Source organism: Bacteroides sp. AF39-16AC, assembly GCF_003602735.1.
Classification (GTDB): Bacteria; Bacteroidota; Bacteroidia; order Bacteroidales; family Bacteroidaceae; genus Bacteroides; species Bacteroides uniformis.
The window spans coordinates 230,686-288,356 of the sequence record NZ_QTLN01000002.1 but is presented as its reverse complement, the minus strand read 5'-3'; the positions used below and the strand labels follow the sequence as shown (position 1 = coordinate 288,356).

Annotated in this window: 45 protein-coding genes (2 of these 45 only partly in view); 6 read left to right on the top strand and 39 right to left on the bottom strand. The window is 46.1% G+C overall.

What is annotated here, in order from left to right; genetic code table 11:
* The 4 genes in view from DW039_RS03355 to DW039_RS03340 are tightly spaced (at most 43 nt apart) and all read right to left on the bottom strand, a layout consistent with a single transcriptional unit that may run on beyond the window.
* A protein-coding gene (locus DW039_RS03355) for a TlpA disulfide reductase family protein (protein ID WP_022401726.1) crosses the window boundary here: on the bottom strand, positions 1-248 show its beginning. It extends 523 nt beyond the left edge of the window; the window shows 248 of its 771 coding nt (coding positions 1-248); it begins with the start codon at positions 246-248; its stop codon lies off the left edge, out of view.
* Positions 249-260: 12 nt separating this feature from the next.
* On the bottom strand, positions 261-2,342 hold the full coding sequence (locus DW039_RS03350; protein ID WP_057088472.1) for a M56 family metallopeptidase: 2,082 nt from the start codon (positions 2,340-2,342) through the stop codon (positions 261-263).
* Positions 2,343-2,385: 43 nt separating this feature from the next.
* The gene (locus tag DW039_RS03345; RefSeq protein ID WP_005823784.1) at positions 2,386-4,251 is read right to left on the bottom strand and encodes a TlpA disulfide reductase family protein; all 1,866 of its coding nucleotides are present in this window, start codon (positions 4,249-4,251) and stop codon (positions 2,386-2,388) included.
* A 29-nt stretch (positions 4,252-4,280) separates the two neighbouring features.
* Positions 4,281-4,643: a BlaI/MecI/CopY family transcriptional regulator gene (locus DW039_RS03340; protein ID WP_005823785.1), complete on the bottom strand. Its 363-nt coding sequence runs from the start codon at positions 4,641-4,643 to the stop codon at positions 4,281-4,283.
* A 210-nt stretch (positions 4,644-4,853) separates the two neighbouring features.
* On the opposite strand from DW039_RS03340, the gene DW039_RS03335 reads away from it, so the two are divergent.
* Both DW039_RS03335 and DW039_RS03330 read left to right on the top strand, forming a co-directional pair.
* Positions 4,854-5,558 (top strand): hemerythrin domain-containing protein, encoded by a 705-nt coding sequence (locus DW039_RS03335; protein ID WP_008665531.1) that lies wholly within the window; start codon positions 4,854-4,856, stop codon positions 5,556-5,558.
* Positions 5,548-6,162, top strand: coding sequence for a response regulator transcription factor (locus DW039_RS03330; RefSeq protein ID WP_005823789.1), 615 nt, complete (start codon positions 5,548-5,550; stop codon positions 6,160-6,162). Before DW039_RS03335 ends, DW039_RS03330 begins: the two co-directional genes overlap by 11 nt.
* Positions 6,163-6,593: 431 nt before the next feature.
* On the opposite strand, the gene ccsA is transcribed toward DW039_RS03330, so the two are convergent.
* The 17 genes from ccsA to DW039_RS03245 form a co-directional block, all read right to left on the bottom strand.
* Positions 6,594-8,645 carry a cytochrome c biogenesis protein CcsA gene (gene ccsA, locus DW039_RS03325; RefSeq protein WP_057088476.1) on the bottom strand — a complete coding sequence of 684 codons (2,052 nt, stop codon included), beginning with the start codon at positions 8,643-8,645 and terminating at the stop codon, positions 6,594-6,596.
* A gap of 28 nt (positions 8,646-8,673) precedes the next feature.
* Positions 8,674-9,828 (bottom strand): Rid family hydrolase, encoded by a 1,155-nt coding sequence (locus tag DW039_RS03320; protein WP_009037107.1) that lies wholly within the window; start codon positions 9,826-9,828, stop codon positions 8,674-8,676.
* Between the two features lie 65 nt (positions 9,829-9,893).
* Positions 9,894-10,610, bottom strand: coding sequence for a hypothetical protein (locus DW039_RS03315; RefSeq protein ID WP_009037108.1), 717 nt, complete (start codon positions 10,608-10,610; stop codon positions 9,894-9,896).
* 24 nt (positions 10,611-10,634) lie between these two features.
* Positions 10,635-11,846 (bottom strand): porin, encoded by a 1,212-nt coding sequence (locus DW039_RS03310; RefSeq protein WP_005823796.1) that lies wholly within the window; start codon positions 11,844-11,846, stop codon positions 10,635-10,637.
* Between the two features lie 29 nt (positions 11,847-11,875).
* Positions 11,876-13,309, bottom strand: coding sequence for a di-heme oxidoredictase family protein (locus DW039_RS03305; RefSeq protein WP_120381726.1), 1,434 nt, complete (start codon positions 13,307-13,309; stop codon positions 11,876-11,878).
* 109 nt (positions 13,310-13,418) lie between these two features.
* The gene (locus DW039_RS03300; protein WP_005835328.1) at positions 13,419-14,570 is read right to left on the bottom strand and encodes an imelysin family protein; all 1,152 of its coding nucleotides are present in this window, start codon (positions 14,568-14,570) and stop codon (positions 13,419-13,421) included.
* Between the two features lie 29 nt (positions 14,571-14,599).
* Positions 14,600-15,982, bottom strand: coding sequence for a hypothetical protein (locus tag DW039_RS03295; RefSeq protein ID WP_120381694.1), 1,383 nt, complete (start codon positions 15,980-15,982; stop codon positions 14,600-14,602).
* Between the two features lie 179 nt (positions 15,983-16,161).
* Positions 16,162-16,620 (bottom strand): hypothetical protein, encoded by a 459-nt coding sequence (locus tag DW039_RS03290; RefSeq protein WP_009037112.1) that lies wholly within the window; start codon positions 16,618-16,620, stop codon positions 16,162-16,164.
* Between the two features lie 25 nt (positions 16,621-16,645).
* Complete coding sequence (locus tag DW039_RS03285) at positions 16,646-16,855, bottom strand: hypothetical protein (protein WP_005835322.1); 210 nt, start codon at positions 16,853-16,855, stop codon at positions 16,646-16,648.
* 66 nt (positions 16,856-16,921) lie between these two features.
* Positions 16,922-18,280 (bottom strand): alpha/beta fold hydrolase, encoded by a 1,359-nt coding sequence (locus tag DW039_RS03280; RefSeq protein ID WP_120381693.1) that lies wholly within the window; start codon positions 18,278-18,280, stop codon positions 16,922-16,924.
* A gap of 12 nt (positions 18,281-18,292) precedes the next feature.
* The gene (locus DW039_RS03275; RefSeq protein WP_016272575.1) at positions 18,293-19,249 is read right to left on the bottom strand and encodes an SPFH domain-containing protein; all 957 of its coding nucleotides are present in this window, start codon (positions 19,247-19,249) and stop codon (positions 18,293-18,295) included.
* 197 nt (positions 19,250-19,446) lie between these two features.
* Complete coding sequence (gene xyl3A / locus DW039_RS03270) at positions 19,447-22,041, bottom strand: xylan 1,4-beta-xylosidase (RefSeq protein WP_120381725.1); 2,595 nt, start codon at positions 22,039-22,041, stop codon at positions 19,447-19,449.
* An 88-nt stretch (positions 22,042-22,129) separates the two neighbouring features.
* Entirely contained in the window at positions 22,130-24,535 is a 2,406-nt protein-coding gene (locus tag DW039_RS03265) for a TonB-dependent receptor domain-containing protein (RefSeq protein WP_119958247.1), read from the bottom strand.
* Positions 24,536-24,707: 172 nt separating this feature from the next.
* Positions 24,708-26,342, bottom strand: a complete 1,635-nt coding sequence (locus DW039_RS03260) for a hypothetical protein (protein WP_057282004.1) — start codon at positions 26,340-26,342, stop codon at positions 24,708-24,710.
* A 25-nt stretch (positions 26,343-26,367) separates the two neighbouring features.
* Positions 26,368-27,537 carry a MalY/PatB family protein gene (locus DW039_RS03255; RefSeq protein WP_005835307.1) on the bottom strand — a complete coding sequence of 390 codons (1,170 nt, stop codon included), beginning with the start codon at positions 27,535-27,537 and terminating at the stop codon, positions 26,368-26,370.
* Positions 27,538-27,622: 85 nt separating this feature from the next.
* Positions 27,623-28,237, bottom strand: coding sequence for a CPBP family intramembrane glutamic endopeptidase (locus DW039_RS03250; RefSeq protein WP_005823820.1), 615 nt, complete (start codon positions 28,235-28,237; stop codon positions 27,623-27,625).
* Entirely contained in the window at positions 28,234-29,127 is an 894-nt protein-coding gene (locus DW039_RS03245; RefSeq protein WP_008665553.1) for a prenyltransferase, read from the bottom strand. Before DW039_RS03245 ends, DW039_RS03250 begins: the two co-directional genes overlap by 4 nt.
* 87 nt (positions 29,128-29,214) lie before the next feature.
* On the opposite strand from DW039_RS03245, the gene DW039_RS03240 reads away from it, so the two are divergent.
* The 4 genes from DW039_RS03240 (at position 29,215) to DW039_RS03225 (ending at position 33,552) form a co-directional block, all read left to right on the top strand.
* Positions 29,215-30,015 carry a Cof-type HAD-IIB family hydrolase gene (locus DW039_RS03240; RefSeq protein WP_005835301.1) on the top strand — a complete coding sequence of 267 codons (801 nt, stop codon included), beginning with the start codon at positions 29,215-29,217 and terminating at the stop codon, positions 30,013-30,015.
* A 12-nt stretch (positions 30,016-30,027) separates the two neighbouring features.
* The gene (locus DW039_RS03235) at positions 30,028-31,770 is read left to right on the top strand and encodes an ATP-dependent RecD-like DNA helicase (RefSeq protein ID WP_005835299.1); all 1,743 of its coding nucleotides are present in this window, start codon (positions 30,028-30,030) and stop codon (positions 31,768-31,770) included.
* Between the two features lie 68 nt (positions 31,771-31,838).
* Positions 31,839-32,453: an L-threonylcarbamoyladenylate synthase gene (locus tag DW039_RS03230; RefSeq protein WP_005823828.1), complete on the top strand. Its 615-nt coding sequence runs from the start codon at positions 31,839-31,841 to the stop codon at positions 32,451-32,453.
* A gap of 76 nt (positions 32,454-32,529) precedes the next feature.
* Positions 32,530-33,552 (top strand): AI-2E family transporter, encoded by a 1,023-nt coding sequence (locus tag DW039_RS03225; protein ID WP_005823830.1) that lies wholly within the window; start codon positions 32,530-32,532, stop codon positions 33,550-33,552.
* 4 nt (positions 33,553-33,556) lie between these two features.
* Here the strand turns inward: DW039_RS03225 and DW039_RS03220 are convergent, their stop codons facing one another.
* The 18 genes from DW039_RS03220 to DW039_RS03115 all read right to left on the bottom strand — a co-directional run.
* Positions 33,557-34,753, bottom strand: a complete 1,197-nt coding sequence (locus DW039_RS03220; protein ID WP_230589359.1) for a 6-bladed beta-propeller — start codon at positions 34,751-34,753, stop codon at positions 33,557-33,559.
* Positions 34,754-34,820: 67 nt separating this feature from the next.
* The gene (locus DW039_RS03215) at positions 34,821-35,669 is read right to left on the bottom strand and encodes a formylglycine-generating enzyme family protein (RefSeq protein ID WP_035450030.1); all 849 of its coding nucleotides are present in this window, start codon (positions 35,667-35,669) and stop codon (positions 34,821-34,823) included.
* A 1,130-nt stretch (positions 35,670-36,799) separates the two neighbouring features.
* Positions 36,800-37,201: a DUF3244 domain-containing protein gene (locus DW039_RS03195; protein WP_227232470.1), complete on the bottom strand. Its 402-nt coding sequence runs from the start codon at positions 37,199-37,201 to the stop codon at positions 36,800-36,802.
* 154 nt (positions 37,202-37,355) lie between these two features.
* Positions 37,356-38,795, bottom strand: coding sequence for a hypothetical protein (locus DW039_RS03190; protein WP_229076145.1), 1,440 nt, complete (start codon positions 38,793-38,795; stop codon positions 37,356-37,358).
* 72 nt (positions 38,796-38,867) lie between these two features.
* The gene (locus DW039_RS21185) at positions 38,868-39,044 is read right to left on the bottom strand and encodes a hypothetical protein (protein WP_016272559.1); all 177 of its coding nucleotides are present in this window, start codon (positions 39,042-39,044) and stop codon (positions 38,868-38,870) included.
* An 801-nt stretch (positions 39,045-39,845) separates the two neighbouring features.
* Positions 39,846-40,496 (bottom strand): hypothetical protein, encoded by a 651-nt coding sequence (locus tag DW039_RS03180; RefSeq protein ID WP_008665573.1) that lies wholly within the window; start codon positions 40,494-40,496, stop codon positions 39,846-39,848.
* A 48-nt stretch (positions 40,497-40,544) separates the two neighbouring features.
* The gene (locus DW039_RS03175; RefSeq protein ID WP_120381692.1) at positions 40,545-43,751 is read right to left on the bottom strand and encodes an efflux RND transporter permease subunit; all 3,207 of its coding nucleotides are present in this window, start codon (positions 43,749-43,751) and stop codon (positions 40,545-40,547) included.
* Positions 43,751-45,223: a TolC family protein gene (locus DW039_RS03170; protein WP_005823863.1), complete on the bottom strand. Its 1,473-nt coding sequence runs from the start codon at positions 45,221-45,223 to the stop codon at positions 43,751-43,753. The genes DW039_RS03175 and DW039_RS03170 overlap by 1 nt, the downstream gene beginning before the upstream one ends.
* A complete protein-coding gene (locus DW039_RS03165; protein WP_120381691.1) occupies positions 45,220-48,291 on the bottom strand; it encodes an efflux RND transporter permease subunit in 3,072 nt (1,023 codons plus the stop codon). Before DW039_RS03165 ends, DW039_RS03170 begins: the two co-directional genes overlap by 4 nt.
* A gap of 58 nt (positions 48,292-48,349) precedes the next feature.
* On the bottom strand, positions 48,350-49,423 hold the full coding sequence (locus tag DW039_RS03160) for an efflux RND transporter periplasmic adaptor subunit (RefSeq protein ID WP_165853096.1): 1,074 nt from the start codon (positions 49,421-49,423) through the stop codon (positions 48,350-48,352).
* Between the two features lie 124 nt (positions 49,424-49,547).
* Positions 49,548-51,197 carry an O-antigen ligase family protein gene (locus DW039_RS03155; RefSeq protein ID WP_371682733.1) on the bottom strand — a complete coding sequence of 550 codons (1,650 nt, stop codon included), beginning with the start codon at positions 51,195-51,197 and terminating at the stop codon, positions 49,548-49,550.
* Positions 51,179-52,075: a signal peptidase I gene (gene lepB, locus DW039_RS03150; RefSeq protein ID WP_035450049.1), complete on the bottom strand. Its 897-nt coding sequence runs from the start codon at positions 52,073-52,075 to the stop codon at positions 51,179-51,181. Before lepB ends, DW039_RS03155 begins: the two co-directional genes overlap by 19 nt.
* Complete coding sequence (locus DW039_RS03145) at positions 52,072-53,910, bottom strand: hypothetical protein (RefSeq protein ID WP_057256522.1); 1,839 nt, start codon at positions 53,908-53,910, stop codon at positions 52,072-52,074. Before DW039_RS03145 ends, lepB begins: the two co-directional genes overlap by 4 nt.
* Before the next feature lie 98 nt (positions 53,911-54,008).
* Entirely contained in the window at positions 54,009-54,881 is an 873-nt protein-coding gene (locus DW039_RS03140; protein WP_057256523.1) for a DUF1573 domain-containing protein, read from the bottom strand.
* Positions 54,882-54,908: 27 nt separating this feature from the next.
* Entirely contained in the window at positions 54,909-55,910 is a 1,002-nt protein-coding gene (locus tag DW039_RS03135; protein WP_133302532.1) for a hypothetical protein, read from the bottom strand.
* A complete protein-coding gene (locus DW039_RS03130) occupies positions 55,900-56,898 on the bottom strand; it encodes a hypothetical protein (protein WP_057256525.1) in 999 nt (332 codons plus the stop codon). The genes DW039_RS03135 and DW039_RS03130 overlap by 11 nt, the downstream gene beginning before the upstream one ends.
* 122 nt (positions 56,899-57,020) lie before the next feature.
* Positions 57,021-57,281, bottom strand: coding sequence for an NVEALA domain-containing protein (locus DW039_RS03125; RefSeq protein ID WP_081028992.1), 261 nt, complete (start codon positions 57,279-57,281; stop codon positions 57,021-57,023).
* A gap of 209 nt (positions 57,282-57,490) precedes the next feature.
* A protein-coding gene (locus DW039_RS03115) for a BF3164 family lipoprotein (protein WP_057256538.1) crosses the window boundary here: on the bottom strand, positions 57,491-57,671 show its final stretch. Its footprint extends 848 nt past the window's final position; only the last 181 of its 1,029 coding nucleotides appear in the window; the start codon falls outside the window, past its right edge; the stop codon is at positions 57,491-57,493.

Sequence of the window (57,671 nt, the reverse complement as noted above, 5' to 3'; positions counted from 1 at the left end):
GTAGCATATTCTCTCACCTCCTCAGACAGCACAATGCCCTTGCGCAAGCGGAGTTCCGTAACCTCGTGTCTCGCGCCGTCCTCATGTATTATGAAAGCCGCCACGTTGTCCGAACCCACACCAGGCGGCATGCCTTCGAAGAAAAGCCCGCCCACCAAATAATATTTCTTACCGGCTGTCTGGGCAGAGCAAAGCCCTGCCCCCACAGCTACCAGAATCAGAAACAAAGAGAGAATTTTCCTTATCATAGTTGTTAGAGACTATTCACTTTTCAGCGTAATCGTAAGCTTGGGCTGCACCTTCACTTTGCCGGTAGCCATGCCTATATACGAAACAACCAATACAGCATCCTTAGAAGGTACAGAAAGGACAAAATTGCCATTGACATCGGTAACGCTTCCCGTAGTGGTACCTTCTATCAGAACAGCCGCACCGATAACAGGCTCACCCTGCTCATCCACCACTTTGCCTTCCACTTTCATATTGCCTTTGGCAATGGTCTTTTCTACAGCTTTAGTTTTTTTAGTAGTGATGTAAATCTCACCTTTTCCACCTGCCTCTTTCTTCACCTCAATACCCTCAATATTCTCGGCAGGTATTAAATCATCGATAGTTTTAGTACCCAAGTCAACCTTTTCTCCATCAATATAGACAGTCTTTATTAAATCAAGACTACTCTTATGCTGTACTTTAGCATTCTCTGCCACCTCATTACCCCGGCGGATAACCATACCCGGAGTTCCTTGTTTCAGGGTTATCAGAACAACGCCATTCTGTCCCTCTTCTCCATATAAATCCGTGGCAGATTTATCTTTCAAAACCGTTACACGTTCTATCTTATCAGGATTCAATGCACTCATGACAGATGGCGTCACCTCTTTTCCATCCACAATATACAATGGCTCTTTCCCATTACCTGCATATCCTTCAACTGTAATACCATTGGCAGAAGAAGTTTTTTCAAGTTTGTCGTCGTCCAGCCTGAACATCACCGGCACCGTAAATTTCACAGCCACCGGCTGCCCCTTCTGTCTCCCCGGCTTCCACTTCGGCATAGTGTTTATCAATCGCAGCGCCTCGGCATCCATATCCTTATCCACAGAACGGAGCACCTTGGAGTCCTTGATGCTTCCATCTTCATCCACCACAAACTGGACAGTGACCCGTCCCTGCGTACCGTTCTCTTTGGCAGATGCCGGATAACGCATATTCGTCTTGATATAATCCATGAAAGCACTCATTCCGCCGCCGGGAAATTCCGGCATCTCCTCTGCCACCTCGAAGACCGAAGTTCCCTTCAACTGCTTGCGGACTTCCGCCGGTACATACTTCACATCGGCAGGCTTCGTAGTGTCACCTGCACTTTCCGCCACTTTTGTTTCTACAATTGCAGCCAAATCGTTAACTTTGACGCTTGAAATCTTCTCCACTTTATCGGAGACTTCGGGACGGGCAAAAGCTGTCACTGCAATGGCAGCTACCGGAAGTACATAAAGATACTTCAAACGTGCCCACGGGCTTGATTTTTCTTTTAACATCATAGTGATACGTTTTTTAAGTTTACTGTGATTAAAGCTGTTGGCCATAGAGTAGAGCCTTGTGCCGACAGCTTTTTTTATTAATAATAGTTGATACTGTTTTGCATCCACACCCTCCTTTATCACCGTTTCATCCGCTTCAAACTCATGGATATTCTGCAATTCCTGCTTCAGGAGCCATGATGCCGGATTGAACCACTGAAAGAAAATGCAGACATCAGCCACCAGCAAGTCCCAGGAATGGCGGTTATGGATATGGGCAAGCTCGTGGATAAGGATTTCCCGTCCGTTCTCCTCCAAGTCTTTCCGTGAAATGACAATATATCCCATCCAACTGAACGGAGCGATGTCACAGTTGTGTACAATCAAAGTAACGCGCTCTTTCCTGCCCGGTAAGTAGCTGCCGATATCCTCTTTTTTACCCGATTTCAGCAACATCAGTAACCGTACCAACGAATATACGTTGCGGAAGGCAAAGAAAACGATTCCTGCCAGATAGACAAGCAGCGCCACTTGTATCCAGGTGACTGTTGCCGTTTCAGCCCTTGCTCCGGCCTCAGTGGCATTCACTGCATCTGCCATCATCAGCAACTGCTCCAATGTCAGCATCGTCTGGTGCACTTCCGTCTCCTGCTTCACACTTACCTCTACCAAAGGCAATAGGCAGGACAACAGCAAAATGCCCAACAATGAAAAACGGTTGAAACGATGAAACGTCTCGCGTGCCAGCAACAAGCGATAAAACAAATAGAATATCGCCAGGCAAACAGAAGATTTGAGTATATAAACAAAAAACAGACCCATGGAATTATTTACTATTTAGGGATTTACGATTTACTATTTACAGTTACTTGGTCAGTTCATTCCGTAGCATCTCCACTCCGGGAAATCCGGTTGCTTTGTAGGAAATATCTCCTTCACGGTTCACGACGAAATAGGTCGGGATACCCGGATATTCGTACAGCTTTGCCAATGCCGTACTTTGCTCATTGCTAATGCGACAGTGAATACCGGGTATATCCGGTATCATTACTTTCCATTTTCCTTCAGGAGATGTTTCGTCGACAATATATAGATAAACCACCTCTTTCAGCTCCTCTTTCAACGGTTTCAGGCTTTTCATGGCCCGCATACAAGGACCACACCAGGTGTTCCACATATCCACCAGTACCATCTTGCCACGATAAGGACGAGTAATGACCTGCAACAAACTGTCTGCCGCTACCTCCTTTTCCACCTCAACAATCTTATATCCGGTCTTTCCCTTAGTAGCTTCCAACTCTGATTTCAGTTCGGCTTCAATCCTCCCGTTTCTCATCAGGAACAATTGCCTGAGGTCGGGAGAAGCGATGCTGTCCACCGTCCGACGCTCTTCCTCAGTCAAAGGCATGTACTTGCTCAGATTACGGGAAGCACGCCCGGCAAGAAGCATGTCCGGCCAAAGAGGGTCTTGCACAAACTTATCCCGGAAATTTCCGGTAGCGGTCTTCACAAAGTCCGTATAATAATTGTAATATTTCTGTTCGGGGGTATGCAGAATATCCAGTTGCAGTATTTCCTTGAAGTATGAGGTACTGTCCACCGTCATGTCCGCCCTTTTCACCCCCTTCCTGCCCGAAAGCATCGGGGCATAACTAAGGTTACTCTTGTAATTATAGATAAGGCTGAACAGATTCATATCCAGATTTGCCCGAATATAAGTACGGCAAGCCTGGCTCATATCCTTGTTTTTTACAAGTTTCTTTTGCATATCTTCATAATGCCTGAACAGATACTTTTTATATGCCTGCGGAGTCATCCCACAAATATCTGCATAAAAATCATCAGCTCCCGATAAGCTTTTCATTTCACCGAACCGCAGCAACTCGGTATTCAGACCGGCATAGTCTCCTTCAAACCAAACACAGTTGTCCGTTACACCATCCCTTTTCCGGCTTAAAAGACGGCTTTGCGAATAGAATATTTCAGGCAGATTGATTGTGACATCCAGTTCTCCACCCGGAACGAGAAACAATTCTATTTTCGAACGGGATATCCACAGCGTAGCACCGCTCGGCAACAGCACCTCTGTCTCATAACGGAACGTGCCATCCTCCGCTATCTTCAAGTCCTTACCGGTGAAATACATGAAGAACCAAGGCGAGTCATAGTAGCGTAACGTCACTCCATACTCCGGTTTATACCCCAATATCTGCCCCTTTATGACAGTCTTTCCCATATTCAATTCCGGTCCGGGCAATGGCAAAACCTCATCCGGTTTCTTATTCCGCAAACGTTCGGGAATATCCACCCGAGGTTTCTCTCCGTTGAGCTGTATACCATAAATTACCCATCCTTCATCACTGTCCGGTGTCTCTACAAAATCAAAGCTCTCAGTATCCATCGGAAGCGGACTAAACTTCAAAACAGCAGTCATTTCACCGGAAGCGGGAATATGCGTCCATTCATCCCTGGCAAAACCGGTATTTCCCAAATATCCGTAATCCTTTCCGGATGCCCGCAACACAGCTGTCGAATCAATCCTGACCCTATCGCCCTGCATGCCATAAAGCCTCACCGCCAGCCAGGTCGTATCTTTTCCAAGCGTCACTTGCTCCACTTCAATGCTACGCGTATTGCATGCCATGAAATAGGGTACCTTTACGATTTTCTTTGCCTGCAATCCGCAGCAAATACTTACCAGCAGCAAACAAACCAATCCGATGTTTTTCATAAGCCAGAGTTATTAGAGTCTCAACAATCTCAGTCCCTTCCCTTTTCCACGTCTTGTATCAACTGCTTCAGTTCTTCCAGGGATATATCCTCTTCCTTCACCAGAGACGACACTGCGCTGAGATAGGAATTATTGAAATATTTGCTGATAACGTTCTTCAGTGTCCGCTTGCGAAAATCCTCCTCGCTGACCACCGCATAATACTGATACGTGTTGCCGTACGTATGATGGCTCAGGAATCCCTTATCCTCCAATCCTCTCACAATGGTGGACAAAGTATTGAAATGTGGTTTCGGCTCTTCATAGAATGCCAGCATTTCCTTCACAAACAAGGGTCCCTTTTCCCAGAAAAAGCCCATGATTTCTTCTTCTTTTGCAGTCAATCCTTTCATAACATTCTTTGTTTTCTGCAAATAACTAAATTATTTAGTTCAAAAACTAATTTCTCTCGTTAAATAAAACTAAAGCTTTTAGTTTATTCGGCAAACACCAGTCTCCAACCGTCTCCCGACAAGCAAAATACCTACTAATAGTGATTGCAGTTCTCGGATAAAAGCCGTTACTTTGCGCACGAATCAGAGAATTAAAAACAATAACATACAATGAATGAGCAACATAAGTACCGCTCCACGGACAAGATGAGCGACCTCATCTGTGACAATTACTCCTTATTAATGGTGATGAGCCGCTTCGGACTGTCATTAGGATTCGGAGACAAGAGCGTGAAGGACGTCTGCGAAGCACAAGGCGTCGATTGCCCTACATTCCTCGCCGTAGCCAACTTTATCAGCGAAGAACAATACTCTTACAGCGGCAATGAAAGTGATTTTTCCATTCCCGCCCTTATGGATTATCTGAAGCGTGCCCACACATATTTCCTCGACTTCAACCTGCCGGCCATCCGCCGCAAACTCATCGAAGCCATCGATTGTTCCAGTACAAACGATGTAGCCTACCTCATCCTGAAGTTCTTCGATGAATATGCCAAGGAAGTACGCCGCCACATGGAATATGAAAACCAGGCCGTATTCACCTATGTAGAGCAATTACTCCAAGGCAACCTATCGGACGAATACAACATCGCCACTTTTGCCAGCAAACATAATCAGATAGATACCAAACTGAAAGAGCTGAAGAACATCATCATCAAATACTACCCGGAAAAGGAGAACAACAATCTCCTGAATGCGGTCTTGTTCGATATATTCAACTGCGAACAAGACCTTGCCACCCACTGCCAGGTAGAAGATTATATGTTTGTTCCCGCCGTAGCGCAAATAGAAAGGAAACTGAAAAATGAACAATAATACTTCTTTGAAGATTGTCATTGCAGAAACTTCGGTCATCATCCGGAGTGGTCTGACGGCTGTTTTGAAGCGTATTCCCAACTTGAATGCACACCCTATTGAAGTTTCTTCTCCGGAATCGCTGCAAAACTACATTCACATGCATCCGGCAGACATTATCATCATCAACCCCACTTTCGGTGGCTGGTTCGACCTGCCCGCCTTCAAGGCAGAACACGGAAAATCCGGTATCAAGTACATTGCTATGGTATGCTCCGTCATCGACAACAACATATTGAAGGAATATGACGAGAACTTCGCCATGTGCGATGACGTAGATGTCATCGCCTCCAAAATCAACCACTTGCTACACACCGAGGAGGAAGAAGAAAAAGACAGCGAACAAGAAACCCTGAGCCAGCGCGAAAAGGAAATCATCACCTGCGTTGTGAAGGGCATGACCAACAAAGCCATCGCCGACAAACTCTACCTCTCCATCCATACTGTCATTACCCATCGCCGTAACATTGCACGCAAACTGCAGATACATTCTCCGGCAGGGCTCACCATCTACGCTATTGTCAACAAGCTGGTAGAATTGAGCGACATCAAGGACTCTCTATAAGATTCTTCCGGCAACCGTTTCCCTACCCGCTGCGGCCTATAGGGAAAAACCGGATGAATCCCTTGCAAAAGTATGCTCCTCCATACGGGAAAAGCCCTCTGCCTATTGATTAAGGTTTATCTTGTGCCTGAAGACAAAGCTCATCCCCTATGTCATCCCTCCCCATCCTATGACTCTTTATGCCCCACAAGTATCCTTATCCAACCTTACCCACAGTATCCGTCACGCCATACACAAATCCCCGCTTCACGATATCACATCGGGAAGCGGGGATCCTTTTATCTTCATAAAAGTGGTTACGTAATTATGACTAACTAATTCATTCAAATCTGATGTTGCAAAGATAAGGCATCGGCAGACAGTACGCAATCACTTAAATTAGGTATAATAAAACAAGTCAGTCATCATAAATAGGTAGAACCACCCACAAATCAGGCATTGGCATAGCTGTGCATTCCTCCAAGGATGTAGTTCACCCCGAAATAGGTCATCAGGACTGTCAGAAAGGCGGCAACCATATAGATATGGAAGAATAACGGACTGCGGAAAATGCGCAGGCTGCGCGCATGGAACGCCGCTCCATAAACCATAAAGGTAATCAGCGCCCATACTTCCTTCGGGTCCCAAGCCCAATAACGCCCCCAAGAAGCATTGGCCCAAACCGCACCCAGAAAAATGCCGGCTCCCAAAAAGAAAACGGCGGGATAAAGCAGCAATCGGCTGAGCAGCATCAACATCCGGGCTGAACGGCGAAGACACAATGCCAGTATGCCGTTCAGCATCATAAAGGCAAACAAAGCATAAGACATCATTATCAACGACACATGCGTACTGAGCCACGGAGAAACGAGCACGGGTATCAAGGGAGTGATTTGGGGATTCATCTGTCCCAAATAGGACACCAGTAAGGCAAAACCGGACAGCAAAAAACCGAAAGGCACCATAAACGGGAAGCGCCGCCGAAACAGACAAGCCAGGAACAGCGCACACAATGCCATGAACTGCATCGTTTCGTATCCATTACCCAACGGGATACGCCCGCCGATGTACCACCTCAGACCATACCCGAAGAGCTGAAAGAGAAACGCCGCATAAAGAGAAAACGGGAAAAAAGTATCTGCCAAACGCGAAGAGAAAGAGAGCGCTACAATCCTACCGGAAGAGTCTGACAATGCCGACGAACGGCGCAGGCCGCGATACAGCAGACGGAAGAAAGCCAGCATCCCCACCGTAAGGTTGAACATGAACAGCAATTTGCTGAAAGGAATACGGTTATACAGCAATTCGGCTTGTATTTTAGTATCGGAAACAGGCTCCACACTCCCGTCTTCCGGCAAAGGACGAATCAATGTACCATTTTGGAGCATCAAAATCAGTCCCACCTTTTCATCCGCCTCTACAATGGCCTTTTCCAGAGAAGTCATTTTCTGATGATGGTCTTGCTTCCCCTTCCAGAACTTCTGCAAGCGATACTTCTCACCGTCGAACAAATCAGCCAGACATGCATAAGGTGTCTCCAAATGAAGCAGGCGACGGAGTGCCTCGTTTTTGATATAAATCATCGGCTCATTCTGCCAAACCTCCGGACGCAGAAGCCATCCGCCAATCACCTGCTCCGGCGTCATGCCTCCATAAGACAATTTTCCCGTCAGTTTCAGTACAAAATCGCGCGCAAGGGTATTGAAAGGAACCACACGGTCATTATAAATCACCTGCTTACGGGCAAGACTATCCGCCTGCTTGCGTGCCAGTGCCGGAAGGCTTCTCTTCTGCGCATGTACCCCACTTCCCAGACACAGCAACAATAGGACAAACATTCCTCCCTTCTTCAACAACGGATGCCTCAGCAGCCTGCGGAACTCTCCACCCCGGCTGACCAGCATCCAGAGCATGGAGACACCTAACAAGAGGTATCCACTATAGGTAATCCCTATCCCCCACGGGTCATAATTCACTGTCAGCCAGCTCCCCTGCATATCCTCATCAAAGGAAGACTGATAAAAGCGGAGCCCCTGCCGTGAAAGAATACGGTTCATGGAGACGGGCGTCTCACCGTGAATATAGCTGATATAATCTGCAGGAGCATCCGTACCCGGATAGTACTCAATCCGGAAACTGTCCAGACGTAAGGTGAACGGTAACTCTACAACCTGCCTGCCGTCTTGTTCCAAAAAGCAGTTCACCTCACTGCCGACAGTAAGATGCACATATCCTTTCCGGCCACAAAGAAACGTAGTCATGGCTCCCGCCAAAATCACGAGGAAGGAGCCATGCAACAACAACGTCGGGAGACACCGCCACAACCGCTGTCTTACAAGCACAACAACAGTCATCGCAGCAAGGGCTCCCCACAAACAACAGAACCAAATCGTATGATAAACATGCTTTTCTACAAAATCCGTACTGTATGTCTGCTCTACAAACGTAGTTGCAGCAAGTAAGAGCAGCAAACAACCATAAACAGCTATGAGAAACTTTTTCAATTAAGAGCTATCAATTAAAAGTAAAAAATCAATATGGAGCAAACTCCTTGTTTTCTAAAGACTTGACTCCCATACATTCCATCTCTATCAGCCAACCCGGACGACATACGGGAGCATATACAAACACTCTCGGAGTATCCGGAAAACGCTCGTCATACATTCCTTTGACCACGGTATAGTCTGCAACATCCCGCAGATAAACAATCATCTGTCCTAAATCATCAAACGTACAGCCAGCCTCTTTCAACAAAGCCTCCACATTCTCCCACATACGTTCCGTCTGCTTGCGAATGTCTCCGGGATATACCACCTCACCTTTATTATTGATGCTCGCAGTACCCGAAATAAACACCTGGCGACGGTCGCCATAATCCACATACGTACCTCGCTCGAAACTCACACCGTATTCGTATGTGGGATTCAGATGTGTCGGTGCGTAAAGGTAGTGAATTTGTTCAGATTTCAAACCATCTACAGCATAAGTATCCATCTGAACCGTCACTTTTGGGTCGGCATGACGGCCACCGATACCGGTACTGGAAATATAATGAGTCTTCTCCGTCAAGTCCTGGGTAACAAACACCTCATTACGTGCCTTCACCACTCCGGCATAATTCACATCCACGTTCTGTACAAAGAACCAGGTACGTATGCAATTATCAGCCAGCTTGCAGCCCTGTTCCATCAGCTGCATCACATAGTCATTCAACAGCAGACGGGTCTGGTATTCCGAATTGGCTGCACGATTGAAAGAGCCGCCTCCCCAAAGGTGACGGTAGGCGCCATGTCTCACTTCGAACAATCCGTTATGAAGTACCTGTGTTTCCACACCTTTCTGCAGATAGACCCACAGTGCGATCTTTGTACCGTTCAACGGCGGCTGCTCTACCACGGAGAGTGCACAATCCGAACATTCTGCCGAAAGCGCCAGTAGCATATCTGCCTGATTGGCGGCGTCACTTAGAAAGTAGCGTTTAAAGATGGCAACAGCACCTTGTAGTTCACTTTCACGCAGTTGGCAGTAAGTGTCGACCACCGCATTCAGCTGTTCTTCATAAGTCGCTTCCGGTCTGGTGGCATGAATCATTACATGATATTCCGAAACACCCGCTTCTACCTCATATTTAAAGATTTCGGTTAAGGTATTCTCCGATTGATTAGTTTGTTGTTGTTTATCTTTCATATTAAATATCAATTAGTCGTTGTTGTTCAAAAAAGTACCGGTATTACCAGTAAGGCCCATCATTATTACGGCTGTGCACCATCGTCAATCCAGTTGCCAATCAAAGACTGCATATCAGATGAGGTTATCATCTGAGAATGGTCTATACGCCAATCCGAGCTGATGTCCGTACCCAATATGAGATGCAAGACACTTTCTGACGCATTGCCGGGCATAACCCTCATTTTACCGTCCACCGTCGTTGAAGCCCGGTTGACCAGATCAGCATGGCTATGTCCTTCCAGCAGATTCAAGCCACCACCCGGAGTGGTGCTAAGACCATGGCAAGCCGTACAAGTGGCATTGAATATTTTTTGTTGAATGGCATTGTACATACTTGCATCAACTGTTCCTGCATCCATAAGTATAGTATCAGCGATTTCAGTACATTCCATTGCCACCAAACTGACAATGCGCTTTCTCAACTTATTGATTACACATAGCTCGACAGTTGTCACCTCATCCGTTATGCCGGACATTGTCAACTGGATTTCATCATTATCCGATTCGGATACCGGAACAACCTTTGAAACAATGGCATAATCGCTTTCATCATCAAATCCTGCCACTACCACACTATAGTCGCCCGACCACTTATCCACACCACTAATCCGGCCTGTCATCTTCACTGTGCGTCCTTCACCCGTGGCCACTACGGCATTCTCATAAATTCTCCCCTCATCGCATGCATGCAGACCTATAAGAAGCACGGGCAGAAAAAAGAAAAGAATGTATTTTTTCATAGACGAATCCTTTCCTGACTTCATTTAGAATGTATATTGAAGCATCACCGTGGCAGAGTGAGTGGCCAGACCTAAATTATCATTATCACGGTCGAGCTGCGTGTCGTGTCCCCAACGGGCTACATACTGATACATTGCCTGCAATTTCAAGTTGCATCCTCTGAAAAAGTAATTCATACCTACAGCAGGCATATTCAGGAAACCGTCGTCATCCGTACCGTTACGATTGAAGATATCGTAGCGTGCGGCAAGCTGTAGGCGGGGAGCGACAAAGTAACCACCTTGCACATAACCGCCTAAAAAGCTATACGATTCATTTATCTTTTGCCGTTTGGTGAAACCTACATTCATATAATAAGCTTCAGCCGCCAGATAGAGCTTGTTCTTCAACATGGCAAATTCCAACCCCACACGGGTATCATTGGTACTCTCATTTTCACTCTCCACATTGATAGAACCCGAAAGACCGAATAATATCTTATCCTCGTTCAAACGGTTAGGATTACCTTGTGTGGAAGGCATCACCCCCTTGGGCATATAAGTCAGACGTCCGGCATACAGCAATGAAGGGATATGCCAGTCATCACTCATCGTCTTTGAAGCTGTATTCACGGAAGCTCCGGTTCCATTGAACAAGCCGACTTCATAACCGAACTTATCTGCCACCAGACCGTGAATTTCAACACCCAGGTCAAATCCCGTACCGATATTAGGCGTCACGGCATTCAACGAATAAGGCAAAATTACAGAAGACGTCAGAGAAACCGGCAACTGGGGAAGCAGTGTTTCGCCAAGAGTTGTCAGATAGGCATGCGAGAATGGAGTCTTGAACTTTCCGACACGAATCGCAAATTGTTTTTTCAGCTGTACATCAAACCACGCCTGCTGTAACAGCGCTCCTCCACTTGCAGCAGCATTGATGGACAGATTGAAAGCTACTTTTCCAAAAGCCTTGCCAGTAAAGCCAAGTACGGCATAAGGAATGGAAAAACCCGAATTGGCAATATTATCTTGGTTATAAGCCTTATCCAAGCCTTCATCATCATACCAATTGAAATTAGCACTCGTTTGTACCAACAGATAAGGCTTGAAAACAAAGTCACCTTTCTTTGTTTCAATGGTAAAACCTTCTCTTCCGGCCAATGACACTACACCATTCTCCGTATCTTCCTCATGTTGCGCCATAGCGGTCAAAGGCAAAACAGCCAGCATGGCGACATATAAAAATTTCTTCATAATTACTTTTTATATAAAGCTTATTAGTTCTAAAGTGAATTTAAAAATGCAATCAGGGCATCACGGTCATCCTTGCTCATGTTCTTAAAGAGATTTTTCGATGCTTCTCCCTCTCCCCCATGCCACATTATGGCTTCAACAAGATTGCGGGCACGGCCATCGTGCAAGAAGTAGGTATGTCCGTTTACCTTTTCCTGAAGCCCGATACCCCAAAGCGGAGTAGTGCGCCATTCATTGCCACGCGCCAACCCACTTACATAGTTATCATTCAGACCGACTCCCATAATTTCGGAGCCCATATCATGCAGCAAAAAATCCGAATAGGGGTGAATTGTCTGACTTCCCAACCATGGCAAACGGGTACCGTTCAACAGCACGGAGCCCCGAGGCTTGGTATGCAACGTGGTGACATGGCAAAGATGGCACTTGGCTTTATAGAAATTCTGTTCTCCCCTTATCACCTGCGGGTCATTCACATTACGCCGTGCAGGAACACCAAGACTCTGCATATACAAGTCAACATCTTCCATATCTTCTGTAGAAACATCCAACTGGGCATAAGAAAGCCCCATCATGCTGCCTTGATTCACCTGGGACTGCCCCTCGCATATCTCTTCCGGATAGCGGCTATTGGTAACACCCATATCACTTGAAAAACCAAGTTCAACAGTCAAATCCGCATGTTGAGCCTTATTTCCCGACAGCCCCAAGCTTCTCACACCACGTTCGGTAATGTAATTGCAACGGCCACTTATACCATACTCCGGATAATTACTTTTTGCAGCAAGCGCTTCAATCTCCGTAGGTTCCAAAGCCATCATTTGCCCCATACCGACATGTCTCAACGGGATACGCACCGTACAGAACATATCTTCAGGCTTTATACTGTCAGCATACCATTCGGATATGGAATAAACCGGTCTGCAAAGTTCATACTTCTCTCCGTCGGGAAAGGTAAAAGTCTCATAAGTATACTCCACAGAAAGCTTTCCCTCCGGTTTCACTCCATAAATTGCCTGGTCATGGAGAACACGACCATAATCCTGAAAAAACGCACCATTCTTGCGGCTTATATAAACCAGCATCGAGGAAAACCCGTAACTACCCGATCCACCTTCACTCCACAGCGTCGGTTTGGTACGGCCGGCATTACGATGACAACTGCCACAAGAATACCCCGCATAGACCGGGCCAAGACCACCTCCCATGCCATTGCTACTCGTACGCACATCATCGTAAAGCCCGTCACCATCATTAAAGCGACTGTTGTAAACACCCGACACCCAGTCTACCGGTGAATCATAGGCCTTGGATGAATTCATGAAGATTGTGGACGTTCCGGCAGACAGAGCGTATCCTTCAGGAATCTCTATATCCAACACGTCAATCCCATCATCATCACAAGCAGTCAAACCTGCCGACAAACAAAGGAGAAGACATGAATATCTCATTAAACGATTCATCATCTTTATCTACTTTTTAATAATGGCATATCCAAACATGCCAAAGAAGTAAAGGCAGGATTCTCCAAATCCCCCCCTTTACTTCTTGAGTATTGTTTATAAATAATTCTTATTTAACTGTACGAGGCTTGCCATCCTTGAAAAGCAGGAATTCTAAAGTATGGAATCCGCGTACATTTTGGGCAGATTCAACTTTTGCATCATCATCACCCTCGCTCCATTCCAAATCGCCCCATTTCTGGGAATTCAGAATCTGGACAATGGCGTTCTGGTCCAAAGGCCAACTATCCATATTCGGGTCAAGCCCCAGCTCATCCACCGGCCCAAATAGGAACGCCTCACTTTCCTCCCAAGGTTCACGGGCTGTTATCCAAGCATTGCATGCCGTCTCAAAAGCACTGTTAGAGGGATTGTTGGCAAGAGCCACCACAGCGTCATACAGCGTACTATTCTTCTCCTTCAAATCCTTATAGGTAGGCAAAACCACAACATTGACATAATTTTCAACAATCGGGTCAAGTGCTTCATTGCTGTTAATGGTGCTATTGTCCCTGATATAAGGTTTCAACTCCTTATCCAATACACTTTCCAGTTCTTCACAAGCCTTGATAGCCGCTACCGTTTCCTGACTGTTGATATTATTACGGAAAGGTTGGGGAATAGCCTGAATAGCCGATGCTGCCGTAGTGATAGCTGCCGACACTTTCGTATCCAACTCCGCATTGGCTCCAGCCACCAATTTTGAAATTGACTTGTCGCTCACCTTACCGTCCAAAGAGCCGTAATAGGCATTGCGGATTGAGTAAATATTATTGGTATAATCATCACGGGAATGCCAGCTATACCATGACTCAACAGCATAGAGGGCCTCTGTAACATTGTTTGCCATATATTTATTATATGGATCACCAATCTTCGTCTCACCTACCTCATTGGAGATTTCAACACAACCGTCGATAACCTGCTCTATACAGTTCCAGGCACTTGAAAAGTTATAGGCACCATTATGAGCTTTGAAGGAAGTTGCAAAACTTGCCCCACCCTTATAACTCGTATTCCAAGAATCATAAAGATTGGTGGCATCTGTCTTCAACAAAGCCGCCACATTTCTCATGTAGTTGTGCCAACTTGCTGCATTCTCCGAATTATACTCAATGTCAGCAGGATTAACTGTACTGTTGTCATCATCATCGCTACAAGCAGTAGCCGTAAATGCCAGCCCTAATACCAAAGCTGTCGCATAAAAGAAATTTTTCTTCATTTGTATAAAATTAATTGATTACTATTCATCTACTTCTTGACAAACCAACCGATATAGGCAATACCGATCGAAAACTCATTTTCACTATTATACTTACCAGTTCCGAAAACCTTGTTTGTTCCGATTTGGCGGGTGGTGTAATCAGCCTTTACCACCAGATTAGGCAAGGCATACCAATTCAATCCAGCAGTCCACATGCTTACTTGACAACGTTTCTCCATTATCTGGCTAGCCTCTCCCTTTTCTTGCGGATTGTAATATTCATAACGTGCAAAGGGGTAGATAACCGGAACTTTCTTGTTTCCTTTGAAGAAAGCGCTGATATTCAAACCGGCCTCGGCTGCATAACTGACTACATTCTTTGCAATGGGGGTTATACGGCTGTAAGGAGATTTATTCGATAATTTGGTATTTGCCTCACTAAGCTTCGCTGAATTGCCCAAATTTCCGTATACCATATTGGCACGGGCAATCACATATTTATTACGGTATTGGGCATCTGCCGTGTAGATTCTTACCGGAACCTTACCGGTAGACGAATAAGTATCCGCTTTGTCAGAATTGGAACCGGCATCAGCGCAGTAATAAAACGAAGCGCCTATACGCAACCCCGGAACCCCCTTGTAGTCCAGACGAGCCACATAGCCCGGTGAAGTAAAATTGTCTTCTTCAAAGATGCCTTGTTTGCCACTTGCTATCCAGGTGTTACGGTCAAAACCATTGGCATTCAGACCGGCCACTATCATGGCTTGATAATCAAAGCTGGCATATCCTTTTCCAAAAGAACCAAAAAACTCGAGTCCGTTTTCATGCCACGTAGAAGGAAGGATGGTTGTCTCTCCTTCCGGCCGATAAGTTCCAAAGAAATTGATTGGTTCATGATGGGCGTTGGTCAATCCTACCGGGACAATGACGTGACCGGCACGTATGTTGAATTGTGGAACAATTAAACGGGTAATGTGGAATTGCTCGATAGCCACTTCGCCACCCTTTTCCACCTCCGTTTCATACTCACCGTTTTCCGTATTCTCAAGTTCATAAGCAGTACCCGTACCACCGGATTCAAACTCGATTTCAGCACCGAGTATCCATTTGGAATTGAACTTGTAATCCAGAGCCAACACGAAACGGGGTATAGAAATTGTATTCCTATGTTTGTCTGGATTGCCTTCAGGCGCACCATAGAAACGGTTAATACCATAATCCTTAAAACTTGCAACCATTTCTCCGTATCCACCGAAACGGAATTTCTTGTAGTTGTCGCCATCATTCGCTACTTTTTCCTTTTTCTCTTTGTCCGTTGAAATTTCCGTACTCTCTGCTGCAGAAGTAACTTTTTCAGGTTCAGCAGCCTGCAAAGCATTGGCAGAAAGCAGAAAACATAAAACGAATAAGCCTGTTAATTTTCTCATCTTTTATCTTAAATTTTATTGGGGCAAAGGTAGAGGTAGTTAAAAAGGAGAACAATACCTAAAAATTACGAAAAGAAGAGAAAGAGTAACCATTAGTAGGTAATGGCAGATTTATAACAACAAATAAAGATGAGAAAGGAGGGTAAGTGGTAAAAAGGACTATTAAACAGACTGTAAGGCTACTTATATTTAAACGCCAGTATATAGTATCCTATAAATGCCACCCCCAACAAAACAAACGAGACAAGGAGCAGGAGTTTGCCGAATGCATAATACAAGCCCCAAACACTGCCCAAAAGCACTAACAACAGAATGATGTTCATCACCCGGGTAAGGCGTATGGCAAACAAATATTGAACAGCCGCATTGCGCTCGGTGACCCGAATAGGGAAATTGATGAAACGGACGGGAAGATACGCCAATCCCCCCATCAAAAGGAAACAGAAAATGGAACAGCCACCCATCACCCAGACAGCGGGCAGCAGGGCACCTTCTCTTTGGGTATACAGCCAGTAAATGCTAATCCACGTAACGAGCACGATAAGCAGGGCCGTACCTTCCAGAATACGGTCAATCACAGTGGGTTGAAAACGGACATTAGGGCAATTCTTGCCGGAATAAGGACCAAGATTAATCATACTATCTGCGATTTAGAATCTGTTATTACGAATCCTCCTCTGCTTTCTCTTCAGACGGAGGAGGATTCTTGGACTTCTTCATCCGCCCACTCTTCCGCAATGCTTCAGCGATAATCCACTGAAGCTGTCCATTGGTACTACGGAACTCGTCGGCTGCCCATTTTTCAATGGCATCCATCGTTGCAGCATCCACACGGAGGACAAAGCTTTTGGTTGAAGTTTCTTTTTTAGCCACTATTTATTTACTATTTAACAATTTACGATTTACGATTGAAGTTACTTTGATATAACCAAGTACCAATCAAAGAGTATTCTGCTTGCCCCGCACGAAGGAGGCAATGTCATCCATAACATATGCTGGGACGGGCGAAGCATGGCTATACTCAAACGGAGTCGCCTTGCCGCTGCCTTCCTGCAACAAGTGATTCAATTTCGGATAAGATTTGAAATATGCATTCTTGCAGCGCAACAAACCGGAACGCCATAAACCGAAGTCTTCCATAGTCACCTGATAATCTCTCTCCCCTTGAAGAACAAATATAGGCAGCTTTAGTTTAGCGGCAACTTCCACCGGTTTGTAAGCATTGGCAAACAGCCAATATGAGCGGGGCTGCCCCAATGGCAAGGAAATCGTTTCATCAAACTCTTCCGTACCAAGCTTTTTGACATTAGCCAACTGTTGTTTTAGCTCATCAAGTTGAACCTTTACATTGACTGAAGAATCCGTCAAAGAAGAGGTATAATAAAACTGTTCCTCAAGAGCATCTTCAAGCGATCTTGCCAGTCCGGCAAGGATAATGATACCTGCCAAACCTTTCGAACGCCCGGCAATACGGGGAGCCAATGTACCTCCCAGGCTGTGCCCCAACACATACACACTGTCAGGAGCCAGCTCGGGCAAAGCCCTTACCTGCTCCACTATGGCAACGGCATCGTCCACGGCCTCAGTATCATAATCGAGTTCGCGACCGGCAGGAACGCAAGCCGCACCATATGCCTTTGTCCGTTTTTCATAGCGGACGACAGCAATGCCGCGTTTCTCCAATCCCCAGGCAAGGTCACGGAAAGGCTTGTTGGGACCTATCGTCTCGTCACGGTCGTGAGGACCGGAACCATGTACCAAAATAACACAAGGAACCCTGCATGCATCCGGACCGACTGCCCGCTTGGGCAAAGTCAACGTTCCGGGAAGCTTGTAGCCGTCGGCTCCCAGCGTAATATCCCTTTCATCCATCTTTGTCTTGTCATAGGCTACCGGTTGGGCAGTGCTGGCAGCAGGCGCAGGTACCAATCGGATTGTGTTCAGCGCCCCGTCAGCATCAAAAGCCACCAGAAAGCGGAGATTATAGCGTTCAAACTCCACATCGGAATAATAGATAGTAATTCCCTGGGCAGAATCGGTCTTCCATTCTCCTTTTGATACGGATTTACCGAACATTTTCTCCGCCTGCCGGAAAGAATCATTGAAGAGTGCCGGAGCCAGCTTCTCCTGCAACTCCCGGTTCAATGCCGCATGGATACTGTCACCTTGCCCTGCCACAAACAATTCATAAATGTGCTGCGCGCGCGCAGTATTCGCATCTTGTGCAAAGCCCCCATATACATTGCCCAGCAAGAGCAGTATAAGAGCCCATCGTCCTATAACCCCCATCTCTTTCATCCGTATCCTTTATCAATGGTTCAACGTTCCCGTATTGACTACCGGTTGTGCAGCCTCGTCCGCACAAAGCACTACCAACAGATTGCTGACCATTGCTGCTTTCTTGTCTTCGTCCAGTTCAACAATTTCTTCTTCAGAAAGTTTATGGAGCGCCATTTTTACCATAGAGACTGCCCCTTCCACAATCTTCTCGCGTGCCGTAATGATGGCGGATGCTTGCTGGCGACGCAGCATCACAGCGGCAATTTCGGGCGCATACGCCAGATAGTTGATGCGGGCTTCCACCACTTCCATACCCGCCATGGCCAGGCGTTCATTCAGTTTCTGCTCCAGCTGTTCATTGATTTCCTCACCGCCCGAACGAAGTGTCAACTCTTCCGTATCAGCCTCATTATCATCATAGGCATACTGACCGGCAACTTGACGAAGAGCGGCATCACTCTGTATCATGACGAAGTTCTCGAACGCATTCATACGATTGGCCACCGCATTGCCAAGACTGACCTGGTTGGCATTACCCGCTGTCGGAGCGGATGCAGCCATTGTTTGTGAATCAATCTCAAACATGGCTTTATAGGTGTCCTTCAGCTTCCACACCAATACCAGCCCTATGAGAATAGGATTACCAATCTTATCGTTCACCTTTATCGGCTCCACATCCAGGTTGCGTGCACGAAGCGAAAGCTTCTTCTTATTAAGAAAAGGGTTTACCCAGAAAAAGCCGGTCTCCTTGAACGTCCCTTTATATTTGCCAAAGAACACCATGGCACGCGCCTCGTTCGGCTCCAGCTCCATATAGCCGGCAAACATAATGAACCATACCAGGCACAGACACACCGAAAGGATCAAGGTAGGCACAGAAATGAGAAATCCAAAGATTATCACCGCCGTAAGCACTACCAAATGAAGGAACAAGGCCAGAAAGCCATTCATCTTGAAACCACTGAAACCACACTCTTTTGTTTCCATATTCTATAAATTTAATTGATATCATAATGATATCACAAATATATCAATTAAAATTAGAGAAGTACAAAGAAACAAGGGAGTTAACATATAGTATTAAGGATTATTAAGAACATGTATTCCCAGTATATAAAAATTCCGCTTGAGGGTCATAACTCACCCTCAAGCGGAAAACTTTTTTTGACTCTGTCAGTGATGTATCAAGGCTGAATGACAAAAGACCGGCGCAGCAAATCAGCAGTTTGCGAGCTACCGCCCACCATCAGTTCATAACTGCCTTCGGAAACGCACATGGTATTGCTTTGCGGATTCCACCACACCAACTCTTTATCACCCAAATCAAACTCTACATCGACCGTCTTTCCTGCCGGGATATGTACCCGCTTGAAAGCACGCAATGCCTTGCTCGGTCCTTCTACATCATTGTTTTTCTTCAAATAGACCTGCACAACCTCTTCACCGTCACATTTGCCGGTATTGGTTACGGGGACACTCAATCTCAATTTCTCACCGGACTTTATATTATCCGAACCAAGCACCACAGCACCATAGCTGAAAGAGGTATAGCTCAATCCATGACCGAAGGGAAAAAGCGGTTCCTGGGTCATGTAACGGTAAGTCCGGCCGGTCATGTTATAATCCTCAAAATCCGGGAGCTGAGACACATTGCGGTAGAAGGTCACTGGCAAGCGTCCTGCCGGATTGTAATCGCCGAACAATACTTCGGCTACAGCCGTACCGCCTGCCTGACCGGGATACCATGCCTGCAGAATGGCTCCACACCTCCCGGTTTCCGGCTCCAGACCGATGGGAGAACCCGAACAGTTCACCAACACCACCTTTTTGCCGGCACGGTGCAAGGCGGCAATCAGTTCCCGTTGGACAGCAGGCAACTCGATATCGGTACGGTCACCTCCTCTGAATCCGGGAAGCTCAACACCCATCTCCTCGCCTTCGAGGTTCGGAGAGACTCCTCCCACAAAGACCACGATATCAGCATCCTTTACACGCTCCACAGATTTCCTCACATCCACTTCATTCTTAAATCCAAGGTCGAAGTTCAGCAGTGCATCGCTACGGAAATATTCAAAATCCAATTCAACGTCATACATTTTTCCTGCTTGTACCTGCAAAGTATAAGCACTCTTCTGCCCACCGTGCTGATTGGAGAATCCTCTCACTTCCTCCCCATTTATCCGCAATCTCCCTGAGCCATAAGCATAGATGTCAAAGACCACCTCTCCCGACTGGTCGGGAGTGAATACGCTGTTGTAGGTAGCCGAGAAGTCGGTAAGGTTCACACCCGGAGCAAAAACCGTGGCACCGGATGTACAGAAATGGAAAGGAGTGGTCACTTGGGCAGTAGTGACTGGCTCACCGTCACGAGTCACGTTATTCCAGTAGCGTGCACTGAATCCGGGTTTCCCGTCGGCAGTCTTGCAACGGTTGAAGACGCTCTGTATCTGAGCTCTCTCCACCCATCCGCAGCCTTGTTCATAAATAAGCCGGTCATCACTCCCCAAAGCTTTTCTAATTCCGTCCAGAATGGTAACTGTGTGCGGAGGCATACCGTTATAATTTCCCCATTGCATCACAGAATCATTGGCATTCGGACCCATCACGGCTATAGTCAGACCTCCACGCTTCAACGGCAAGGTATTATCCTTGTTCATAAGCAGTGTCATTGACTTGCGCGCCATGTCGAGCGCCAGAGAATCGTGTCCGGCAGAAGCCACCACAGAAAAAGGAATGCCGGTCCAGGACACCTTCTCCGGCTCGTCCATTTCACCCAAGGCAAAGCGGGCCGTCAAAAGGCGCTTGACTGCTACATCCACTGCTTTTTCATCAATCTTTCCCTGCTTCACCGCTTCTACCAGGGCCTCGTAACTCGAACCGCATTCCAAGTCAGTCCCACTCAACACCGCAGCCGCCGAAGCGGACTCTGCATCAAGATGCGTCTTATGACCATAATCTCTGTAAAAATCGGCAATAGCTCCACAGTCCGAAAGGACAATACCGTCAAATCCCCACTCATCGCGCAAAATCTGCATCAGCAGGCGGTCGCTACCGCAACAAGGATCGCCCTCAAAACGGTTGTAGGCACACATCACCTCCTTCACTTTTCCTTCTTTCACCAAAGCTTCGAAAGGAGGAAGATAAGTTTCATACAAATCACGGGGCTTGATATTTTCCGCATTAAACTCATGGCGGTTCCATTCCGGACCTGAGTGTACGGCAAAGTGCTTGGCACAAGCATGCAGCTTGTCATATTTTCCATCGTTCGTACCCTGCAACCCCTTTACAACCATCACTCCCATACGGCTGGTCAGATAAGGGTCTTCCCCATAAGTCTCTATACCCCTTCCCCAACGGGGGTCGCGGTAGATGTTCACCGTAGGCGTCCACATCGTCAATCCTTGATAGCGTTCACGACTTCCCTGAGATGCATAGTAGGCATTCTTGGCACGGGCCTCATCGGATACGGCAGTAAATACCTCGTATACAGTCTCCGGCGAGAAAGATGCCGCCATACCAATCGGTTGGGGAAACACTGTGGCCAGCCCGGCACGCGCCACTCCATGCAACGCTTCATTCCACCAGTTATAGGGCTTGATGCCCAGGCGTTCCACCGGTTTGGAGCTGTCCATCATCAAGGACACCTTCTCTTCGAGCGTCAGTTCCTTCAGCAAAAGTCCGGCACGCTCTTCTGCCGGCAGAGATGCATTCTTGTAAGTAGCCTGTCCACATCCCGACAATAGGAAGAGTGGCAAAAGGTAAAGAAGTTTCTGTTTCATCATAGTTTTATATTAATCGTTGTTACAATCGCTTGTATCACAAAGATAAATATTTTCTTCCAATTGCCAACACGCAATAAACTTCTTATTATAGCCTCCTCTGAATATCCTCGTTACTGTTCCGCTGACCCTTACTACGTATATCACCACCGAAAGTATAGGATACACCGATACGGAAACTGGCAAAGGCAAACTGATTGTCGGCAATTATCTTCAACCCGTTGGACATGGTTTCCAATTTGGAATGGCTGACAAACAAATTGTTGACATTCAGGCTGAGGCTGAGCTTATTGTTCAACAACCGATAAAGCATACCTGCACTGATGCTGTAAGTGGGGCTCATCAGATAGATGCCCTGATACTGACGGGAAGAATAGGAACTGGACAACGTGGCCAGAAGAGTCTTCTTTTCATTGAAGAAGAAAGTGTTGCGCAGGCTGGCGTTATAAGCCCACCCTTTCTCCTCGGGAGAGGTGGTGGCAGCGCTGGAGGTGGTCCGGCGATAGCTCACTCCATGCTGGGCGTAAGTTTGTAGCCATTTGGTACGGAAAGTGTATGAATTGTTAAGCCCGAAAGCATGCGTCTGCATGAAATTCTCCCAAAGGAAAGAAGTCACATTCGTTTCGGCATCCAAGTCCACAACCTGGAAGAATACATCGTCCGAATAAGAATAATAAGCGGAAACATTGAAGTTGTTCTTCAACGTATATCCCAGTTCTGCATTGTAAGTGTAGCTGGGTTTCAAGTCCTCACGTCCGCAGGCATATGTATATTTGTTCTGATAGAACGGAAAAGGATTGACCATATTCTGCGACGGACGGGAGATGCGGTTGGAGAAACTGAAGTTCAGCGCATGCCCGTCTGTAGGCGAATAAAGCAGATAGACAGTAGGGAACAAGCGCGTATAGTCGTGCTTGTCCTCCGTATCCTTCGCTTCGGAAATACCGGTAGTGCAGGTGTGCTCCATACGCAAGCCCAACTGCATGGAAAAACGTTCGGAATATTCACGGCTATAATCAGCATATAAGGCATAGATTTGCTCCTTGTAACGGAAATAATCATCCTGCACCAGCGTAGGGTCCGACGTATCGTAATTGATACCGTTGCGAGTGTTGGTAAAGGAGACCTTGGCACCTGCCGTTATCTTGTACTTTTCAAAAGGAAGGATGAAATCAAGAGCGGAGGAGACTACATCCACCTTGCGATGTTGCAGATAGTTGTAGTCGAAGTTTGTACCCGGAATCTCCGTACCGTCAGGCAGGAGGGTTTTCGAGAGAAAGCCCATATTTTCGTCCCGGTTGTCACGCAGGTAATCCACATCCCAAGTCATTTTCTTGCCTTTGTCATCCCAGACCTTATCGGTATGAAAATTCAGATTGAGGCGGTCGGAACTGGTATCCTTGTCACTGTTGGAGTACAGCAAAGAATCCAATACGGCGGTAGAGGCATCGTAAACTTCCGTCCATGAAAGGGCGTTGCCCGGTTTGGGAGCACTGTGATTATAGATGGCCTGCATACCTACAGTCCAGTCCCGTTCCAACGATACGTCCACACCTCCCTGAAGGTAGAAGCTATTCATGTAATTGGTGTAGTCGGCACGGCTGTTCCAGGTGTTCTGCGGAAAATAGCGGTAATTCTTCTCACGCGTCTCATAGTTGCCCTGCGTAGTACCCCCGTTGAGGAAGGATGACACGCGCCCCTTGCTGAGGTTCAGGCTTACCCCGCCATATCCGTAATTGTCCTTTTCACCAGCGCTGTAGGAAGCGGAAGCCGTACCACCCACGTAATCTTTGGGGCGTGACTTCAAGCGGATATTGATGATGCCTGCATTTCCGGCGGCATCGTATTTGGACGGAGGCGTGGTAATCACCTCCACCTTCAGTATCTGGGAGGCGTCATAGGAACGGAGGTAATCTATCAGTTCATCTCCTGACAGCTTCGTCTCACGGTCGTTGATATAAACCTTGATACCCCCTTTACCTATAATACCAATACTGTTTTGTCCAACCTGCAGACCGGGCACTTCACGCAGAAGGTCGAGTGCACTGCCTCCGGCAGAGGCTATGGTATTATGTGCATCGAACACTACCCTATCCACCAGACGCTTGATAACGGGACGCGCGGCCGTAACGGTCACTTCGTCCAGCAAGGCAGAAGAAGATTTCAATGTCAATTCGCCAACGTTTTTGTTTCCTTGCAGCACAACGGGAACGTAGAGGTCTTCGCTGCCGATAAGGGTAATATGCAACAAGTATTCTCCCAGTGGCTGGTCAAAGGAAAAACAACCTTGTGTGTCGGTCAGCATACCGGTAATATAGATACTGTCTTTTGCCTGCTTCAGCAGCACATTCGCCACCTCTACCGGTTGGCGGTTCTCGTCCTGCACACAACCGGAAAGCCGGTAAGTCTGAGCAGGAAGCAGAGTTGCCATACTTGCCAAGGCCACCCATACCATCACTCTTTTTCTAACGTTGTTCAGTAGTTTTTCTTTCATCATGCGTTTGATTTCAATATTTCACACCTTGTATTTCGCTGATACAAAGGTAGGGGTAAAACATGCCTCAAACGGTCTATATCGAGGAATAAAAAGTCTATATTCCAAAACTACAAATCACTACATATCAACACTTTAATTTCACAAAAGTCTATATTATGCCTTTTCCGGTCTATATGCTGCCTATAAACTCTACGATGCCTTCCTTCTCCCCCATCCCCAGTTTCTTGCGGATATTCGTCTTTCGCTGGTAAATGGTAGGAATGCTCTGTTGTGTCACCACACTAATCTCCTTCGTCGAGAAGTCCGCACAGAGCAGGCAGCAAAGCTGCTTTTCTTTGTCAATGAGCACATCGCCAAAACAGCTGTCCATCTTTGTGTAGAAGTTATCATAAATCCGGTCTATGATAGGATACAAGTCCTCCCATACCAGCAAACTCTCTACCGGCAGTTCATGGCTGGTAATACCCGAAATGCGGCGAAGCAGCTCCTGATTCTGTGAGGTAGGTTGTTTAGCCACCAGCCGTATCATGCCTAATTGCTGCAACAGTATTTTCCGAAAAAACTGCCCGTCTTCCCCTTTCGACTGGTTCCTGATCGCATCTTCCAGCAACCGGGTCAGTGTTTCCGCCCGTTCTTCCGCTTCAATCAACCGGTTACGCCGGTTACGGATATAAAGGGACACACCGCCACCTGCAAGCACCAGTACCAACAGTGCCAGCAACAAATTCAGTTGTGCCTGCTTCCGTTCCACCGTCAGAATCAAGTTGGCTTGCGAAAGCGTCTCCTTCGACTCGTCCTTACGCCGGACAGTACTCTGCAACGCAGTAAGAGCATTGGCTACAGAATCATTATAGCGCGCCACGTCCAGCACATCAAACGTACGGTGACGTGTATAATCTATCAATGCCCTATATACCGCCACCATATTCTCTTCCGTCAGAAACCGGTTCCGGCCCTCGCCACGTTTCCTCTCCTTATTCAAATAGTATTCCGCCGAATCAAGCAGCCCTTCTTTCAAGAACACTTCCACTTTCACCAGATCTCCCATACGCAACTGCACCGGGTCGACGACATACTGCTCCATACGACGAATAGTAGCTATTGCACCGGAAGGTTCATCAAAAGAGTAAGCCTGCATCTGGGCATAGTTACGCAAATAATGCACTATCTTACTGGTATCTTCTGCCTCCACTGCCAGTTCTATGCTGCGCTCCATGTAATAGGATGCAGAATCATTCTTGTTCAGCCCCATGGCAATTCCCATAGAGAAGAAGCTTCCGGCTCTTGCGTCCAAAGCTATGGCGGTACGGAAAGTTTCTATCGCTTTCTCATAATCTTTCCAGACATACACATACCAGTATGCCTTATCAATCAGCATATCAGCCATTCTTCCCGTGTCCTGCAGCGCCTTGGCCAAAGCTACGCCGCTGTCAATGGCAGCTATACACCGTTCGTGCTCTTTCAGCCAATACCAGTACCAGGCTTTCAACTGATAGGAAAACAGATTCTTCGCCGTGTCGTTGCGGAAGACGTAATAATCGGAAGCAGGCAATATCAAGGAATCTTCCGCCATCGAGTTGTGCCGCTTATAGTGCACATAAGCATTCAGCCATCCATACAACAGCCTCTCCTCATCCGAAAGTTGCGATGGCCTCTCTATCTGTACCAGCAAGGCATACACGCTGTCCACATTCATATTCACCTGCTTTTCTGCCAGATGTAACAGATGTGCCTCATTCATCTGCCGGCAGGCAACAAGGCACAGCAACGCAAACAATAGTCCAAGGAAAGGTAATCTATTCATAATATAGGAGATATAGTTTTTTCTATCATTTGTCTGCAACCGCAGTTTCCAGTTGCTTCAGCGCCTGCTCCAACACCGAACGCGGGCAGCCGATATTCAGCCGCATAAATCCCTTACCCGGTTCACCGAACATGGTGCCGTCATTCAGTGCCAGGTGTGCCTTGTCCACAAATAGTCTCACCAGTTCCTCCTGAGTCAGCCCCAATCCCCGGCAGTCCAAATAAATCAGGTAAGAAGCCTGCGGACGTATCATGCCGATGCCCGGAATATGCTCGCGCAGGTAGTTCTCCGTGAAATCGATATTGCCCTTTATATAGTCCAGCAGCTGTTCCAACCATTCCTCACCATGCATATAGGCAGCAGCCGCACCGATATAGGCCAACATGTGCCCTTCGCTGAACTCGCCCGCTTCCATGAACTCCTGAAAACGGTGGCGGATGTCCTCATTGAGGATAATGGCGTACGAACTTCCCAATCCCGGCATATTGAATGTTTTGCTGGGTGCCATGAAGGTGAGGGAATTCTGCGCGGCAGCCCCCGAAACAGTAGCAAAAGGATGGTGTTTGTAAGGTGGCAGAGTCAAGTCGGCATGAATTTCATCGGAAATGACAAACGTATGGCTTTCCGTACAAATATCAGCAATCCGGCGTAATTCGTCCACCGTCCATACACGCCCGCCCGGGTTATGGGGATTGCAGAGAATCAATACTTTGCATCCTTGTATATCCTTACGGAAACGCTCAAAGTCAATCTGATACTGTCCGTCTTTCAGGTCGAGCGGAGAGTAAACCACTTCGCGCTTCATGCGTTGCGTCACCAGGAAGAAGGGATGATAAACGGGAGTCATCACCATTACCCGGTCGCCGGGATTGGTGAAGCATTGCAATGCGAAGGCTTGACCGCGGACAATGCCGGGTACAAAAGTCAGCATCTCGCGAGTGACGTCCCAACCGTGGCGACGACTGAGCCAGCTACAAATGGAAGTATACCATTCCTCACACGCAGACGTATAGCCCAGCACTTCATGTTCAAGACGCTTCCGCAAGGCTTCCATCACAAACGGGGGCGTGCGGAAATCCATATCCGCCACCCACATGGGGAGGAGGTCATCGCGCCCCCATACACTCTTCACACCGTCCCATTTCACGGAGTCGGTACCACGGCGCTCTATTACTTCATCAAAATTGTAAGTCATATGCTTGCTTTTTTATAATTCAACGCATCAATTTGTTTTGTTTTTATACGACCCATTACCGCTGCCTTATTTTTGTAAACAATAATCATATCGGGAAAAATATAAATACCGCCACATCCCACACTGCATGAGACAAGATAATAGCGGCAAAGCGGTTCGGAAAGAAACGGTAAAGCGCGCCCCATGCCGCCCCCACCACCAGAGCCGCCATGACCAGCATGAAGTTGCAGGAACCGGCATGCACCAGTGCATAAATCAAAGTAGCCACCACAAAACCCGCATTCGGATTCCAGCGTTTGGAAAGCGTGCGTTGCACATAGCCGCGCCAGAAAATCTCTTCCGCCGGCCCTATCAGCAACAGTAGCAATGCCGCCAACAGCCAAGGAGACTCTCCCTCTTTCATCCCATAAATGGAGTCCACCTGCGGACGGGCAAAATCGAACATCCAAGATGACACCTTGTCTCCCAACCAGAAAACGCCCCACAAAGCAACAGCAATGCCAATTCCCAGCAAGACATTCGGCAAGCTCCACTTCACCTCCCGCCACCAGCCGGGATTGAACAAGGTGGCAAACACGGACAGCGTGAGCGCAGAACCGGTCATCATCCACCAGAAATTCACGAAAGGAGCCGTCCAAGGCGAAAACATGACCGTCCACAGCACGGCAGCCAGCAGAATGGTAAAAATCAGCTTCTTCATGATAGCAAACCGGCTACAACGAACGACAACGTGAACAGCAGACTGAACAACAACTGGAGTTTTGCCGTCATCTCATCCAGACCGGCTATGGCACTTTCTCCCTTTCCGGGAAAACGAGACACCACCCGTACATTGCCTATGGCAGGAACCAGTGCCGGCATCACCAGCAGGGTCCATAGAGGAAGAGTTCCCGCAGCTATCAAGCCGGCTATCCAGCCAAAAGGGAAAAGGACTTCGGCACAATAAACGTACATCGACGCCTTTCCTCCCAGCTTCATGGCCAGTGTCTGAATCTCGGCACGGGCATCGGTACGCATATCCCGTGTATTATTGGCATGCAGAATGGCCACCGTAATCAGTCCCACCGGCAGAGCTATCCACAAGACATTCCAGTCAACTACTCCCGTAGCCACATAGCAGGTACCCAACGTCGGCAGTAAGGCATACGCCAAAAAGATGACGACATCGCCCAACGCACGATACTTGAGCGGCGGATAAAGCAACGAGCAAGCCGCGCCGCCTATACCGATGTACAGCAACGGCAACCCCGTACGCCACAGCAGGCCGACACCCGCAACAAGGGCAACTGCCAGCAATGCCATCGACAAGCCATATATCTCGCGCGGAGCAAACATCCCGTCGGTCAAGGTCTTGGCGCCAAAGGTATCCCTTGCATCGACCTTATGCTTATAGTCAAAATAATCGCTCCAGGTATTCCCGGCAGCGTGAAACACGACGATGTTCAGCAATGCCCAGATGCCGTTCACCCAGTTTATGTCCTGCTGCATCCAATACAGATATGCCAACGTCACCACCACCGGCATCGAAGAGGCGGGGAATGACCACGGACGCACCGCTATCATCCAATCTTTCAAAGAATGTTTCTTCATTTGTTATTTATCATTTATTTGTGCGCAAAAGTACGAAATATCTTCGCTTTTTTAAGTAATTTCGCGCACAAGATAAAAGAACCCCTTATGATAAAAGCTCTGTTTTTTGACATCGACGGAACCTTGGTCAGCTTCAAGACCCACGAAATTCCCGTTTCCACTATTGAAGCGTTGACTGCCGCCAAGGCCAAAGGCATACATATCTTCATTTCTACCGGACGTCCGCGCGTCATCATCAACAACTTGTCCGCCTTGCAGGAACGGAATCTGATAGACGGCTACATCACGATGAACGGCGCCTATTGCTTTGTAGAAGACACCGTTATCTACAAAAGCCCCATACCGACAGCGGAAGTGGATGCCTTGACAGCTTTCTGCCACGAACGCAACATCCCATGCATCCTGGTGGGAGAGCACGACATCTGCGTGAACCAGCCCGGCGAAGTAGTGGAGGAAATCTTCCATCACCAATTGAAAGTGGACCCCATCGAAGCAAAGCCCTATACCGACAGCCATGCCGACAAAGCCTTCTTCCAGCTGACTCCCTTTATCAACGCCGAGGAAGAAGCAATCATCCTGCCCTCCGTCCCCCACTGCGAGATGGGCCGCTGGCATCCTGCCTTCGTAGACGTGACAGCCAAAGGAAACACCAAGCAAAACGGTATCGACCAGATTATCCGCCACTTCGGCATCAAGCTGGAAGAGACCATGGCCTTCGGCGACGGAGGAAATGACATCAGCATGTTGCGCCATGCCGGTATCGGTGTAGCCATGGGCAATGCCAATAACGACGTAAAAGCTGCCAGTAACTACACAACCACTTCTGTTGATGAAGACGGCATCGCCAACGCCCTGAAATATTTCGGCATAGTCGGGAATCCATCATAAATCTGAAATCTTTTGAGCTTCGTTCCCGATACACAAAACAAAGAGTTTCAAGATGCCTTGAACCTCATTCAGTATACCCGTCAGTCCGTATTCCTGACGGGCAAGGCAGGTACGGGCAAATCGACCTTCCTGAAATATATCTGCGCGAATACGAAGAAAAAGCATGTAGTGCTTGCCCCTACCGGCATAGCCGCCATCAATGCCGGAGGCAGTACCCTGCACAGCTTCTTCAAACTGCCCTTCTACCCCCTGCTGCCCGATGACCCGAACTTCAGTCTGCAACGGGGACGCATCCACGAATTTTTCAAATACACCAAACCCCACCGCAAACTACTGGAAGAACTGGAACTGGTCATCATCGACGAGATTTCCATGGTACGCGCCGACATCATCGACGCCGTAGACCGCATCCTGCGCGTCTATTCCCGCAACCTGCGCGAACCCTTCGGCGGCAAACAGATATTATTGGTGGGCGATGTGTTCCAGTTGGAACCCGTCGTCAAAGGAGATGAACGGGAGATACTGAACCGATTCTACCCTACCCCTTATTTCTTCTCTGCCAGGGTATTCGGCCAGATAGACCTTGTCTCCATCGAACTGCAGAAAGTATACCGGCAAACAGACAGCAAGTTCATCCATGTGCTGGACCACATCCGCAACAATACCGTCGGCTCTGCCGAACTTCAGCTGCTCAACACCCGCTATGGCACCCAAATAGAGCAATCGGAAGCCGACATGTACATCACCCTCGCCACCCGCCGTGACAATGTGGACTACATCAACGACAAAAAACTGGCGGAACTTCCCGGTGACCCGGTCACCTTCTACGGCGAAATCATGGGAGACTTTCCCGAAAGCAGCCTCCCCACCTCGCAGGAACTGGTACTGAAACCGGGCGCACAAATCATCTTCATCAAGAATGACTTCGACCGCCGCTGGGTGAACGGCACCATCGGCGTCATCAGCGGCTTCGACCCTATTGAAGAGACCCTCTACGTCATCACCGACGACGGCAAGGAATGTGACGTCAAACGAGAGTCGTGGCGAAACATCCGCTACAAATACAACGAAGAAAAGAAACAGATTGAAGAGGAAGAACTGGGAACCTTTACACAATATCCCGTGCGCCTGGCATGGGCCATCACCGTCCACAAGAGCCAAGGGCTGACCTTCAGCCGGGTAGTCATCGACTTTACCGGCGGCGTGTTTGCCGGTGGGCAGGCATACGTAGCCCTCAGCCGCTGCACCTCGCTGGAAGGCATCCAGCTGAAAAAGCCCATCAGCCGTGCCGATGTATTCGTGCGTCCGGAGATTGTCAGCTTCTCCGAACGCTTCAACAACCGCACCGCCATCGACCGTGCCTTGAAGCAAGCACAGGCAGACGTTCAATACGTTGCCGCCGCCAAAGCCTTCGACAAAGGGGACTTCGGCACTTTCCTGGATGAGTTTTTCAAAGCCATCCATTCCCGCTACGACATCGAGAAGCCCAACGTGCAGCGCCTCATCCGCCGGAAGCTGAACATCATCAACCGTCTGAAAGAGGAAAACCGTGCACTGAAGCAAGCAGCATTGGAGAAAGAGAAAGCCCTCGTGAAGTATGCCCGCGAATACATCCTTATGGGTGACGAATGCCTGAAGCATGACATGAAGGAGGCGGCCATGAAAAACTATGAGAAAGCCGTCACCCTCTGTCCCAAATTCAAAGAGGCCTGGAAGAAGATAAAGAAACTGGAGAAAGAGATGCTAAAAAGGTGAATTGCTTGTTTATAAGCCGATTATTATCTATTTTTGCATGTAATATAAAACTCAAATCCATTTCTGCCATGCTTCTGAAACTTTATGAAAAAAATAACAATCCCGCCGACCTGCAGCAGGTGGTCGACCTACTGAATGACGGAGGTATCCTTATCTACCCTACCGACACCATGTATGCCATCGGCTGCCACGGACTGAAGGAACGAGCCATCGAACGTATCTGCCGTCTTAAAAATATCGACCCCAAGAAGAACAATCTTTCCATCATCTGCTACGACTTGAGCAAGGTCAGCGAATACGCCAAAGTGGACAACAGCACCTTCAAGTTGATGAAGCGTAATCTGCCCGGAGCTTTCACCTTCATTCTGAACGGCACCACCCGCCTGCCCAAGATATTCCGTAACCGTAAGGAGGTCGGCATCCGTATGCCGGACAATTCCATCATTCAAGAAATAGCCCGCCTGCTGGATGCTCCCATCATGACAACTACATTGCCGCATGATGACAATGAGGACATTGAATACTGCACAGACCCGGAACTGATTGACGAGAAATTCGGTGATATTGTCGATTTGGTAATAGACGGCGGTATCGGCGGTACGGAAGGCTCTACCGTAGTGGATTGCACCAATGGGGAGCCGGAAATCATACGCCAGGGGTTAGGCTGGCTGGACGAAGGATAAATATTGAATTCCGGCCACAATTTCCAAACCTTTTCAACTTCTTTTATGTTTCTTTACTAAGAAATACAGGAACTTTATGAGCACAAAAGAACAATACTGGAAATATTCATTGATAGCTATCATTATCGGGCTGGGAATCATTCTTTTCAGACAAATAGCCCCATTCATGGGCGGTCTGCTGGGAGCCTTGACTATCTATATCCTGGTGAGAAAGCAGATGATGTATCTTTCCGACAAGCGGAAAATGAAGCGCAGCATAGCTGCCACCCTCATTACGGCAGAGGCAATTCTCTGCTTTCTGGTTCCGCTTGGGCTGGTGGTATGGCTGGCTGTGGTCAATCTTCAAAACATCAATCTGGACCCGCAAGCCATTATAGCTCCTTTCGAAGAAGCGGCCAACATCATTAAAGCCAAAACCGGCTACTATATCTTGGGGAAAGACACGGTGGCATACGTCATTTCAATTCTTCCCCGCATCGGGCAAGCCATCATGGGAGGTATCAGCAGTTTTGCCGTCAACATCTTCGTACTGGTCTTTGTACTCTACTTCATGCTGATAGGGGGCAAAAAGATGGAACAGTACGTCAACGACCTACTGCCGTTCAACGATGACAATACACAAAACGTCATCCACGAAATCAACATGATTGTCCGCTCCAATGCCATCGGCATCCCCTTACTCGCCGTCATACAAGGAGGAGTAGCCATGATAGGCTACTGGATTTTCGGTGCTCCCAACATCTTGTTCGCCGGTTTCCTGACCTGCTTCGCCAGCATCATCCCAATGGTAGGAACAGCGCTGGTATGGTTTCCGATAGCTGTCTACATGGCATTGATAGGCAACTGGGTTCAAGCTATCGGCCTGGCCATCTATGGCGGTGCAGTCATTTCACAGCTCGACAACCTGATACGCTTCATCATCCAGAAGAAAATGGCAGACATTCATCCGCTTATCACTGTCTTCGGAGTTGTAATCGGCTTGTCCCTTTTCGGATTCATGGGTGTCATCTTCGGGCCACTGCTCTTGTCACTATTCTTTCTGTTCGTGGATATGTTTAAAAGAGGGTATTTGGATGCAAGGGGGAAGACGACGGAATAAGTATTTAATAAAGCATGACCATAATAGGGTTACCTTCCTCTTCTACTCCCATTCTCCGTTGATTATCATCACTGAGTTCATCCGGTTGTAACAAAGCAAAAAAATGTCCATCCGAAGTGACTCCCCTGATTTGGATATGCTGATTATTCATTTTATCAAATAAGCTATCACCCTTTTGGCAAACAACAGTTTTCTTTTCCTTATGGTAAAATCCACAATATGACTGACTTTCTTCTAAATATAAGCTTGTATGAAAATGGAAATAGATGTACTCTGCATTCTCCAGAATATAGTCTATGGCTATTTTTTTATCACATCCTTCTACATCCAATTGCTGCTGCTCATTCCAGTGCCACTCACCCAGTTCAAAAACCAGATATGGAGTAAGTCCCTGCTCTGAAATAGTATAGATAGTATCATTAAAAGCTTGTTTCACTCGGATGGCATCCTTAGATTTCCATAACGAAGGGCTATTGATTGCCGTATAATATTTCCGGTCACCAACAAATTCTGCCATTGCCAAGTCACCTCCATAAGCAACATTGCCCCCCAACAAATTTGAAACCGACAAAACCTCATCCATGGGAAGCAGGGCTGAATTCCATGTAGCAATACCGGTCAATGACATCGTATTTCTATCCATATAAAAGACTGATGGCGTCTCCGGAGAGAGTTTCATTTTATTATGTCCCCAAATTCTGTCCGCATCCATCAAATAGTAATTTTGGGACAGAATACAATTGACTGTATCTTGCAATCGAATTCTATCCTTATATTTCCCATCAAATCCATATAGTAGGAAATCATTATTCCATCCCAATAGATAAACGGTTCTCCGAACCGCATCAGCCCAAAAGCTCACTTTCCCCCATGAATCCTTTGCATATCCTTCCGGATCAGTACCTACGTGTCCAATATCCCGAATATACTTCCCGTTAGTACGGTCAAAAAGTTTCAGATTCTGATGGACAGAAGATACCAATATCGCACTATCCATAATTATGCACTCCGAATATTTTCCTATAATAGCCTGCTCATTAGTCTCCAAAGGAATATAACTTATGCTGGAAAACAAATTTTGTACAGATTGTCCTTCTGACAATCTACTCATTGCTTCCGCAACATTAATTACATTGCCATCAATCTGCTTTTCGGAACACGAAGTTACAACCAACATCAATAATAAAAAGAATTTCCACATATATCTCATACCATTTCTATTCATTACTCTGAAAGTAGTAAAATATCACTTATCATCATTAATTACATTATTTAATCGATTCCGGCTCCATCACAAGGCGAAAACCTCCATACTCGTCACTATAATTCTCAATGTCGTAATCAATGTACGACACCCGACACCCCTCTGCTGTTCCTCCCCAACTTCCACCTCGCAATATTCGGCGGAAAAAAAGATAAGTACCCTCAAAAGGCCATCCCGGATGGATAGACTTACCACCTTGCTTGTATTCTTTAGTGTACAAATCACCGCACCACTCCCAAACATTGCCACTCATATCATACAATCCCAATTCATTGCTTTTTTTCAGACCTACCGGACGGGTAGTTCCAGCTTCTCCATATTGTCCGCCAGAGGAATTCCCAACATACCAAGCCACCTCACTTACCTGATTGCTGCCACTGTATTTATAGTGCTTACTTTTGTGTCCACCACGCGCTGCGTATTCCCATTCGGCCTCAGTCGGAAGACGAAATGTTTTACCGGTCATAGCATTTAATCTACCGATAAACTCCTGCGCATTTTTCCAGCTTACATTTTCCATCGGGCAATCTCCGCATCCCCCATTAAACGGCAAAATGGAATCAGTATCCATAACCGCCCTCCACAGCCTTTGAGTAACTTCATATTTTCCTATGTAAAAATCAGATACCGACTCCTTACGTGCTGGTTTCTCGTTATCCTCACAGTCACATCCCTGCTCATCTGTACATCCCATCATAAATGTACCTCCTTTCACAAAAACCATCTCAATAGAATCCCCATTCACAACAACTACAAGTTGCTGAATAGGAGTTTCATTCGACTGACATCGAATAAAAACAGTTATAAGACATATTGCCAAAACAACAGTCAATGCTTTAACTCTTCTTTTCATACTTTCATTAAGAACATTCTCTTCCTTAGTATTTCATACTATATATACGAATAGCACAAACATACTAAAAACAAATGAATTACGAACTATTCATAGATATATTTTTCACACTTCATGGGAAAACAGTTTCATCTTTATATCAACTTCTTAATAAAGAACAGCTATTATGGGGTTACCTTCTTCTTCAACTCCCATTCTCTGTTGATTATCATCGCTAAGTTCATCCGGTTGTAATAAAGCAAAAAAACATCCATCCGAACTAACTCCCCGAATTTGAATATGCTGATTGTTCTCTTTATCAAACAAGTTATCACCTTCTTGGCATACAACTGTTTTCTTGCGAATAAATATAAATCACTTCTTATATATGCAAGAATCATTTATGCTTACTTCAACAATACGATTACTATTTGACCCAAATAAATGTTCATTTTGAATATACAACTCTATTTCATGGCCTGGCAAATAATTCTGAAACCATTCATAATTTATTTCACTTTCCATACCTCTATTTATATAATAAAAAGAATCATTCTCCAACTCTATTACAATATCATTATGCTCTGTAGCAGATACACTTCTAACAATTCCTCTTTGCAGACTTATGTTATTTGATATAGACACGAATCTAAATATTAAAAATAGAGCTATAAAAGCCATCAAGACATACACTACAATTTTTTTTTCATACGTAAATAATTATTATGCTTCTTACTAAAAAGAAGCGTTATACAATCTTTTCTTTAGCTAAAAACGAACAAGTTTCACCCGACTTCATATCCTGATTACGACTCCAGACCATCATAAAATTCTGCATCCTCAAATCCATAGCCTACCAAAGCCTCATTATAACCTTTCATTGCAATAAAGCCTCGCTTCTTCAAACATATTCGTCCAAAAACATCACGTTTACAAAGAGTACTGATATAGAATATATTTTCTTCATTCTCAAACTTCTTCATCACGAACTCTGCAAAGCCTTTCCCCAGATAATTATCTGCATCCAGATTACATACCGACTCGCTAACCTAAAAACCATATTCCCACTATGACTTCGTCGATAATAAGCCGGTTCATGCAAGTGATGCAAAATGAGATTTGTTTCATAGTGTTATATATTCATTATCAAATCAATGAACAGTAAATCTACCGAATGCATAAGCCCCATCCGCGCCCTTTATCTCAAGTAAAAAATCACCACCTAAACCTTGCTGTAACTGTACTTTTCTTAATATAGGAGAGTCTATATTCTCAGCAGAGGAGTAAACAACATTCCCATTCTGAGAAATTGCAATTTCCACTTCACCTATCGATTGATAGAATTCCAAATCAATGGAATGGTCATCATTCAAAAATGCTAAAAAAGGAGTAGCTGAAGGAATAGAACGATGAGCATTCCCCGGACCACCCGGTAAATCAAAATCCTCATCCATGACGATTTCTACTCTCGAAGGAAAAGTAACTGAATCTGCACTTACTACATTTACTACAAGAAAGTAGTATAAACTTAACAAAATAAAAAATGATTTCATAGTATCTTTAGTTTTGAATGTTACAAAGATAGCCATTCAATCACTTCTTAGAGAAAATACGAGTGGACAACACAAGACAAGTCAATACTCTATACACCAATAAGATGACAGTAAAAACATTTCTAAATTAGTGGACGAAAATCAAGCGATTATTCTAGTAAAGAGCTACAAATTCTTCCAATTTATCATTTGTATCCAAACTTAAGATTCCCCTCAACCTCCGTTTCTTCGTAAAAATGGAATTCATCTCACAGTCAAAAGTGAACATCAATTCACTGGAAGTGAAACCTACTTTAAGCAAAGCCAACAACATCAAGTTGCCACTAGTTAATTTAAAATCTTTCTTTAACCGAGAAATAAAATTACCATATATTAAATCTATATATTCAAGGAGTTGTTCTTTCTCCTGGTTGGTCATATTCTTCACAATCAGCTTTTCCTTCTTCAATTGTTCCAAGAGATAAACGCCATTTACACATACATTTTCACTTATTTTTTTATTCTCACTCTCCAATAGCAAAATCTTTTGGTTCAATTTAGCAATCTTCTCTCTATTTGTTTCTGCCATCTCACCTGCCCTTTGTTTCAACACATCAAGTTCATAAACATATCGTTTAATCATGCACTCATTTTCTTCTATTATTTGCATATTCTTCCGGAACAGTCCTTCATATCTCTTTCTCAAAAGAAAATACAAAACAATGCATAGCAGTATAATAAACAAGACTACTGCTATCCAAAAATAAAGCTGTATTTGCTTTTCACGTTCAACCTGTTGCTTTTCTAAAAGAAGTTTTCCTCTTTCATATTTACGTTGCAAAGTCAAAATTTGAGATGTTTGTTTAGCATCCCGTTCAATGACTAACAACGAATCAGACTTTTCTTTGAAATAGAGAGCCATTGCATACTTTTTCTGTTTCTTTTCCAACAGATACAAATAGTGATATGCACCCGCCAGAGTACGAGGATTTTCAGAATTCAAAGCTAAAGCGAAACATCTTCCAGCCTCATCCAACTTATTTAGATTCAAATAAATATTCCCCAATGACATTGAACAGTGATGCATAGAATGCCTATCTTGTTCAGTCTCTACCGCAGTTTTCAACAGGGCTATTGCATCTCCCAAATCCCCTTCATTTCTTTTGGCAATCCCTTTTACTTGTAATAAAGAAGGGATTACCCGTTCAAAACTGATACATCCTTTCTTTTTCTCACACAAGGACAAAGCACGATTAATGTAATTATAAACACTGTCATATTTCTGTTCTACATAATAAATACGAGCAATATCCCGATAAACATATATAACTCCTAAAGTATCAACAGCCTTTTGAAAACAATACGCTGAACTTTGATAATTGTCGAGAGCATCTTTATATAGCTTTCTGTCCGTATTCAAAACACCGATATATTCATGTACAAATCCCTGCAACTTATATTCTTCCGTCTTCTCCAATTTAGCCAAAGCGCTCAAATAAGCTTGTATAGCCAATGTATCATTATCTTGCAAAGCTGCCACTTTACCATAATAAAACAATGCCTTTCCTGCTTTTACACCATCATCCTTATAATAATCTACCGCAATTTTTATCAACGAATCCGACTGCAAACTATCCAGATAGTTTTTATCACGTGCTTGCGTTAGCAGCAATGCATAGTCCGCCCGCTACTTCCCACGAAGCTCCTCCGGATGAGGAATTTGCTCCAACAGCAGCAATGCACTGTCAGGATATACATCCATATACCTCTCTACCTTATCAAAAACATTGGATACGTTCTTCTCTACGCAAGAACCTAACAGTACACAAACGGACAAAAGCCCAAGATATAGCAGTTTTTTCATATGAACATGTTCTTTACCAGATTATCATTACGTATAACTCCTATGCCCACAGAATCCTTTTGGAGATAAATATTCACACCAGCCAACGGCAATCCTTTTTCCCCATCAGTCACAATGCCATTTGTCTACGCATTAGAAACAACTGCACAGCAGAATGTTATGAACAGTACTATACATCGCTTCATAATCCATGTATATATAATTAAACTTTGGATGAGAATAAGCTTTTTTACGGCCTCTCCCTTCAAAGATACAAAAAACCGCTTCAACAATGTACAAAAACAAGATAAATGTGGCAAACAAAACAAATAGCTCAGAGCTTGTTTCCCCTTACATAGGCTTCCTTTCCATTTTCTGTACGGAGTTATCAGCGCCTATCGGCCGTGATGCGCTCTGCCAACGGCCGTCAACCACTCGACTAACGACCGTCAACAAGGTGCTTCATAACCGTTGAACACCTATTATACTCATAGTTTCCCCATACTGTGCACCTATCTTATTCCTATTATGAGCCCAGCTGCAGTCTATCGGTAAACGGTCTTTTACGAAGTTAATACCGTGTTTACACGAAACGCATATCGTGTAAACAAGATATTTGCAAAATGCTGTACATTCTATTAATACACTAACAAACAAGATATTAACTTACTTTTCGGCGTATTTCCGCTGTGGAAGCAAAAGTTGCTTCCACCTTTTTGAGTTGCTTCCACAGCACTTGTAATGCCGATGAATAAAGGGATGCAGGAAGTAGGTGGAAGTGTGGAAGCAGAAATGATAAAACTAAGCAGAGATAATTTTCCCTTAAAAGCAATAAAACTCCAGAATCTGCTGGAGCAAAGCATCCTGCTTTCCCAGACCTTTTTCCAACTCCACACTTTTCAGGTTATAGAGTTGTGCCAGCAAAGCTGACGACTGCTTCTCGCAAAGACGGGAATCATGTACCTGCTCCATCCAGCAGACGGTCTCTCCCCAAACATCTACCGAAAGATGTGACAAGACTTCTGTCGGGGCTCCCCCCTTCTCCACCTTACGGAAGATTTCGACCAAAGCACACAACAAGCTGGACATTATCTGTTTACAACGGGAATGGGAACGGGATTCCCGGTTTCTGAAACGTAGCAGGAAATAGTACCCCAGCCATAAATAAACGGTGGTGACTTCTGCATGGATTTTCTCTATCCTCTTCCAATGCGCAACCAAGGCAGCATCAATTTCTTCCAGAATCGCATCCGTATCATCTTCTATGTAGTATTTCTGCGCAAGACACTCTATCACGCACCCCCATTTCGCCATATCCACACACTCTTGCGTACGCCCCATCCATACATGGGCTTCCTCCAATATCCGGAATGCCTTTTCTCCACATTCTGGAGCATCATAAAACCGATACTGACGAAACAACAGAAGAGACTGACATAATAACTCATCCAAAGAGTACTCCGCACTTTCCATATTTAAAATTCAAGTATCCATTCAGGTAACAAAATCGAGCAAAGGTAATCATTTCCTAAGAAAATCACGCTGTTTCAGCACAAAAACCGGCAGGAAAAAGAAGATACCGATGACGGACATCACCAGTCCGCCAATGGTACCCGCCGCCAATGGAAACCAGAAAGCCTCCTTGTCCTCACCTATCATGAAAGGGATAAATCCCAGAATGGTAGAAACTACCGTGAGGAAAATAGGAACGACCTTCGCATTCCACGCCTTGACGTAGGCACGAAGAGCGGAAAGACGGGGGAAACGACGTCGGATGCTGTTGTACTCGTTCAGGACATAGATGCTGGCATTCACCGTGATGCCGCACAGCAGGACGAACGAGGCAAAACCGCCCTGGTCGAAGTTCAGCCGGAACCAATAGAAAGTAAGAAATACCCCGATATAAGAAACCGGAATCACAAAGATGATGGCAAGCGGCTGCTTCAGGGAGTTGAACAGAACGCTGGTCGTAAAGAAGATGATGGCTATCACCACCAGCAGAAGCAGGTATTGGCGGTTGTCCTTCTCGCCCCATGACCAACTGTTGCTGTCCGACTCGGCTGTATAACCCATCGGCAACAGTTTGTTGAACTCCTCCAGGTCACGTTTCTGTATCTTGTTGCCCATCTCATTGGAGCCGATATATTCGTATTGCAGGCAGAGGCGGTACTGCTGGTTTTCTTTGGCAATCTCCTGCGGCATCTGTCCCTTTTCCACAGTAGTCAGTTCGGAAAGCTTGTAATGCTTGCTGTTTCCTACTCCATAGGGAAAGAACTGCATCGCCCAGATGTCATATTCGGCAGACTGGCGGGAAGAGAGCTTGATTTTCTCCGTTCCCTGCTCGGCCGCTACCGAGCCAATCTCCAGATTCTTGCCGAAGATGGGGCGCACCGCAGAGAAAAGCACTTGCGCGTCGATGCCCTCTTGCGCCATGCGCTCCTTGTTCAGGTTGAAGTAGAATTCCTGATAGTCATCCTTCCACCAGGAGAACTCCGAATTGATGAGCACTTCCTTGATACGCCGGTGCGTCAGCAGCTTGGCCTTCAGCTTCTCCGCCCACTCATAGAGTTCGTCGTAGTTGTAGCCGTACATCCTGATGCGGTAGGAGCCGGCACTCTCGCGGACGTCATTACTGAACCCCTGGTCCTGCAATCCGTAGATGCCCCAGCTGCCGCCTCCCAGTTCCAGTGCCTTGCTTATCATATTGGCTTTCAGTGTATAGGGAAAACCGCTGTTCCGGGCTTCCTTCTTGAAATAAATCTGCATACTGGCACGCCGGGGGCTGTAGATGGAAGTATGAAACTGCCTGATTTCCTTGAACCGGCTGAGGTAGGTCTCCATACGTTTCATCAAAGTGTTCATCTGCTCGAGGGTGCTGCCATTGGGAAGGTTGGCGTTGGCATAGAGCACCACCTCCTCATTACGGGTGAAGTAACTGCCTTCGTACACCTTCTGTATGAAAAGCCGCAAGCTGCCGCCCAGCGCCTTGTCCACAACGGGTTTCACCGACTCCTTATAGGTATCCGAACCGAATACCTTATTGTAAGCAGCTTCCCATTTTCCCCCTCCTTCCAGTTTGTCGGGCAACAGAAAAACGGGCAGACCGAAACCCAACAGTAACAGCAGGCATACAGCCCAGCGCCAACGGCACAAAAAACGGATGAGAGCAGAGTAGCAGCAGGAGAAATAAACGGGGAAACGTCTGAAAATCCGTCCCAACCTTGTTTTGAATGTTTGCGTCAGCCCCGGCAAGACAAGACGCCTTTTCTTCCCCGTAATCCGCCTCACCAGTCCTATCTTCTCAATCATCGACGGAACAAAGAACAATGCCACCATCAAGGAAACAGCCAGATTGATGATCACTACCGCTGCAAAGTCCTGCAGGTTGAGCCGTATCCTCTCGTCAAGGAAGAAAATGATAACAAGCGCACCCATCGTAGTGAGGGTTGCCGCCAACACCGACAGGAAGGCCTTGAGATTACGCCGGTGCAGAATGTGGTCGGTCATGACAATGGTACTGTCTATCACCAGATTCAGCGAGACAGTGATACCCGCCAGCGAATAAAGCTGCATCTCAAGTCCGAAGAGGTAGTAGAAGATAAGTGCCACCGCTATATTTACAGCCAGGCTGGTAACTATCAGAAAAAGATATTTCAACTTACGAGTAATGAGCCATACGAATACAAGCAGGATGAGTACCGTCAAGCCGGTACGGAAGTAAATCTTGTCCAGTTCTTCCCGTATGTACTCGGTCGCATCATAGCTGGTATGCACTTCATATCCGACAGGAAGTACCTGCCGAACAGCTTCCATCTCGTCCATCACGGCACGGTTCAGTTGCAACTGGTTGGCAGTTTCTTCCGCAGTAATGGATAGATAGACGGAATTCAGCCCATTGATGCGGTAATAGCTTTGCGGCTCCTCCTCCATACGGACAGCCGACACCAGTTCGTCCAAGCGGAGCAGTTTCCCGTCGGTAGCCGTCACGGTGATGGCAGCAGGATTAAAACCAAGGGAGTTGCTCTCCGGCACCAGTGCCAGGCGTATCCATTCCCGGCTACCGTTACCTGTATCCACATTGTGCGTACCCAGAAATTCCTTCCGGTAATGCCGCTGTACTGCCTCGCTGATGTCCGATAGGGTCACACCCAGCAAGCGCAACTGTTCACTGTCATATTCCAGTCTCCACTCCATGGGCGTGGCACCGCTGAGTTCCACCTTATAGATACCCGGAATATTTGCCAGCCGCGGCTTGATATGCTCCTCGGCATACTGCTGAATCAATATCGGAGTGGAAGGGGCATTCAGTGTGAAGGACATGAAGGGGCGTGAGGCGTTCTCGTCGGGCACTTTCATGTGAATGGTGGGATAGCTGACACCTTCGGGCAATTGGGGCCACGTCTGCCGGATGATGGTGGAAGCTTCGAAGCGGACTGCCTCGACATCGGCATGCTTGTCCAGCTCCACAGTAATGTTGCCGTAGCCGTTGCCCGAGGTGGAGTTCAGCCGCTTCACTCCGCGGATACGCGCCAGCATGGATTCCAGCTTGCTGGTCACTTCCATCTCCACCACCCGCGACGAAGTGCCAGGCATGCTGAAACCCACCGTGAAGCCGGGCAGGCTGCGTGACGGATTCAGCTTGACGGGGAGCAGCGGTATCAACGCCACCCCTACCAAAGCAAGGCAGACAAACGCCACTATGACGGTGAAGGAAGAAACTCGTTTCATCAGTTATTATAATCAAATTTTTCCGACAGCGAAAATCCGCTGGCAAAGTCGTGCAACGTCAGTTTCCGTATCTTGTAATAATTCAGCCAGTAGTCCTGCAAGGCGGAGATGTAATTGCGTTGCGCTTCCTGCTGGCGGTTCAGCGAGAGGGTCAGGCTGTTGATGTCTGCCTTGCCGATAATGAAGCGCTGGCGGGTTTCGTTATACGCCAGGATGGCAAGGTCGAGGGCCTCTTCGGCACTGGCGACGAGGGCTTGCTGGACGTTGAAGTCACTGACGGTCATGATAACCTCCTCCTCAATGCTGATTTCACTCTGCCGGGCAGAAGTCTTCACCACGTTCAGATTGTTCCTCGCCATGTTGTATTTGCCTTTCCTCACGCCCCAATCCACCAGTGGAATGGAGACACTGACCGACACCATCTCCTGCTGCATGGGATGCCTGTATGCTTCACCGAATTTCTCTGCCACCTGGTTGAAGCCGACGCTGGCGTTGATGCTGGCGTTGAAGCGCGATTCCTTCTTCGTCTTGTCTACTGTCTGCTCGGCTTCCAGCACTTCCTGACGAAGCCCCAGAAATTCCGGATTGTTGGCTTGAGCGGCCAGCAAAGCCTCATCAACCGGTATGGTCAGCGCCCTCGGACGTCCCGGAAGCGACACCCTGATATCCGTGTTCTTCTCCATATTCAGGAAAGATGCCAACGAAAACATGGCGCGCTTCAAGGCACTGGCGGCATTCTGCAAAGTATTGCGGGCATTCACCACGTCGAGTTTCAGCGTCAGCAGGTCGGCACGGCTGATGGCGGCTATTTTCAAGCGCTGCATGCCGATGCGGTAGAGGGTATCGGTGGAGACGGCATTGTCCTTGGCCAAGTCATATTCCGCCTGTGCCATGGCAAGCGCAAAGAAATAGGTAGTGGCCTGCTCGGATACTCGCTCTGCATTGTAAATATACTCCTTCTTCACCTTTTCGTACTTCAGCGGCTCAATCCTGCGTTCCCAACGGAAAGGATTGTAACCGACCAGACTCTGCGAGTAGCCCAAACGAACCGGAACACTGGTGAACTGGGTATACTTGTTTCCACCGAAGCTCCGCATATAGCCCAGCTCCGTATCCAGATAGAACGTACCGCCCGTCAAGTCGAAATTCTGTCTGACGGCAAGATTGCCGTATGCATAGAAGGATTGCTGGCTGCGATAGATGTCAAGGTCCTGTTCGGAGTCGTAACGCTTGGTGATATCACGGTTGTACTGTGCCGGAGTCATGTTCAGCGTCAGGCTGGGAAGGCGGTTTGCCTTATAGGTGCGGTATTCCCAATAACCGGCCAGATACATGTTCTTGGTGCGGAAGGCTTCCAGCGAACTGTCATTCGCCAGGGCAATGGTCTGCTGCAAATCGAGCGTTATCCGCTGTTGGGCAAAAGCGGAAAGGGCTCCCAGACTGAACAAAAGTATAAGACTTAATTTCTTCATGCTCTTTCTTTTCTATAAATAAACCAATATATCAACGGGATGATGAACAGACTGACCAGTGTCCCCACGAACATCGCCCCAATCATCGCTATGGAAAGCGGCTTCTGCAGCTCCGAGCCCATGTCGAACGAGAACAGCAGCGGAACCATAGCGAAAATGGTGGTGAGCGATGTCATGATGATGGGCCGGAGCCTTCTGCGCCCCGCCTCGTGGATGGCCTCGAGCAACGGCATACCAGCCCTCCGTAATTCATTAATGGCATCCAGCTTTAGGATGGAGTCGTTGATGATGATACCGCACGTCACTATCAGTCCGATGGCAGACATCAGGTTCAAGGTATGCCCGCATATCCACAACAGAAGCAGGGCAAACGCCACATCTATCGGAATTTCCAGCAGCACGATGAGCGGCTGCACGAAGCTTTCGAACTGGGCGGCAAGAATGAAATACATCAGCAGGATAGAGATGAAAAGAATCACCACCAACTCGTCCAGCATCTGGCGGTTGGAGAAGAAACTGCCGGAGAAGGCCGTATCCCAGTCACCCGTGGCATCTGCCTCCCGCTTCACCTTTTCCATCAACTCCGGAGCATCGTCCACTTCATAGAAACGGAACGGTATATATTCACCGTTGCGTCCTGCCGTAATCGTTTTCAAATCCTCGGCCGGACGCACCTTTACCAGCTCCCGAAGCGGAATATACTCCACTTCGCCCTTACTGTCCGGACGGGTCTGTATCAATGTCTGCTGCTGCACCTCATTCACTGTCCGCTCCTCGCCCACAATGCTGATAGGCAGGTATTGCTGGTAGGAATGGAGCATAGCTACGCTGTTCTCCTTGAATGCCGTCCGCAGCGTACGGTAAAGCTCGTCATACGAAACGTCATAGAGCAACAGCTTTTCCTGCAGGATGCTTATGTCAATCTGGTTCTCGAAAGCGATACCTACGGGCGCTGTCCCCGTAAGCTCCGCAAACTGTTGTTCCAGTCCGCGCAATTCTTCCGCCGCCGGCGCCTTCTCCTTGTTACGGGCATAAAGTTCCGCCACCACATCGGCCTCCCCGGTCACGAAAAGCTTCTCGAACACGGTTTCGGGTGGAGAAAAGGAGACTGTCGCCAACGGATATTCCCGTGTCAGCCACTCGCCCGCCTGCTTCTGCAAGGGAGCAATCCCGTCAGGCGAGGAAGTCTTGAAATACAATTCTGCCTCCGAAGAAGAGAGAGCCTGCTCACGGTTCAGCAGATAGTCCTGCTGGCCTATGGCAGCCGTCTGTTCCACAGTCTTGTCCAACAACTGTCCGAACAGCACATTCACACGATGCCGGTTCTCGTCCACATGTATATTTTCGTTCCATTCCACATGGACTATCAGTTCATTCTGGTCTATCTGCGGCATACGCTCCTTGGCTATGGAATAGAACAGAAAGACACAAAGAGGAATAGAAACCACACAGAATATGATACTTACCGTCTTATGGGAAAATACCCAGTCGATGCCCGCATCATAAAAACGGTCCAGCGTATGTTCCTTCAACGGATTGTTGATGCGGATGCGGGAGAACCACGACCTGCCGCGCAACCCCGTCCGGTAGACCAGCATATAGAGGACCGGCAGCAGCATGATACCCGTGAAGTAGGAAACCAGCAGCCCCACCGTAACAGAGAATGCCTGGTCGTAGAACAACGCCCCTGCAATGCCGCTCATGAATATCAGCGGCACAAATACGGCAATAGTGGTCAGCGACGAACTCAGCATGGGCGTAATCACCTCACTCGTTCCCGTCACGCAAGCCCGCCGCAACGAATAGCCCCGTTCGCGATACTGCGAAATGTTCTCCGTCACAATGATGCTGCTGTCAATCATCATACCCAACGCCAGGATTAATCCCGACAAAGAAATGATATTGAGTGACATCTTGAACAAGTAGAAGAACAGGAAGCAGATGACAATAGATACCACCATACTCAACCCGATGATGAACGGCGACTTGACATCCCCCAAGAAGAGTACCGCCACAATGCAGATGAACAGGAAACCCAACGACAAATTTTGCTGAAGATTGGAGATGGTATAGTCCAGCAACTCCGTCTGGTTACGGCTGATGCTAAAATCAATGTCGGGATATACTTTCTTGAAGTAGTCCATCGTGCTGTTGATGGCAAGCTTCATGTCTTCCATATTCTCGTCCGCCTGCTTGATGACGGCAAGGGTAACGGCACGCTTGCCATTGCTCATGGAGACACCTTTCTCCTTGGCAGGAACAATCTCTACCCGGCAGAAGTCTCCCAAGCGGATGATACGTCCTTCCTTTCGCAGCAGGATGCCCTTCACGTCCTCCTCTGTCCGCAGCAGGGTGGAGAACTTAATGTTGTATTCGTAGTAGCCGTCGCGCACGGTCATGCTGCCCGGCTCCACGTTGTTTTGCGCCAGCACGTTTTCTATGTCTTCAATGGAGAACCCCAACACAGCAAGCTTATCCGGGTCGGGCACAATCTGTAACTGGCGTTCGACCAAACCCGTGACATCCACCATTGCCACTTCCGCCAACTGCTCGATGCGACGCTTTATGACATTTTCGGCAAACTCGCACAAATCAAGAAACGCGCGTTCGTCCACCTTGCCGTATGCACTGTCATTTTTTAGAGTCAGATTGAGGTAGAAGACAGGAATGTCCGTCGCACTTGCCTTTATCACCTTCGGGCGTTCGGCATCCCTGGGCAGATAGTTCATGGCGGCGTCAATCTTCTCGTTCACTTCTATGAAGGCAAGGTCGGTATTCGTACCGAAGTCGAAGCCCAGGCGGATGATGCCTGCACCATCGCGCGTCTCGCTGTCCATGTCCTTCAGTTTCGCCACCTGGATGAGCTGCTGCCGCAGAGGTTTCACCACCGTATTCTCTAATTCACGCGCCGAGGTATTCTGCGCCGACACCTGCACTGTAATTTCCGGGATGGCAATATCGGGCAGCAAGGATACCGGCAAGGTGAAGTAAGTCACCAGCCCGACAATGAAGCATGCTGTAAATGCCATCAGTACGGCAATAGGCCGCTGTATCAAGAACTTTATCAATTTTCAATTATGAATTTAAATTGTGAATTATGAATTTTCTACTTTCAATTCTCATCTTTCAATTTTCCACCACCTTCACCGGCGCCTCATGTGCCAAATTCACATTTCCCGTCACGATGACCGTATCGCCTTCTTTCAGGGCATCGTCGGCCATGCTGTAGCTTTCCGCATTCTCCAGTCCGGTCTGCACATAGTTCCACTGCGCCTTTCCGTCTTTCAGGGTAAAGACGACTTGCTTACCCGAACGCAGTACGACGGCACTTTTGGGTATCACGAGCTGACCGTCCAGAGAACGGTGTACATTTACCCTCACATTCATGCCGCTAAACAGACGTCCCCTGCCATTGACGGATGCCTTTACTTTCACCATTCCCTTATCATCTACCAGAGGATTGATTTGGGTGATGCGGCCCTCTTGTTTGGAAGCGGCATCCGAGTAAGGGGTGACAATCACCTTGTCGCCACTCTTTATCAGGGGGAGTTCACTTTCCAGTACCGTAAAGTCCACTTCCATGCCCTGAGTGCCAATGATGGAGCAGAAAGATTCCGAAGTGCTTGCCTCGTTGAAGGGCTTGGAAAAGAGGTTCGCCACCACGCCGTCGAAGGGGGCAACCAGCGTAGCATGCTCTTCTTCATAGGCGGCGAGTTCGTACTGGGAAAGGCTTTGGTCGTAACCGCTCTTTACTCGTGCCAGCTTCATGATGTCAGCAGGTACTTTGGAGGCATCCCCCACCGGATAGCCTTGCCCTATCAATACATCCTGCAACTCAAGTTCCGCTTTGTCCAGAGCATCCTTGGCCTGCGCGGTCTTGTTCTTCAGGCGGAACTTATCCAGTTCGGCAAGTTTCTGCCCTTTGCGCACCGGGTCACCGTTCTTCACGTAGATGTGTGCCACTACACCGGTGGTCTCAAAACGCAAATCCGCCATGGCACCGGCGGTAACTTTTCCGTTGCTCACCAGTTCATGCTCAAAGGTCGCCCGCTTCAGGACTTTCACGGTCACTTCATTGCTTTCACTTGGCAGGACGGTTGCCACCCCTTCCTCGGACTCTTTTCCCTTTCCGGCATCGGAGCAGGCGGCAAGCAGGGCAACGGCCATGCATAGCAGGTATCGATAGTTCTGTGTCTTCATATTCATACTCAATTATAAATTGACAAAATTAATCGTTTCAAAAAAACGAACCGATATTTGCATGTGGACACTTTTTTCATAGCACTTTAGCAATTAGTTCGCTCATTATTAACACTTTCCGTTTTTATTCATCTTTTTTGATATGGACAAAAATAAGCTGAATCTTTTTTATTTCCTCCCTCATCTGTCGTATTGCCGTAGAATGCACTTTCGGCTCTTTCGTCAATACCATCCGCTTCATTTTTTCAAACTTGTCCGGTTGCCTGAAGCTTGGTTCCGCATAAAGCTTCGCAAGCAGATAATAGGGATAAATACGCCCCGGCAACCGATGGGTGGAACGGATAAACCAGTCTTCCGCTGACAAGCAATCACCCATCTGCTGATAGTTCTTGCCTATCACATTCAATATCATGGGGTCACAACTACGCTGTAAAGCTTCTTTCAAAATACGGTTGGATTTACTGAACTGCTGCTGCTTGTGCAATCCATGCCCATATTCGAACAAGAAAGATGCCCGGTCCCTCAACAGAGGATAAAGGCGCCCGTACTCTTTCTCTGCCGATTGATACGCACCTGCATTATACAGCACCCGCGCATTCATCCACTCCCGACAGGCCTGCTCCACTTGCAAGTCATTCTTCAGGCGAAAACCGCCAATGATGCCTACTGATACAGCCAGCCCCAACCATTGCCAACGGTCGGCACCGGACAAGCACGCCACAAGCAATCCTCCAAATGTAACGATAAATACCGGAAGTTGTAGCGGATAGGAGGAAAAAGAGAATATCATCAAAGAAAGAATAGCCCCACAGATACCATAACGTCCTTTACGGACTCCCCTATACAAACACAGCACGACCACAACCAATAGACATACCGCCAAAGGAATGCCCAGTTCGACCGCAGCCTGCAGATATTCATTGAATGCATATTCCGGACTTCCCGCCACACGTTCCTCCCACGGTTCATAATCACCTGCTGCAAAATAAGTTTCCTGCGCATTTCCGTAGGCTGCTGCGAAATTATGAATCCCATATCCGGTCAACGGCTTTTCTGCAATGGCACGACAAGTTATCTTCCACATGAAAAGACGGCCACGTGCAGAATCGGGTTTCAAGACAAACAGTAAATAGCCCGCCAATAGCAAGACACAGAATCCACCGACCACTACCATCACCACACGCTGCCTTTGCTGCTGCCATAATAATCTGAACTTATCCGTCCAATCCATATGCCAAGCATATACACACAGACAGGAAACTCCTGCCGCCAACCATGCCGAACGGCTCATTCCTGCCGGAAGCACACAAAAGATAAGCAGCATCACGCCACCGGCAACAACACGTCCCCCCCTCCTGCCACAAACCAGCCATTGATACAAACATACCGGAAGTATCATAGCCAAATAGCCCGAATAAGGTCCCGGATTGAAGAAAGAACCCGTCAAGGCGTACATAGAGTGACCGGAAGTTGCAAAGCCATAGAGTTGGCGCAACCCTAAAATAGCTTCAGATCCTCCCAACACAACCAATACCCAGGAAATCACAGAATCCAAACTTATAAAATCCCCTTTAGACTTAAAGATAAGCGCCGATAGAATACATCCAGCCAACAAGAAGGACGCCTTGTCGAACCAGACCCACTGCCCGACAGTTTCAGCAGGAAGTAACCCTGAAGAAGCTACGCATACCATTGACAATAAAACCAGAACAGCCATCCAAAGCACAGTCCAAGTAACGACAGCCTTTATTTGCCTTATTCTATTTTCTTCCATACCCGTTCCCATTTTATACTTCCTGACATATCATCCTTCGATTTCCAAATGCGTAGAGCCCTGCCTACAATAAAAGGTTCAGGCAACAATCCCCAATAGCGTGAGTCTTTCGAGTTCTCCATCTTGTCACCGGATACGAAATAATAATTCTCACGGAAACAGTATCTGCTTATAACACTGTCTCCTAACAATACAGTATCCCTCCTGAACGTCAGTTTCTCCTTCTGTTCCCATTCTATCAGATTTCTATAAAGCATCCGGTTCAGTGAATCCATCTCTACTACACTTCCTTTAGCCGGTATGTACAATGGTCCAAATTCGGCAATGCTCCAGCCCAGTTCTTTATCAAAAGGATAACTTTCAACCACTATTCCCCTATTCACAAATTCCTCGGAGTCAAGTAATTTTTGCAATTTATCTTGTGCAGCAGTATTCCCCAAGTATCCGTCATGCCCTTTCACCCTATAATGGCAGTCCTTGATTTCCAAAGTGTCTCCCGGAACTGCTATACAACGCTTTACATAATATGACATTACATCAAAGGCAATGCTGTCCCAACTTCCCGGATAAGGAAAATTGAATACAAGCACATCATTCCTCTTGAACTCCCTCCATCCGGGCATACGATGAATCTTAACCTCTTTCCTTTCCAATGCGGCAAACACATCGAACAACCTCGCTCCTTTTGAGCACTTATCAACCAGAATATAGTCTCCTGCCAACAAGGAAGGTTCCATCGAATCAGAAGGAATCTTAAAGGAAGTGACAAGCAACAACTGAGCCAACAGTCCCCAAAGAGCCACAAAACACAATCCATAGACTAAATTAATGCCCCAAGCCAACAACTTACGCAAGAATAAATTATTCCGAAACCTCATTTCCCAAAATTTGATATGAAAACCTGCTTTCCGTTCTCAATCCGAAATACTTGCTCCTCTTTGCCACGTGTGATGTCATGAAGATAAAAAAGTGCGCCCCTAGGCATGTTGTCATACACCAAAAAAGTATCGGTAGCCTTTTTCTGTCCCAACGAAATCCATCCATCTTTTCCCCCATGATAAAACAACTCATAAACATCGCCTATACGGACAAAATTATCATCATTTCTGGGCATATACATCAATTCATTGAAACATATCTCCTTACCAAAATCAATCACCATAGAAGCACCTCCCTTTTTAGGTAAATAGTAAGTAAGCACGTCACCGTCAATAATATTATCTATTTTAAGATACTTATTTTCCGAAACATCTCCTTCTATTTTCAGAGGATTCACCTTCACTCCATCATAACTGAAAGACAACTCGGCCAATTCAATACGTATATCTTTTGGCGTAGAGAACCTAACATACCGTCCTTTCACCGGTTCCGGCAAATGTATAAAAGTACGGTTGGTATGTGGGGTATCGCAAATACAATAAAATGGTTCATTCCCTGAAAAATCTTTTCTATTTGACACCTCAAATTTACTGCCTACCATGATATTGAAACAGTATCTAATCCAGTCAAAGAAAGCAGCTTTTCTTTTTAAAACGACAGTATCCTTTACAGACAAATCAGGAATGTAAGGATGTGCCTCCTTACCGTCAAAGAAAAAGGGATAACCTATGGGCTTATAGGTTGAATTCTCATAAGCAAGAGGCATATATATCATTTTAGCCTCTATATTATTGAAAGTCGCTTTTCCTTTCCTCAATTTAGCTATATCCACTCCCTCTCCTGCCGTTTGCGGACGAAATACTCCCAAATATACATAGTCGTCTTCTACATCACTTAAATCCAACACCAAATCATCTTTAAAATAATCTTCAGAAACATCCTTCACAAAACAATGTCTGAACAAGGGAGGTATCTCATCTTTCACACTCAGAAACTTCAGTTTCTCTTTTTGTAGACCATAACAATAGCGAAATACCTTCCCTATCCTTCTTCCGTCCACGTCCCACTTAAATTTAGCCACATGGAAAGAGTTTATATTAACAAAATTTCCCAAAGAATCTCTCACTACATCCCAGATATGGCCCATTCGGGATTCCGATTCAAAGAAATACACGTCTGCTGTGGCCGGAATTCCTAATGAGCGCAAAACATAAAGTCCAAAATCACACATGTCCACACATTTTCCGGCCCGATGCTCCAATAGGAAAAGAGCACCCATATGAGGTGAATCAAAGTCATTATTAAACCGAAATCCCCTTTCCCTCAGGTTCTCCATAACAACCTTCGTGGCTTCCATTACATCTGTTCCTATATAAACAGAGTCCAATAAAAACGAGAATTCCTCGCTGTATACACTCCGCCAGTCTTCAAGCGTTTCATCACCGATACGATAAGGAAGAATCAATTCACAGAAATCATCAAAGGAAAGATCTTTATTCCAAGGCCTTTTCTTCCAGACCACAAAGGCTTGATCTATATTACGAATCAGATAATCAGCAGTTATAACATGAATATCATACTCTTTATTCATCATCGAAGCCGGATATTTCTCCCATTTTGCTACTTGACTACTATCAATGATACCAAAAGAATCCGTAGTTGCTTTCCAATATCTCAACGTATCTATCAGCCACCCTTTGTAACTGTAACATTTAGGCATATTCTCAATCAAAAAGCAAGCTGCTTTATATTTCTCCCCACTATCTTTATAGTGGATAAGTACCTTTTCTAACTCGCCCCGATTACTCCCAGCCAGTTCAAGCGCTTTACTCAAACGATGGTTGTTCACACAAGAGCAAAGAAGCAATAATGTAAACAACCACACAGATTTCCTCATACCTTATTAATTTTCGTTTTTACTTTTTTAAACACTCACTGTGCATTACCAGAAACCGTAAGTATTATCGGAGATGACTCCGAATTACAATGTATTCTTACTGTTTTACTAAAATGTTCAGGATGTTCTGCCTTATAAATAATAGACAAATTCAAATCCATTCCCGGACGAACCGGCTCTTTAGAGTACTCTACAGAAATACAGCCACAAGACGTATCCACCCCCTCTATTGCCAACAGTTTATCGCCTACATTTTTCATGATAAAAGTAACCTTCTGTTCTTTTTGCCAGTCGAAATTCCCCATAGATGTCGAAACTTTATCCACATCAACAATTGTTTGAACATCATTGTCTTCATCATCAGATTTTACTTCTCTGCCTTGTATAATCTTCAAATAGAGCTCTCTTACTTTCAAATTATGGATAGGATTACCCATAGCTACAACTCTATTATCATTATCCAACAAAAAAGTTTGAAATGCCATATCAGCAGGAAAATGATTCAACTTATTCAAGTAGTCTCCTTCATCAATACAAATCGGATGTTTAAACCTTTCCACCCGTAAAGTTTGATATATCTCCATTCCATTTTTAGGACACAAGAAAAAAAGGAACTGTACCGTATGAGGTCGTATAGAATCGACTACGGTGATAAACTTTTCCCATTCAGCAAGTTTCAGTTTACAACTGGTACAACCCGTAGAATCAATATAAGTCAATATTTTATATGTGTTTTGAATGGGATATTCTACCGTATCTTTTCCTTGAATCGTAAAAACCGACCTAGCAGGCAAACTCAATTCTTTTCCTATCCATTTCTGTAACAAAGAAAAAGATTTGTCTTTATTGGATTTTCCACATGAAGCAAATACCACAAAACCTAAGATTATTATTATAAAATTCTTCATAAGTTATCATTTATAAACTACCTTCAATCAATTATCTAATAAATCCATCTTGAAGAATCGTGTACTTTCATAATCAGAGCAACTTCCACAAAGAATTTTTCTCTCTTCATCTACAAATATATCATTGATAAGCACACTGAAACGATATTTAGCGACCAAATTCCCTTCCCAATCCAAAACCAACAAATTGCAATGCGGAAGCAAAGGCCCCGCACCCAACTGATTCGGATTTATCAAATAAATATACCTATCCGTTACAAACGGACAACTAAAATGCCAATACTGCTCTGAAGGGCGAGCGGGAACTACCTTGTAATTTCCCAGCCCACCTTCCAGAAAGACGTCATGCCGCAAATTTTCATTCCGATCATAGATCCGGATACGTCTCAAAGAAGCGTAAGTAACCACAAAAGCACTCCTATCCGGTTTCATCATCAGATAATGATAATAAGCCGATTTAAAGCTTTCCAAATTCTTAAAACGAATATCATTTTCCGGATAATTCCCCCCTGAGACATCTCTTCCCGTCTGAATATCTGTCACATGATATTCAGACACTCCCGGATGTTTTCTCCTATCTGCATATATATACACCCCGGGATTCAACTCTTGCACCGTCCCAATATTTTCACTTACTTTATCAATAACAAAAGAAGATGTTTTACACAAGGAATCACTTTTCAAGGTATAGGCATCCACTTCTCCTCCCGATTCAAGATACAAACAATCTTTTCCTTGAGAAACAGAAAAACGACCGGGAAGCACCATTTTCTTTATGAATTTTAAATCGGGGTAATCATAGATTCCTACTTCTTCATATCCCCCAAAAGCAATCACCCGATTGTTGATTCTATTCATCCGAGCGGGACGTACCAATTCTTCTGCCGGATATGTCTTAATAGGAAGCATTGTATCTATAGGAAAATGTTCTTTATAGACGACAGCCACAGCATTACGCTGTTCCCCACAAGCCACACAAAGAAGTAGTGCAACGCAAATAACGATTAAATGCCCTATCTTATAATTCATATTTCACCAAGACAAAATCCGGATTCACCCCTATGGCATACAACGTATTACTCTGTTCTTCAGAAGCTATACGCATTACGGGAATGCCCAAATCAACAATCTTCACTAAATTTCCATCATAATCATACAAGAAAACAGTATGAGGGCATTTGCTTGCATCCCTTCCCACTGTAGATTCATCCGTATCATCCTTTCTACGGTCTCGTTGCAATGTAATAATAAAATCCTTGCTCATACAAAGTCCCCGGACACCTTTTACCCTGCGGTCAAAAATCACCTCATTGTTCCGAATCTCGTATTCGTCACCATCTGTTCTCCATTCCCACACTAATGAAAATTCATCCTCACCCTGCTGATACAATGCTAAATAAGGGAAATCATAACAAGAACAGACAAATACTCCACGAGATGCATTATATCCTCTCTCTCCCCCTAAATATTGTTTCACCTGCGGAATGGGATAATTGCCAAACGAAGAAGCCTGACCATGCAATAGAGTTTCAAAACAATGTTCCGCACCAGCATCCGCAACTCCAATATACACATTCTTGGCATATTCAGCCATGGCAGGACGTGATAACCGTTCCTCTTCCGTCATAGGAATAAACGCATCTTTACTTTGCGACAAGCTATCAAGAGACAAGAAGCCACGCGTCTTTCCATTAGCATCCACGGCAAAAAAACGATTGTCGATACATGAGCCATTTATACCTCCTGTGATAAATTCACGCGGACCTTCTCCTACCTTTCCCATCACTCCCACTTTACGACCAGTTTCTTTTTCGTGCACATGTACAAAATAGTCGCGCGCAAAAGGGTCCTCCCACACCAAAAAATCACCGGCTACGCGTAAGGTTCCCGGCATGGTAGTTGCTATTTCATCATCCAGCAACTCATAAGTTGCACTCACATATTCTACATTCAGTTTTTTCTCATTTGCACAGCCATACAAGAAAAAAAATATAAGCAAATAATAATATGTTTTCATTATATACTATTTTTTATTAGCGAGCACCGCAAAATAGTTACATGATCCAACGAATTTTATAAATATTCTACAGTGCTCTATCATTTTATGTCTTTAAGCAGCCATTAGGCTGTCAAATTCCACTAATAATGACAATTCTTTCGAGTTTCACAACTATTTTTACCATTAGCATACGCATATGTATGATGTACATTAAAGCAAACACAACATTCTCTATCCCAACTGGGGTCACAACCTGGATTCGATATTTCACTACCTGCCAACGCTTCCACATTCGCCAACATCAAATCAGACATAGTTTCCGATTGTTGGTTAGCATAAACACCGTATCCTGCCACTGCCGCAAATGCTGCAACAAAAGCTATTTTCATTATCTTTTTCATTGTTTTCTTTGTTTTTCTTAATCAATAATATTTTGTTTTGTCTTCCATATCTATCCTTTCAATGGGAAAGCAAACATTTTGCTTATTCAATCCAAATCCTTATCTTTGCCTCGACCTCCTTTCTGGGTGGGTTATGGAACGGACGGCTCATCATGCACCAACAAGACGTTTGCCGTCCGTTCCTCTCCATTCCTATTTATATTTTTCTTTTATTTCATTGTATACTCTATTATCGGTTCATCCTTGTTCACATCCGTAGCAAGAATCGTCCCTTTTTGCTCATTTACAGAGATGCCATAGATACAATGGTCGAGTACATATTTACAGAGAGGTTCCCCCTTCAAGTTGAATACATAAATATATTGTCCCCCATCCACTTGGATGCCTTTC

Bases quoted from the DNA above. Each gene is read 5' to 3' on its own strand.
- DW039_RS03220 (WP_230589359.1), bottom strand. From the start codon at position 34,753: ATGTGGAAATTCTTTTTATTATTGATGTTGGTTGTAACTTCGTGTTCC.
- DW039_RS03335 (WP_008665531.1), top strand. From the start codon at position 4,854: ATGAATGAGCAACATAAGTACCGCTCCACGGACAAGATGAGCGACCTC.
- DW039_RS03135 (WP_133302532.1), bottom strand. From the start codon at position 55,910: ATGAATTATAAGATAGGGCATTTAATCGTTATTTGCGTTGCACTACTT.
- DW039_RS03155 (WP_371682733.1), bottom strand. From the start codon at position 51,197: ATGGAAGAAAATAGAATAAGGCAAATAAAGGCTGTCGTTACTTGGACT.
- DW039_RS03170 (WP_005823863.1), bottom strand. From the start codon at position 45,223: ATGAAGAAATTAAGTCTTATACTTTTGTTCAGTCTGGGAGCCCTTTCC.
- DW039_RS03240 (WP_005835301.1), top strand. From the start codon at position 29,215: ATGATAAAAGCTCTGTTTTTTGACATCGACGGAACCTTGGTCAGCTTC.
- DW039_RS03290 (WP_009037112.1), bottom strand. From the start codon at position 16,620: ATGATTAATCTTGGTCCTTATTCCGGCAAGAATTGCCCTAATGTCCGT.
- DW039_RS03340 (WP_005823785.1), bottom strand. From the start codon at position 4,643: ATGAAAGGATTGACTGCAAAAGAAGAAGAAATCATGGGCTTTTTCTGG.
- DW039_RS03280 (WP_120381693.1), bottom strand. From the start codon at position 18,280: ATGAAAGAGATGGGGGTTATAGGACGATGGGCTCTTATACTGCTCTTG.
- DW039_RS03195 (WP_227232470.1), bottom strand. From the start codon at position 37,201: ATGAAATCATTTTTTATTTTGTTAAGTTTATACTACTTTCTTGTAGTA.
- xyl3A (WP_120381725.1), bottom strand. From the start codon at position 22,041: ATGAAACAGAAACTTCTTTACCTTTTGCCACTCTTCCTATTGTCGGGA.
- DW039_RS21185 (WP_016272559.1), bottom strand. From the start codon at position 39,044: ATGAAAAAACTGCTATATCTTGGGCTTTTGTCCGTTTGTGTACTGTTA.
- DW039_RS03175 (WP_120381692.1), bottom strand. From the start codon at position 43,751: ATGAAACGAGTTTCTTCCTTCACCGTCATAGTGGCGTTTGTCTGCCTT.
- DW039_RS03230 (WP_005823828.1), top strand. From the start codon at position 31,839: ATGCTTCTGAAACTTTATGAAAAAAATAACAATCCCGCCGACCTGCAG.
- DW039_RS03315 (WP_009037108.1), bottom strand. From the start codon at position 10,610: ATGAAAAAATACATTCTTTTCTTTTTTCTGCCCGTGCTTCTTATAGGT.
- DW039_RS03160 (WP_165853096.1), bottom strand. From the start codon at position 49,423: ATGAAGACACAGAACTATCGATACCTGCTATGCATGGCCGTTGCCCTG.
- DW039_RS03245 (WP_008665553.1), bottom strand. From the start codon at position 29,127: ATGAAGAAACATTCTTTGAAAGATTGGATGATAGCGGTGCGTCCGTGG.
- DW039_RS03310 (WP_005823796.1), bottom strand. From the start codon at position 11,846: ATGAAGAAATTTTTATATGTCGCCATGCTGGCTGTTTTGCCTTTGACC.
- DW039_RS03180 (WP_008665573.1), bottom strand. From the start codon at position 40,496: ATGGAAAGTGCGGAGTACTCTTTGGATGAGTTATTATGTCAGTCTCTT.
- DW039_RS03125 (WP_081028992.1), bottom strand. From the start codon at position 57,281: ATGAAAAAGATAATGAAAATAGCTTTTGTTGCAGCATTTGCGGCAGTG.
- DW039_RS03300 (WP_005835328.1), bottom strand. From the start codon at position 14,570: ATGAAGAAAAATTTCTTTTATGCGACAGCTTTGGTATTAGGGCTGGCA.
- DW039_RS03255 (WP_005835307.1), bottom strand. From the start codon at position 27,537: ATGACTTACAATTTTGATGAAGTAATAGAGCGCCGTGGTACCGACTCC.
- DW039_RS03330 (WP_005823789.1), top strand. From the start codon at position 5,548: ATGAACAATAATACTTCTTTGAAGATTGTCATTGCAGAAACTTCGGTC.
- DW039_RS03260 (WP_057282004.1), bottom strand. From the start codon at position 26,342: ATGAATAGATTACCTTTCCTTGGACTATTGTTTGCGTTGCTGTGCCTT.
- DW039_RS03140 (WP_057256523.1), bottom strand. From the start codon at position 54,881: ATGAAGAATTTTATAATAATAATCTTAGGTTTTGTGGTATTTGCTTCA.
- DW039_RS03215 (WP_035450030.1), bottom strand. From the start codon at position 35,669: ATGAAAAGAAGAGTTAAAGCATTGACTGTTGTTTTGGCAATATGTCTT.
- lepB (WP_035450049.1), bottom strand. From the start codon at position 52,075: ATGAGGTTTCGGAATAATTTATTCTTGCGTAAGTTGTTGGCTTGGGGC.
- DW039_RS03225 (WP_005823830.1), top strand. From the start codon at position 32,530: ATGAGCACAAAAGAACAATACTGGAAATATTCATTGATAGCTATCATT.
- DW039_RS03350 (WP_057088472.1), bottom strand. From the start codon at position 2,342: ATGGGTCTGTTTTTTGTTTATATACTCAAATCTTCTGTTTGCCTGGCG.
- DW039_RS03320 (WP_009037107.1), bottom strand. From the start codon at position 9,828: ATGAAAGATAAACAACAACAAACTAATCAATCGGAGAATACCTTAACC.
- DW039_RS03250 (WP_005823820.1), bottom strand. From the start codon at position 28,237: ATGAAGAAGCTGATTTTTACCATTCTGCTGGCTGCCGTGCTGTGGACG.
- DW039_RS03305 (WP_120381726.1), bottom strand. From the start codon at position 13,309: ATGAATCGTTTAATGAGATATTCATGTCTTCTCCTTTGTTTGTCGGCA.
- DW039_RS03295 (WP_120381694.1), bottom strand. From the start codon at position 15,982: ATGAGAAAATTAACAGGCTTATTCGTTTTATGTTTTCTGCTTTCTGCC.
- DW039_RS03265 (WP_119958247.1), bottom strand. From the start codon at position 24,535: ATGAAAGAAAAACTACTGAACAACGTTAGAAAAAGAGTGATGGTATGG.
- DW039_RS03130 (WP_057256525.1), bottom strand. From the start codon at position 56,898: ATGAAAACATATTATTATTTGCTTATATTTTTTTTCTTGTATGGCTGT.
- DW039_RS03275 (WP_016272575.1), bottom strand. From the start codon at position 19,249: ATGGAAACAAAAGAGTGTGGTTTCAGTGGTTTCAAGATGAATGGCTTT.
- DW039_RS03345 (WP_005823784.1), bottom strand. From the start codon at position 4,251: ATGAAAAACATCGGATTGGTTTGTTTGCTGCTGGTAAGTATTTGCTGC.